Origin of the sequence: Paraburkholderia terricola (assembly GCF_900142195.1) — a bacterium.
GTDB lineage: Bacteria > Pseudomonadota > Gammaproteobacteria > Burkholderiales > Burkholderiaceae > Paraburkholderia > Paraburkholderia terricola.
The window spans coordinates 1-57671 of sequence record NZ_FRAB01000026.1 but is presented as its reverse complement, the minus strand read 5'-3'; the positions used below and the strand labels follow the sequence as shown (position 1 = coordinate 57671).

Genomic DNA, 57671 nt, shown 5'->3' with positions numbered 1-57671 from the left:
TGCTGCTTGCACCGGTGATGGCGAAGATCATGCCGAAGTCCGATGCACGGGTGCTCGCGACGCTGGCCTTCCTCGGCTTTGCGGGCGTGTTCTTCATGCGCTCCCATTACACGGCGAGCGTCGACCCCTATAGCCTGGTGCTGCCGACGCTGCTGCAAGGCATTCCGATGGCGCTGTTTTTTACGCCGCTTACCGCGATCATCCTGTCCGGGCTGTCACCCGACAAGATTCCGGCGGCCGCCGGCCTGTCCAACTTTGTGCGCGTGTTCGCGGGCGGCGTCGGCACGTCGTTGATCTCCACGGGCTGGAACGATCGCACGATCCTGCACCATGCACGACTCGCCGAACAGTCGAACGTGAACAACCCCGACTATATGAGCGCCGTCGCGAACCTCCACGCGACGCTCGGCGGCGGCCTGGATCAGGCGGCGGCGCTTTTCGAATATTTGCTGAATGCCCAGGCCGCGATGCTCGGACTGAACGATATCTTCTGGCTCTCGTCGATGATCTTCATCGTGATCATTCCGCTGGTCTGGCTCACCAAGCCCGGCAAGGGTGGCGGCGGGGCGGCCGGCGCTCACTGAGCAGGACCGCCTCGCATACCCGGGGAAGCTAATCTGCTGTCTTTTGTCTGCCGCAGGTTCGTGCTCAACGTCTTCGGCTGTACCGGTGGAGACCTGTCACCCGTACTTGCGGCACTGGACGGTCTACAACATTCCCGCAGCCGCCGCACAACTGCCCGAAGGCGCCGGCAACGCTCCGTCCCGTTTGCCCATCGGCGTCAATCCCCGCACGAACGACTTCCAGAACACCGGCGCGGCAGGAGCTGACGGCAACCATGGAGGTCCCTGCCCCCCGGTGGGCGATAAGCCGCATCGTTATAGTGGACGAACCGACCGTGCCCTGTCGCCGTGACGGCGGGGCGCTCCTCGCGAGCACGTCATACACAGTCGCACGAGAGCTTCAGTCGCGCAGGTCGGTTAGCTCACGTCGCGAATCGCCTTACTGTCATCATTCGCCCGCTGATAACGTCGTTCTCGTCGTCAGACACACCAGATCGATTGCTCTCGTGTGCTCTGTCATATAGTCGTTGAACGTATGCAGCGCGACGGGCTGGCGCCGCTGGGCGAGACCGTCTACCTTGAATTCCCACGTGCGGACGCGGGCTGACAGCCTTATTTTTTCGATTCGCGGGGTGGCCAAAGTTTTCGACACCCCCTGGAATCAATGCGCGAAAAGTTTTGTCTCTTCTTCGCTGATTGCAGCGTCGCTCACCGCTATTATCGGCTCGACGTCGAAGCCCGCCAGGCGCCACGCATCGATACCGCCGGTAAGCGGCAATGCAAGCTTGACACCGGCCTGTCGCAACCGCCCGGCCATCCATGCGGCAGAGACTTCGTTTGGACACGAACAGTAGATGACGAGTGTCCGGTTCGCTCCATAGCGCTCCACGATCTGCCGCGGTTTTTGTTCATCGGCAAACTCTGCGCCTGGAATGACAAACGGATCGAGCATTCGCCGCTCGGCGGAGCGAATATCCAAAAGGATTGGCCGCGGATTGTTCGCGAGCAATGCATGCAATTCGGCCACGCTGATCCGGGCCTTCTCGAGGGCTTTCGCCAGCATGATTCTCCGGCAGTATCGATACAACACGTAAAGCATCAGCGCGGTAGCGATCACGATCAACGCCTGCCAGCCAAGACGTGAGATGAGTACGAAAACCACATCGATCTGCGACGCGAATAGCGCACCGATCGCCAGTCCGACGAATGCCCACAGCGCAACGCCCACGCAATCATGCAAGACAAAGGAACGCAATCTGACGGCCATCGCACCGCACAGCGGCACGGCAACGAGCGACAAGCCAGGTACGAAGCGCGCCACGATCAGCACGCGAACGCCCCAGCGTCCAAAGAAGCGCTCCGTTTTCCTGACGCACGTTTCGCGCGAGAGCGACAGTTTGCAAACCGTATGGAGCGTGCGCTCGCCGTATCGCTTGCCGCCCTGGAACCAGACCAGGTCGCCCAGCACGCCGCCGATCACAGCGGAGCCTAGTATCGTCGCGAAATTAAGGTACGTGGATGACGCAAGGTTCATGGCGAGCGCAGTGCTGGCTCCAACGGTGATCAATGTCGGTAAGACAGGCAACGGCAGGCCGAGCGAGGAGCCAAGCACATTCAGAAATACGACTAAGATTCCGTACCGCGCGATCAATTCATGCGACATCATGGTGCTCTCCTTGTGGCTTGCATGTACCCGTCTTGAAGATCGTTCATCGCGCCACCTGAACCAGCAATGCGGCAAACCGCATGTCGCCGCAGTGGACTTGCTCGGGCACACTACGCCAGGAGCGAACTGCCGGACCATAGCCGCAAGGAGGGAGTCGATAACCGCTACTTTGCGCCGGACAGTTCTTCTTCCGACGCGCGTTTCGATGGCGGCAACGCCTGCTTGCCCTGTCCGGCGATTTCGTTGACCTCCTGCCGATAGCGGTGCACGTCCCGCGTGACGAAGCCGATTTCGCGGCTCGGGATATCGAACCACTCGGGGTGTCCGAATGAACGGCGAATATCCTCGAGACCGCTCGCCCAATGCTCGCGCATCGTATCCTTGCTGAATTCATAGTCCTTGTAGTGCCCCTCGAACGATTTGTTCTTGTAGATCAGGTGCACGACATTCACCGCACTGCCGTCCGCTGTTTTCTGCGCCTCCCGCAACAGCGGGTGCGCAAGCCGCACCTTTTCAGGAATATGCTCGAGCAGCGCCTTGATCATCTGCGCGTGCTTCTGGTTTTGCGACATGAACGCGGTGATCGCTCGTGTACGGCTTGAATATTGAATGTCCTTGGTGCGCTCGCTGACGTCGAGGAAGTCGCCTGGCAGCTTGCCTCGCGAGCTCCACAGATCGACCTGGAATACGAGTGTGTCTTTATGCTGGCTTTCCCTGATGATCTCGGTGAGTGGCGTGTTCGAAACCAGCCCCCCGTCCCAGTAGAACTCTCCGTCGATCTCGACGGCCGGAAAGCCCGGCGGCAGCGCGCCGGACGCGATGAAGTGCTCCGGTGCCAGGCGCATTTTCGAATTATCGAAGTAGACGAGATTGCCCGTTCGGACGTTGACCGCGCCAACGGATACGCGAATGTTCCCGTCATTGATGCGATCGAAGTCTGCGTACCGCAAAAGCGTTTCACGCAACGCCGAGGTGTCGTAATAGCTGACCTGGTCAGGACGTTTCCTGCCGAGCCCTGCGAAAGGCACATGCATGCGCGGGGAGAAGAATCCGTTTTGACCTTCCACCAGCGTACGCGTCGCGGCCCATGCGCTCGACCACCTGCGCCCCATGTCTGCAAGCCCCGGCCACGCCGGAATGCGCGCGCCGAGATGTGAGAAAACATCCGCCGGCTGACTGATGGTGTTCCAGAAGCCGCGCAGCGCCTCCGCTCGACTCGCGGGCGCATTGCCGGCGATGATCGCCGTATTCAGCGCACCGATGGATACCCCGGATATTCGCGTCGGCTCCACGCCGACCTCGGCCATACCTTCATATACGCCGGCCTGATACGAGCCCAGTGCGCCGCCGCCCTGCAGCACGAGTCCGATTTCGTCATAGGCGGGAAGCTTGATGCGATGGAGCCCCTGCAGCTTGTTACGCTGGCTCGAATTCATGGCTGTCTCCTTACTGCATGAACCAGCCGTGGCTGACCACAATCGATTGCCCGGTGAGCGCGTTCGACTCGAAGCCGGCGAGGAATGCAACCGTGTTCGCGACATCGGCTAGCGACGTGAATTCGCCGTCGACCGTCTCCTTCAACATCACGTCCTTCACGACCTGCTGCTCGGAGATTCCCAGGGCTTTCGCCTGCTCGGGGATCTGCTTGTCGACCAGCGGGGTTCTGACGAAGCCCGGACACACGACATTGGCGCGCACGCCACGCGGTCCGCCTTCTTTCGCGACAACCCGAGCGAGACCGAGCAGCCCGTGCTTCGCGGCCACATAAGCCGACTTCAGTTGCGACGCCTCGTGCGAGTGTACCGAGCCCATGTAGATCACAGCGCCGCCTTTGTTCGACGCGTACATATGCCTGATGGCGGCCCTGGTCGTGAGGAACGCACCGTCGAGGTGAATCGCCAGCATCTTCTTCCAGTCGGAAAATGCGTAGTCCTCGATCCGGTTGACGATCTGGATGCCCGCGTTCGACACGAGCACGTCGATGCCGCCCAGCCGGTTCACCGTTTCGGCCACACCCGCATCGACCGCTTCCTCGCTGGTTACGTCCATTGCAACGGCGATCGCTTTGCCGCCGTGAGCAACGATATCTTCAGCGGCCTTTTGAGCGTTCGCGAGATTCAGATCCGCAATCACGACCGTCGCGCCGTCCGACGCGAGCTTACGCGCGCACGCTTCGCCGATACCGCTTGCTGCGCCCGTAATGAGCGCGACCTTATCATTCAATGCCATACGTCCTCCGAGCGCTTACTGGTTGACCGCGAGTTTCAACGACTCGGCGGGGGCCAGATAGTCATAAACCACTTCGCCGACGTCGAGCGTGAGATTTGCAATGACGTGACGTGCGCCAATCACCTTGCGAACCGGCAGATCGGCAACCGATGCGAGCGCGTGCGCATGCAACTCGAGCGCCGCGGGCCCCTCCCACGCGCCGATCACATCGACGTCGCGCAGGAAAAAGCGCACCAGTTCGCAAATGCGTACGGAGCCATCGACGTGCGGAATGACCTTGAGCAGATAGTTGGGGGTGTCGGCGAGCTTGCGGCGCTCGGCCGCCCTCTCGAGCTCGCGATATTTGTAGCCCATCGTTCCGGTGGCGACGCGCTGCGTTCCGTAGTCGAGCGTGCCGAGCAGCGTGTCCTTGCCATCGACGCAGAGCTTCGGTGAAGCCAGCTTCTTGGGAAATCCCCAGATTTCGCGTCCGCCTGCGATCGGGCCTTCGTCGTCCAGATACATCGCGTGCGTGAAGTTGGCTCGATTGCCGTCCTCATCCAGCACGGAAATCACCTGGCCGCTTTCCGTGTAGTCGCCGAACCCCGATGAATCAGGCATGCGGATGAATTCGTAATGGACGATTGCGCTGTCGACCGTTAGCGGTTCTGGAACGACGGCCTTAAGCGCATCCATGTCCGTTTCATACGAGATGATGAAGTACTCCCGATTGAGAAAGCGGAAGGGTGGGCGCGGATACGCCGGATTGTGCACGGGCATCGCAAAAGCGTTGTTGCGGATATCTTCTTCTGTCACGGATCGTTCCTCGGTTGGTGAGGTGCTGCGTAACACGCATCGCGACAGCTTTCGCTGTCGCGGCCAATGGCGTGCGTGCACAAGGCAGCGAAGACGTGCTAGGTGTGTTTGGACGCTTCTTTTGCAGTGTTGCGTTTCACGGCTTGCATCAGACAGCGTGCCCCGTCACCGTGGAACCAAGCGTAAGCGTGGTCGTCTTGCGGCGGAAGTCCTGCGAAGGAACTCACGGTGTTGTCTCTGCGACAACAGTCAATGGCAGATGGACGGGTGCATGGTATGTCGCCCCCGGCGGTGACAGAGGTGGGCACCTTGCCTGGAGGCATACATCGATGTCATCGCTTCCCGGTTTACCGCAACTCGCGTTGGGCTTTTCGATCAATTATTGTCATGGTCTCACGCGCGGCGGGCCCCTCGAGTTCCACATCCCGCCACAGCGTCCGGATCCAGTCGCGCAGCAACAGCGACTCCGCCCACCGGTCACTTATGTCGTTGCCGTCGCGGCCGATGATCGCGTAAGGTTTGGGCCCCAGTTCGCAGGTGAAGGCAAGCGTGTCGTGCTCCCCTGCCCGCCGACGCCACGATGTGAAGCCGTAGCGCCACCAGTCGAGAAAAAGGTCGACCCACATCCGGTGCGGCTCAAATGAAAGCTCGACCTGTACCTGCTCACGACTCGCGACGCGGCCGTGAAACGCCCACGACTGATCGAGTATCCGGTGCATGAGGCTGTGGTTTTCGTCGGACACCGGCCAGGCGAATTCGCGTCCAACCAGATAATGCGAAATGTCGCCGAGCAATCTCAGCTCGGGGCGTGCATCGAGCAGATCAAGCGTGAAGTAGAGATCCGTGGTCATGCGGTCGCGATGCGTCTCGATGTAGACCGGCACGTCCACCTGTTCGGCGAGCCGCTGCCAGCCGTCGATCAGCGCAACACATTCCGCGACGGTGCGAGGACGCACGTCAGGTTGCAGATCGATGTGATGAGCACCGAATTCGACCGCATTCTCGAGCACCGGCTGCAGATCGTCGACCGTGCGTGGAAAGCATTGGCCTTCTACGTCGAGTCCATGGTCTGCGCGCAATTGCGCCAGTCGCCGGACCGCCGTGCGGTCTGTGTAATGTGCGCTCAGGCCATCGAAGCCCGCGCCGGCGATCATCCGCACATTCTGTTCTAGCGAACGTTCGCGGCCGTCGGTGTGTCGCCGCTCCATCGCCCACAGCGACTGGAACACCAGCAGGCGCTGACTCATTGCGCCTCCGCGACCAGCAGCGAACGCAGCTTCGTGTCGCGATCGGCAAGCAGCGCCGGATCGATGCACGCACGTTGCTCAATGAGCGACTGCGCAATGCGCACGTCGCGCGCAATCTCGCCTGCCCGTCCCACTCCGCTTGCACTGACCAGCGTGCCGCCGGCATCGAGCATGAAAAAAATTCGCGATGCCACGCCGGTTTCCCGCACCACCGTGGTCGTGCCGTATGCGGGAATCCCGGCGATCTGAATCGTCATGTCGTACTGATCGGACCAGAACCACGGTACGGCCGAATAAATGTCGAGATGCCCGAGCATGTTGCGTGCGGCAGCGCGCGCCTGGTCCTCGGCGTTCTTCCAGCATTCGAGCCGGATCCGCTGACCTGTATGTGGATGCGGGAAGGAACAGACGTCCCCGGCCGCGTAGATATGCCGGTCGCTGGTGCGCAACGTGCCGTCGACGGCGATGCCATTGTCGATGTCGAGGCCCGCCGCCTGCGCGAGCGCGATACGCGGGCTCGCTCCCACACCGACCACGATTGCATCGCACGGAACGATGCTGCCGTCAGCGAGTTGCACGCCTGTGACCCCTGCTTGACCGGTCAAGCAGGCAACCTGTATGCCGAAGCGAACCTCCACGCCTCTCTGTCGGTGACAGTCAATCAGACACGCCGCAACGGCCTCGGGCACAGCCCGCATCAACGCGCGCGGCGCCGCCTCGAGCACGGTCACTTCGCAACCGCGCGTCACGGCAGCCGCGGCGATTTCGAGACCAATGAAGCCGGCACCGATCACGGCAATCCGTCGGCCCTGCGTCAGTTCGCCGGCGATCGCGTGCGCGTCGGGCACCGCGCGCAGTGCATGCACGCCCGGCAGCGTTGAGCCAGGCACGTCGAACCGCCGCGGTTCGGCGCCAGTTGCGATCAATAGCCGGTGATAGCTGATCGCTTCGCCGCTGGCGAGAACTACCTTGCGCTGCGCACAATCTATGGCCGCTGCCGGCACATCGACGCGCAGTTCGATGCGCTGCTCGCGATAGAAGGCCTCGTCGTAGATCGCGCACTGGGCGGCCGTCTTCTGGCCGAGCAACAGGGACTTCGACAATGGCGGCCGTTCGTATGGCAAGCGTCCTTCGTCGCCAAGCAACGTGATCGCGCCGTCCCAGCCGTTTTCACGCAGCGCATGCGCGGCGCGCGCACCGCACTGCCCGCCGCCGACGATCACCATCGGATCGGATGAACTCATCTCACGCTCCCCGGCGCCATTACCGATATTGGCCAGCCAGCGCCGACACCTGACTGATGTTCTGTTGCGTGATGAAGCCGGGTCCGGAACTGATATTGCGCGCCTCATAGACAGGCTTGAGGCCATAGTCCTGCAGACGCTTCATGAACTTTGAATTCTTCTCCAGTTCACCGCGCGCCTGCAGCACGTCCGTGTTGTGATTCTTGTGCATGATCGCCAGCATCGCGATGGGAATATAGCCCTGCAGATACGGTTGCTGGTCTGTGCAGAACCTGATCGTGCCATTCTTGATCGCCTTCGCGACATCGGAATCAATGTCGAAGGTCGCGAACCAGATCTTGCCGGCGAGCCCCATTTTGGTCACTGCACGAATAGTCGGATCGGCGGAAGTCGGGCCGAGCGTCAGCACGGCCTGGGTATTCGGATGCGTGCGCAAAAACGCACTCACCTTCGCCTCGATGCCGGTGGGATCCGTGCCCGCGTCGAGCACCGAGGTCTTCATATCCGCGCCGACGGCATCCGCAAAGCCGCGGCAACGCTCGAACGACAATGGGTTCGTCGCGTAGTGGTTCACGCATAGAAAACTCTTGATGCCGTCGGCCTTCGCGCGCAACCCCGCTTCCTTGCCGGCCAGGTATTCGGGCTGGCCGACATGCAGCAATGCCCCGAGGTCGGCGCTCTGCTTTTCCGTACCGGTATTGGCTGTGATGAACGGTATGTTCTTTGCCTTGAGCTTCGGAAACGCGCTCTTCAGCAGATCGTAGTCGGCGATTGTCGAAACGACACCGTCATAGTTGCGCGCGGCTGCCTGATTGACCAGTTGGACCATGTCCGCGATATCGCCATTCGGCGGGTTGCGGTAATCGGTCTGCACGTTGAAATCCTCGTCGGCCTGCTTGATGCCGTTCTTGACCGTATTCCACCAGGCATCCGAATCCGGCGCGTGCGAGATGAAGTCAAAACGGGCGGCGGGCTCGGCAAAAGCGCCGGCGCACAGTCCGAGACCCAATACGACGGCAGCGAGGCGAAACGCCCGGCGGCTGGATAGTTTCATGGCTGTCTCCTTGTTTATGATTGATCTGCCGACGTTGTGCATCGGCCCATCTCGCGTTGCCCGAGTAACGTGAATCACATAATCAAGGGCGTTGCGTCAATCGTCGGCGAGACCGATGAAGACCTTGCCGTCCTCGATCCTGACAGGGTGCGTGACGAGGTTCACGCAAACGGGCGCGCCTTTCGCCGCGCCGGTGGGAATATGAAAGCGCCCCATGTGCATCGGACACTCGATCACCTCGCCAAACACGAGGCCTTCGGTGAGCCGTGCGGTCTCATGCGTGCAAAGACCCGCCGATGCGTAAAAACCGCTAGGCGTGTGATAGATCGCGTAGAGCTTGCCGCCGTGCTCGAACTCGACGACGTCTTCTTCGTCGACGTCATCGCATGCGCAGACTTGATGCCATTGAAGCATGTTCATGGTGTGCCTCTTCGCCTAGCGCGTCTGTGCTACGAACGGCTGATCGCCGACAGATTCCGGGTCGTGCGCCGCCGCATTTCCCGGCACGCGCGGCGTCACCATGTAATCGGCGTCGTGCCGCTGCATTCTGAACACGTGAACGATTTCTCCCCATGCGCTGAACAGGCCGTCGTACGCGGGCGGCAAATCCGCTTCGATCGCCTTGCGCAGTTGCGGCAGCGCATGAAACGGCACGTTCGGAAACATGTGATGCTCGACGTGATAGTTCATGTTCCAGTAGAGGAACTGCAGGAAACGGTTCAGCCTGAGGGTTCGCGTCGAGAAGCGGTGATCGAGTTCGTTCTCACGCAGCCCGGTGTGCTGCGTGAGCGCTAGAAATTCGTGCAGCCAGGCGCCATACGAACGCGGCAGGAGCAGAAAGACCACCGGCAGCCAGCTATGCACGACGATCGCCCACGCAATCACGACGGCATAGAGTGCGAGAATCACGCGCGAGTTGCGGCACATCGCGCGAAATTCGGTGGGCGGCACCACCGCCTTCGCCTTGTTCGACACGATGCCGAAGCTGTGCAGCACGATGTTGCCCAGATGATGAATGCCGTGCGAGATGCGCAGGAAATCGGTGGCGAGCTTCAGGTAGTTCGGCGGCCGCTTCACCGCCAGTTCGACGTCGGATGGCACCGTCGCCGTCAGATGGGTGTAAGTGTGATGTTGGGCGTGCGACCAGCGGCTGTACACCTGTTCACGCCACGTCATGAAACAGATCAGCCAATGGACCGACTCGTTCAACCATTCGCTCCGGAATGGCGTGCGATGGCGCAACTCGTGTTCGATCGCTTCGGCGAACGCGTAGATCGTTCCGTACAGCAGGAATGCCGGCACGCACCACAGCGTGCCGAGCGACAGCCATGCGAGCACGCCGCTTGCCACGACCAGAGAAATGAAACCGCTGAAATGCAATAGCGCATCGCGATCGTTGCGCCGCGTGACTGCCTTGAGCACCTTCCGGTCGAGGCGACATTTGTACCAGTCGTCCATGGTGATCGTTTTCGTGTTGTCTTGCGGTACGGACATGAGCTGCACTCCAGTGCTTTGATGTTTGACCGAGCGATGAACCAAACTAAGCATTGATCATCGCTGAGCCGATTAAAGACTCTTAATGAGCATCGGTCAAAGATTAAAATGACTCATTCTGAGGTATCGAGGGTATTCCAGAGGATGCGGCGGTGCATTCTCTACGCCCTAAACATGAAAAAGCCTCGATTGCCTCAATTTGAGGCAAAATAACGGACATGCGGGCACCTCGGCCCGCATGCAAGTCTGGGGATGCGTATGAAAGAGAAGCCGACGCTCAAACAACTGATGGAGATCACGCAGCTCAGCAGGGCGACGATTGATCGCGCACTGAACGATCGGCCCGGCGTGCATCCGCGCACGCGAAGCGCCGTTGAAGCGGCATTGAGGCAATTGGGCTCGAACTCGCCGACACGATCGTCGCCCCGCGCAAAGCACCGTACTTACGACTTCAGATTGCTGGCCCAGGCAGGTGACGCATTCACGGACGAACTCACACGAACCGCGGCTGAGCTCGAACCAGAATTTGCCGCAACCGGGGCGAATCTCGCAGTCGTACGGTGCGTCGGCGCCTCCGACGACGAGGTTGCCGCCAGAGTCCGCGAGGCGGCCGACGCCGCCGACGGCATCGGCATCATCTGCACGAACACCGCGACGACGACCGCCGCACTACGCGAATGCATGGCGGCAGGCAAGCCGGTTGTTGCGCTCATTACCGACGTCGATGCCGACGCACGTCATACGTATATTGGGGTGAATAACCGGGCAGCCGGACAGTCGGCTGCATTTCTCATTGGACGGCATCTGCAGGCGCATGCTTGCCCCGACGTGGCGGTGGTCGTTGCTACGTTCTCTTATACCTGTCACGAAGACCGCGAGATCGGGTTCCGCTCACTGCTAAGACAGCGCTTCCCCAATGTGAACCTCATCGAAGTCATCAAGGGCGCCGATTCCGGTGCCGCGACCTATGAAGCGACCATGCGTTTTCTGGACGAGCACGAGAAGCTCGATGGCGTTTACAACGTGGCGGGCGGAAACGAAGGTCTGGCTGCGGCGCTGCGCGAATCCAACCTGACGGGCCGAACGATCTACGTGACCCACGAAGTCAACCGGATAACGGAACCGCTCCTGCGTTCCGACGCAATCGACTATCTACTGACACAGGACCTTCGACTGCTGCTACGTACGGCTGTCGTGCATTTGAAGTCCGTGCGCGAGGGACGAGGCGTTCCCGCGCAAACGATCATCCCGATAGAGATGCATTCCCGTTATTCGCTGTATTAGGCTTGCATGGACGAAGCGCGAGTCTCAAGGTCTCGATCGCCCGTTTCGGGCCGGCACCCGCCGTCGCTTCTCGTCAGGTAAACGGACGGTCACGTGAATCCGCTGAAAGGCCGAAGCCGGAAGTACGATATTCGAAGGCAGCGCCTCGAGGCTTGAAGTAGCGATCCTGCCGACAGACGCCCGCCCGAACATGCCTTTGTCGTTCACAGACGTGTACGGTCGCACAGAAGGCCACCGTCGAAGAACGAACAGTCGCGGACCTGTTCGGGGTAGCCGCGTCACTACCCCGATGACGGACACCAGGCAGTCAATTCATCCGTACAACGTTCCAGGCAATCCGCTGTTTTCGCACAGCGGATTGCCTCGGCCGCCGAGCGCAGGCATCGCCCCATGGAGCGGCTTGACGAAGCTGACCGCTGTCCACCGGCGGCCGCCCGATGTTAGCGCCGCTGTCCGTTTTTGTATAGCTCCCAGAGCGGACAGTTCGCTTGCGATAGTGCCAAACGTAAGCTTCTCGCGTGGGATAGATGCGACATGAGTTTCGTCACTGCTGCGGGTCACGGTGATTACAGCGCGCACCATGCCACGCCCCAATCGCCGGCTGCGCGATGACGCGATCCGCCGTCACTGTCCAGCAAGGCACGCCCAACTGAGAGGACCGAGATGCAACAGCCATTTACGCATGACGATCTTTATGCTTTGCTGCAGCGCGCTGCCACGGATGCCACCGCGGTGCAGTCCAGCGGCGCACAGGCCGTGGTGGACAGGATGCGGCAATTCATGACCGCGCAACTGGCAGAGACGCTGCCACAGTACGACGTCTTTATCCATATCTCCGTCTCGCCCTACAGCTTCGACGTCGGCAGTTGGATGAACAAGGTGAAGACCGATTCCACGGGACAGATCGAAGCGTGCACGGTGACATGGGCGGGCGCTCCCGGCGTGCTTCCGGCGGGAGCGTCTAACCTCGGCATCGGCTGCGTGGTCACCTACTTTGCGAAGGCCACGTCGCAAGTGCAACCGGAGCCGGCTTCTGGCGGCGAGCGGGACGGTGTGTTTAGCCTGCCGCCGAATATCGCATTCGGCGTGACCTCGCTCGTCAATTCGGCTGCCGAACAGACGATAAACGTCTACATCGACGACAATCAGAACCCCGCAGCGACATTCCAGGGAAACGGCACGCAAGACAAAAATCTGCAGACGCAAGTTCTGAACTCCGGTAAGGGCAAAGTACGGGTCGTCGTATCAGCGAACGGCAAAACATCGAAAGTCGGCTCGAGGCAGGTCGACATATTCAAGAAAACCTACTTCGGCTTGGTCGGATCGGAAGACGGTACGGATAATGACTACAACGACAGCCTTGTTGTGTTGAACTGGCCGTTGGGCTGACCGGTCCGGCATTCCGGCAAGATGCGGTGGACTACGCCGCCGCATCTTGCCGCTCGAACCGTAGAATGCGGCCGGCGCGGCTGCCCGTTTTGAATCGTCGACCGCACAGGTCAACGACATGCTGTGCAGGCTGATGGAAGATGGGATGGTCCGAGTCGACAGCCCTTCGATGGGTCTCCACATGATTTTTTTGCAGACGTTACGTCGTCATGCGGCATAAAAAAAACGTCGCCAACGCGAGCGGCGACGGTGAAACCAGGCACTCACGAAGCTACGTGCCGGGCTGAAAGACTGGTTTCAAGGACCGCTCTCAACACTGCCACATTTCGAGTTGACGGAACGCTTCTGGTCGCCGCCAACCGATCGACACTGGTTCAGATAATCACCACGCGCGTTCGAAGTGGCCCTCAGGTGCGCGGGTGCCATCGCCACTACGCCTGTGAGAATCGCGCCGGCGGATCAATAAGCCTGTCACTCGCCTTGCCTCTCATCGCCTGTCCGTCGTCGATTGTTGCCCTTCGGACAACATGGTGTACGCATTCGCGATGCTACTGCCGTTCGCCCCGCTGACTACAATCGGTCACACGCTCGGTCGAACCGCGAGCCAAACCAAGCGCGCGAAATTCGTGCTCGTGAACCGCACCACGCAGTGCGGCTTACCCCCACCTAATCAACAGGACTATCGAAAATGAGCCAAACAACCCGCAATGTGCAGCCGGTTATCGCCAACCTTGGCAAAGAAGGTTCAGGCGAACTCGTGCCTTCACGCTACGCCGTGCGCGTGGGCGACGTCGACGTCGTGCTGATCAGCGATGGCGTTCTACCCCTGCCGACCTCCACCATGTCCACGAACGTGAGCGAAGCGGACCGCAACGAATGGTTCGATGGTCGTTTCCTGCAACGTGACATGTTCGATTGGGCGTTGAATATCGCGCTCGTGCGGAGCGGCGAACGCCTGATCCTGATCGACTCGGGCGTGGGCGACGGTTTTGAATACTTCACGCGCGCCGGTCAGTCGGTGATGCGCCTGGAATCGGCGGGCATCGACCTGGCTGCGATCACCGATATCGTGGTTACGCATATGCACATGGACCACGTCGGCGGGCTGAACGTCGATGGCGTCAAGGCCAAGCTGAGCCCGGACGTGCGCATTCACGTGTCGGCCAGGGAAGTAGCGTTCTGGAAAAATCCGGACTTCAGCAAGACGGTGATGCCGGAAACGGTTCCTCCCGCGCTCCGCAAGGCTGCTGAAACGTTCGTGAAACTCTACAGCGAAAACATCGTGCAGTTCGATCAGACCGTGGAAGTTGCCCAGGGCGTGTCGGCTCGCGTGACGGGTGGGCACACGCCGGGGCACTGCGTCGTGGACGTCGCATCGAACGGCGAAAAACTGACGTTCGTGGGCGACGCGATTTTCGAAGTCAACTTCGACCATCCCGAATGGCAAAATGGTTTCGAGCACGAGCCTGAAGTCGCTGCGGACGTGCGTATCGCGCTGCTCAACGAAGCCGCTGAAACCGGCGCCCTGCTGGCCGCGGCGCATGTCGCGTTCCCCTCCATCGGTCACATTGCAAAGAACGGTGGAGGCTTCCGTTTCGTGCCGGTGCTGTGGGACTATTGATTGATGCTCGGCTATCAGCCATCGTCGTATAGATCGCACTGACGATTGCCAGAAAACCGCCGGGAGGGCGCAAGACTCGCGGCGGTTTTTTGCAAACGATCACTTGCCCGCGCCACCGGCATTCGATGAGATCGGTACGTGCGAAGACCTCATCCTGACCGCCCGCCTGACACGCGAGTTCGGTGGACCGACTCTCCAGGTCATCGAGCTTCGCAGTGCGCGCGACTGTAGCAGTCGCACCATCGTTCCCGAATCCGCCTTCCCGGACGAATCGCCGAACGCTGCCGTTGATACCGGTTGTGCGCATCTTTCATCCTTCAAAGGAGCACATCATGAGATTGAGGACCTGTTTGCCCGCGATGTTATGCGCGTCAATGGCGCTGGCGCTGGCGCTCATTCCGGCGATAGCCAGCGCGGAGCCGTTCACGATCAAAGTCGACGATCTGCGTAACGGGCGCTTTTCGAACGAGCAGGTGTACGGAGGCTTTGGCTGTCACGGTAACAACATCTCGCCGCGCATTTCATGGACTCACGTTCCGCGCGGCACGAAGAGCATTGTCGTGACGATTTTCGACCCGGATGCGCCGACCGGAGGGCTCGGCTGGACGCACTGGGAAATCGCGAATATTCCACCTTCTGAATCGTCGCTCGAAAGAGGAGCTTCCGGCAATCCAAAGCTCTTGCCGGCAGGCGCGGTTGAGACGTTGACGGACTTTGGCGAATCCAGATACGGTGGCCCCTGTCCTCCCCAGGGGGAGTCGCATCGATATGTGGTGACGGCCTCCGCGCTCGACGTGGCGCAAATCGACGTGGCTCCTGCCGCGAGCCCCGCAGTCGTCGCCTATCAGATGCATGGGAAAGTCATTGCTCAGGCGAAGTATGTCGCCAGATATCGTCGCCCATTGACTAACGATTGACGGGCGCCAGAACTGGGATATCGGCAACCGTTCCCGGCAGATCGGCTGCCGGTAGAACGATTCACGTATTCGCGTTGTCCCGTTAAACGGTCACGAATCACGCCAACGACATTCCGCCATCGACGTGCAGATTGACACCGGTAACGAAGCTGCTTTCGTCACTAACAAGAAAGAGCGCGGCATGGGCCAGCTCTTCCGCGCGGCCCAGCCGGCCCAGCGGAATCTTCTCCGCAACGGCGGTCTCGAATGCCGGGCGATCGGCAACGGCGATACCCAGTTTCGAAAGAATGGGTGTGTCCACGGGGCCTGGGCTGATCACGTTGACCCTGATGCGGCGCTCTTTGAATTCGAGCGCCCAACTGCGGGCGAAAGCTTCGATTGCCGCTTTACTGCCCGCATACGCCGCGTGGCCTTCGAATACTTTCGAACTCGCGATCGAACTCGTCAACAGAATGGCGCCTCCGTTGCGAAGTTGAGGCGCGACTTTCTGAACGCCGAAGAAAACCGACCGCGTGTTGGTAGCGAATTGTGCATCGTACGCTTCGAGACTCACCTGATCCGAGCGGGCGATCGTGTTTACGCCAGCGTTGGCGACATAAATGTCCAGGCCGCCGAACCGTTCTTCAACCAATGACGCGACGCGGTCATGCGTTGCGGGATCGGCGAGGTCGCCGGTCAGGCCCGTTGCCCGATCCCCAAGTTCGGACACTGCGGCATTCACCGCGGCCAGACGCCGTCCGACGATCAGCACATGTGCACCCTCGGCCACAAACACCCTTGCCATCGCAAAGCCAATGCCGCTATTGCCGCCGGTGATGACGGCGACTTTATTTGTGAGTCTGTTCATTTGAATCTCCGTTGTTCCACGCGAACGTCGCGTTGAACGCTAATTTAGCTATAGGTGAGACGACAGCCCAGTTCTCCAGCGGAGCTATCAGTTTTGCCGAAGGGTCACTAATGTCGGTTGAGAACCTGAACGGCTTATCTGCCTTTGTTCGAGCGGTCGAGGCCGGTTCGTTCACCGGAGCGGCGCGCTTGCTCGGCACGACGCCGTCCGCTGTGTCGAGAAGCGTTGGAAGATTGGAGAGGCGTCTCGGCATCAGGCTTTTCCGGCGCTCGACAAGGGCGACCGTCCTGACAATAGAGGGGCGCACCTACTACGAGCGCATCGCGCCGCTCATACGTGGCATCGAGGAGGCAGGCAACGCGTTGACTACGCCGCTGGCCGCGGTCGGCAAACTGCGTATCAGTGTGCCCGGCGCGTTAGCGCGCATTCTGCTCGACCCGCTCACCCGGCACTTGATGGCGCATCATCCAGGCCTGCTGTTCGATGTGAACGTGAGCGACCATCATGTCGACGTCATCCGCGAGGGTTTCGATCTGGTCATCAGAGCGGGAGAGGTCATCGACAGCGCTTTGCATGCGCGGAAATTGGGCCATTTGCCGCTGGCGCTCGTGGCCTCCCCCGACTACCTGAACCGCCACGGCGTGCCGGAATCGATATCCGATCTCGGTACGCATCGCCATGTTCGTTACAGACTTGCCGGACGCGTGGTGCCCGTCACGTTTGCTGACGGTGTCAGCGTGCAGCCGGAAGGAGCATTCGATACCGACAGCGGTGAGGCCATGAGACTGGCGACATTGAATGGACTCGGTATCGCACAGGTTCTGAAAGCAATGGTTCAGGAAGATGTCGACGCAGGACGTTTGTGTCGCGTCTTGCCGGAGTTGGCGCTGAGACCCGTTCCTCTTCATGTCCTGCACGGATTCGGAAGGAACATGCCACCGCGCACGAAGATATTTATCGATTTTGCGGAGAAGCAATTCGCGCAGTTAATGAAATGATCTTTCTCGCTACACGCCCGCGTTTGTAGCTCAAAGCGTCACTGGGGACACGGCGCAGCCGAATTTCAGATGAAAATCCCTTGCAGGCCGTTCAGTTGGACGACGCTCCGCTTATCGAGCGTAGTTTGTTTGAGTTGTTCCCGTGCATAGATCCTTTCGGAAACCGGGAGCCGATAGCGAGGCAAGTCGTCGTCTCCAAGCTGGACCTGCAGCATGTGCTTTGCAACCAACCCTTCAATTACGGCGATCGCATTCGAAAGATCGCCCGTTCCGTTTGCCACCGCCGCAAGGACGGCCTCGAGCGTTGCGGGCTGTTCAAACGACGACAGGCGACGGAAAGCGGACCTCTCCTGCTCCGACAGCAGCGCGTAACTCCATCCAATGGATGCCTCGAGACTCCGATGCCTCGCAGGGGCGTTGCGGCATCCCTGCCATTGAAGGCGTGAGCGGGTTCCGAGCAGCGCCATGGTGCCGGCCAGTCCAAATGTCGCGACGCGCGCCGCGGCAAACTCGATCGCAAGCGCGACGCCTTCCAGTTCGCGGCAAATCTTCGCAATGGCTGCATAGCTCTTGCTTGTCTGCGGAAACCTGGCGCCCGCTTCCAGTGCGCGTTGAATGAATACCTGCACGGCTGGATAAGTATGCGCGTGTTCAATCGAAATCGCCTCCGGTCCTGGAGGGACGTCGAGCGCAGACAGGCGGCAGACGTATTCGTATCTGACACGTAGCGCCTCGCGGCTTGTCAGAACGAAATAGGTCGCGGATGAGACCGCGAGGATCTGCGTTGTAAGCGACGTCACCTCGTCGATGACATGCTCGCAGTTATCCAGGATGATCAGCGCGCGCCTGGCCGAAAGATAATTCGTGATGCACGTGACGGGCATGTCGTGAAAATCGCCCAACCCGAGCAGACGAGCCAGCGTAAGCGCTACCGTGTCGCCATCAGCAACTTCGCCGAGGTCGGCGAGGTGAATCTCCGAAGGAAACACGCCGGACAGTCTCTTCGCGAGAGCAATGGCCACTGTTGTCTTGCCGATGCCTCCGGGTCCTACGATAGACATAAGCCGATGTCTGCCCAAGTCGGACGCAAGAGTCCGCAAGACCTCGTCGCGACCTTGCGGGCAGGCCGCTCCCGTTGCGAAGCAGCCAGAATGTGCTAAAGCAGACGGTTTAGCACATTGGAAACTGGATTCGACAACCACGCGTTCACGGGTAAGCTGTCCAACGAAACAGTAGCCGATACCCGGGACGTTTTTCACGTAGCGCACACCGCCCTCTCCGTCACCTAGTGCTTTGCGCAGTCCCGCAATGTTGACGCGCAGGTTGCTTTCGTCCACGACGATATTCCTCCACGCGCGCGACATCAACATGCGCCGGTCCACGACCTGTCCGGCGTGCTGGATAAGCGCGATAAGAATATCCAGTGCGCGGCTGCCTAGTGGCACGAATGAACCTGATCGTTCGAGGCGTCTCTCTTCAGGAAAAAGTGTGAACGGACCAAACGATACCGCTTCGCGGCACGCGTGCCGGTCGGTATTTGCCATCACGCCGGAGCGCAAGACATTTTCCTCAGCATTCATCTTCACAGCAGACTCCGAATTCCCGGATTCAGGTGCGTATTGGAATAGACCGATTGCCTCGATCTCTCCACGGCGAAACATTACGTCACGAGCAATCGTAGTTGCGTCACCCCGAACATGGAAGACTCCAACGGGATATCACGGTGTTGCTGCCAGGACAACATCAAGACCATCGAGTCATTGGCGTACAAACCGGTTCACCCCACCTCTTCTGCAGGAGCGGTCGATTGGGCATAGAGTGCCAGCGAGACCTGGTCTCGAACCAGGTCCGCACCGCCGGGTGTGGTCTGTTGATGAGGCGAGAAGAGTTGATGCGGAAAAAAGCGATAAACAACCTCCAACTGTGAGACATTTCCATGACAAAGATATCGGTTCCCATTGTCTGCCTAGAATGCAACCCGGACGGAGGTTCCGTAGGGAATTCCGTTCTTTCTTCTGTTTTGCTGGATCTTCGACCCGACGGCGACGGAAGGTATATGTCGGAATGCTCGCGCGGCCATCAGCGAATCGTGGCGTTGCGCCAGCAGAAGTTCGAGATTCTTTTCGAACTTGCCGCTTGCGCGATACGGGACGGACACTATCGACACTCGGTCTCGTCCTGCACCGCCAGTCTCGAAGACTTTCACGAATTTTTTCTGCGCGCGATGGCGTACCAGAACGGAATAAAGAAAGAGCGTTTCGATGCCGCCTGGAAGCTGTTGGGGATCAATCCACGAAATCGCCACGAAGCCTACTTACTGAACTACCGGAACTTCTGCGCCCGACCTCCCGTTCTCCTCACCCCCGATCAGAACGACTGGAAAGACTCGGTGATGCAAAAAGGAAAAATACCGAGGCGCGAAGAATGTGTGACCTTTGGCCAAGCCGTATTGCACGTATTGCAGACGGCGGTCGAAGACGCGAGGAATGCCTTTCCCGATGGAGTAAAGCAGGCAATGGAGGAACAGGTGACTGCGGCTCAACAATACGCTTGCACATCAGAAGGGCCATGGAGCATTCGCACAATCGTGAATCTTGCCTTCGAAGGTGACAAACATTCCTGGCCGACGCTCGAAGATGCGCTCGCCAGGATTGTTTGACGACGTTTAAGCCCGTCGATTGTTGTCGCCGGGACAACACAATGATCTCCTTTGAGTGCCTACTGCCATTCGCAGACGAAGTCTACGATTTGTCGTGAGGCGGGCGGCAGATGGGTCGGCCGCCGCGATCGTCAGCGATCGTCGCGCAGTGCAACAGGGCTCGGTTTGTCGTGGGTTCCGGCGCACATCGTCAACTGGGTAATTTGAAAACTTAAGGCAAGAATCATGTCGCAGAAGATCTTGATTGTGGGTGCCGGCTTTGCCGGAGTGTGGGGCGCACTCGGGGCGGCTCGCGTGCGCGACCGCGCCGGCGCAACGGCTAGCGACATCGACATTACGCTTATCTCACCGAAACCCGAGTTGCAGATCCGGCCACGGATGTACGAAAGCGAGCCGCATTTGATGTTCGCGCCGCTTTTGCCCCTGCTTGACGCCGTCGGTGTGAACTACGTCGAGGGGAGTGTCGACGAAATCGCTGTTCGCGACAAGACCGTGCGTGTGACGGCCGCGAGCGGCGAAACCCGCTCGCTCGGTTACGACCGGTTGCTCTTGACGAGCGGCAGCAAGCTGAGCCGGCCGCCGATTCCAGGGCTCGCCGAGTATGCGTTCTCGGTCGATTGCATGGAGGACGCATCGGCACTTGAAGAGCATCTCAGGAAGCTCGCGAAGCTTCCCGATTCAAGCGCCCGAAATACCGTTGCCGTGGTGGGATGTGGCTTTACCGGCATCGAGATCGCAACCGAATTGCCTAAACGGATGCGCGCGCTATTCGGCCCCGATGCGGCGATCAAAGTGGTCGTCGTAGGGTCGCAGGCTGAGATCGGTCCCGATCTCGGGCCTAATCCGCGGCCTTTCGTCGCCGAGGCATTCGATTCGCTCGGCATCGAAGCGGTATTGGGATCCGGTGTCGTATCGGTCGACGCGAGTGGAGTCCGAACTGCTTCAGGTGCGCATATCGAAGCGCACACGGTGGTATGGGCGGGCGGGATGCGAGCGAGTACGCTTGCAGCACAGGTTTCGTCGCGTCTGGACCCGCTTGGCCGTGTCGAAATCGCCCCCGATCTGCGTGTGGAAGAGGCGCCCGGCGTGTTTGTGGCAGGCGATGTGGCGCGAGTGCGCAGCGACGATGAAGGGCACTACGCGTTGATGTCTTGTCAGCACGCAATGGTGATGGGGAAATTCGGCGGCCACAACGTGGCCGCCGACCTGATCGGCGCATCGACGCTGGCGTATAGCCAGCCGTTTTATGCCACCTGTCTGGATCTCGGCGAATGGGGAGCGGTCTATTCGGAAGGCTGGGATCGCCAGATAAAGCTGACGCACGCGGAAGGAAAAGCGCGCAAGCAGATGATCAATACGCAGTGGATCTATCCACCGGCGCCGAATCGCGCCGATGCATTGGCGGCAGGCGACCCGCTGGCGTCATTTGGCTAGTGTGTCAGCCAGCCTCGGGCATCGCGGTTAGCCGTTCACAATGGCTCCGGCGGGAGCGGCATGAGTACCCGCCAGGCGCGTTCTTCCCCTCGGAGCCTCCGTGAGCGATTCCCTGGTGTTCGGTTATGCCGTCGTCCTGATCGACGTGGCGCTGTGGCGTTTCAAAGTGCCGAAGCAAGACGTTTCACGTCTCTTGCTCCGGCTCACGATTTTCGCCGTGTTCACGGGGAGCATTTTCACCGCGGGCCTCAGCCCCTTCAGACAGGCCACGCATTTTGAAGCGTCGCTGTTTCACGAAGCGGCGCAGGCACTGAAGATATTCTGGTGGCTGACAGGTGCCCGCCTGCTCACTCTTGCTCTCGACACACTTCTCCTGCCACAGACGTGGCGCAAGCAAAGACTCTTTCAGGACGTGTTCGGTGCTGTAGTGTTTCTTGCCGCGGCGGTAGCCGCGACCGGGTTTGTTCTGGAAATACCCGTTCGCGGCCTGATCGCGACGTCGGGGACATTGGCCGTTATTCTCGGTTTAGCTATTCAAAGCACTTTGCACGATGTCTTTGCAGGGATCGTGCTGAATTCCACAGAGCCGTACCGCGTGGGTGACTGGATCTCGATTGATGGCGCGGAAGGCAAGGTGATCGAGATGAATTGGAGAGCAACGCATCTGCTCAATTCGCACGGCAATGTGACTATCATTCCCAATGCTGCGGCGGCAAAGGCAAATATCACCAATACCAACCGGCCGCACGCTTTGCATGGCGTGACTGTCTCTCTGGAAATCTCGCCGGACGAGCGGCCCGCAACGGTGATTGCCGCGCTTGAATGCGCGCTGGCTGGAGCTCGTTCGATCCTGACGGCGCCGGCTCCCTTCGTGCAGGCAAGAAAATCCACCCTGCATTCCATCCAGTACGAAGCGACGGCCTTCGTCGACGACACGGCAAAAAAAACGCCATTGACAAACGAGCTGTACGACCTCTGTTATCGACACCTTATCGCCGCGGGGGTCGATCTCCAACCACGAGGCGTGCCATCGGTCACGGCCATCGTGGCAAAAGCAGAGGAGCGCCTGCTTAGACGCATCGAACTATTCGCCGCCATCGGCGACGAGGAGTTGAAGTTGCTGTCCAGTTGCATGGTGCGGCATGAATACGACGCCGGGCAGGTGATTTTCACGCCGGAAGTGGTGCCCGACAGTCTCGCAATCGTCGGCTCGGGCGTGCTCAGTGTTTCAACGGAGCAACCTGCCGGGGCGGTCGAAGTGGTGCGTCTCGGGCCCGGCGATACGATGGGGGAGACCGGGCTACTCGCGGGTTTGCCGGTTCAGGTGAAGATCGTGACGCTCACGAGGAGCGTCATTTACAGATTGAACAAGGACGATGTAACACCTCTATTGAGGGATAGCCAGGAGGTGACTCATCGAATGTGCCGGCTACTTTCACAACGGCAAGACATGTTGCATAAAATGGCGATGAAAAACGCCGCGCCTGGAGCCGATGAGCACGCTAGCTTCCACTGGCTTCTGGACAAGATTCATCAGTTGCATGCGCTGAAGTTCTGATCTTGCGGTTACGGATTGGTTACTCCTCATATGCTCCCGTTCACCCTCTGCCTTTGCCAAACATAATTAGCTAGCGTAGATGTTAAGCGCCGTTAAATAACCGCGATCTTCTAATAGAGTGAACGTAGAGCAATCAACGGCGTTTTGCATCGCTTAACTAGGCCAATGACTGCTTCGTGGTTATTGTGATGACTCGACCGGTAAGCAAGCCAATTCCCCCATCTCCCGGTCGAATAATTCCTGGACTTGAGCCATGACTAAAAACCTGGGACATGTTTCCCCCGATGCAAAACGCCGAAACCTGCTGATTGGCGGGATCGCCGCAACGTTGACGACAACTGTGGCATCGGCTGCCAGCAAGCAGTCAGGACCCGGCACGACCGGGCAGATGTCGTCCGCAGGTCATACCGGTGACGTTATCCGTACCCGAGACGGAGTGAGCCTGTACTTCAAGGATTGGGGCGCGAAAGACGGTCCCGTCGTAACGCTGAGCCATGGTTGGCCGCTCAGCTCGGATAGCTGGGAAAACCAGGCTTTCTTTCTGGCATCCCACGGGTTTCGAGTCATTACACATGATCGCCGCGGGCACGGTCGCTCGAGCCAACCGTGGGACGGCAACGACATGGACCACTACGCGGACGATCTCGCGACAGTCATCCAGACGCTCGGTCTGCGCGATGTTGCCGTTATCGGGTTTTCGACCGGAGGGGGCGAAGTCGCGCGTTACGTGGGCCGGCACGGTACGTCCCGCGTATCGAAGATCGGGCTGATTTCAGCCGTGCCGCCGTTGATGGTAAAAACGCCAGGCAATCCATCTGGGGTACCTATTGAATCGTTCGATAGCGTTCGGGCTGCAATAATCGCCAATCGCTCCCAATTGTTCAAGGACATCCCCGCAGGCCCGTTCTACGGCTTTAACCGACCGGGCGCCAAGGTGTCGCAAGGTCTGATCGACGCATGGTGGCGCCAGGGAATGACCGGTGGTTTAAAGAACGTCTACGAATCGGTCAAAGCCTATTCCGAAACGGATTTCACGGCGGATCTGTTGAAGTTCGACAGACCGACACTGATCATTCACGGCGACGACGACCAGGTCGTTCCCGTGGATATTGGCGCCCGTTCGAGTAAGAAACTCGTCCCTCACGCGATCCTGAAGATTTATCCCGGCGCGCCGCATGGATTGACGGATACCCACAAGGATCAGCTTAATGAGGATCTTTTGTCTTTCCTGCGCAGCTAGCTTGCGAAGAGCGTGATCGTGACGCCCCCTATTCAGAGTGGCCCGCTCGACGCGGGCCTGATCGCGCTTCTCGATCTGCGCGCATCGCAAATCAACGGCTGTCTGTTGTGCGTTCAGTATGGCCTTCGCTTGGCGCTTCATGCTGCCGTGCCCACATCGAAGATTGAGCATATCGGAAGCTGGCGGTGCGCCGATGTTTTCTGTAGTGCGGAGAAGGCCGCGTTGGCCTGGATGGAACACCTTTCGGGTGTCAGTGAACAATCGGCGTCCGATGAAATCTGGGCGCGTATGCGGAAGTACTTCAACGAGACGCAAATTTCAGAGCTGTTCAAGTACTGGAGCAGCAGCGCATTGTGGTCGACCGACGAGGTCATCCGTTGTTGCACTGCCGGCAAGACGGTCAACCCGGCTGTCGATTGGCACGCCCAATAGGCCCCGCCCGCTCTGGGGCTCACAAGGCAACGTGTTTTCCCATGAACTCATCGCGCAAGATGGCGCGCTGGTCGTATTCCTGAGTGTGCCTGGCGCGTCGCTCGTTCTACCTGTGCCGCTATGCCCACGTGTTCATCGACTACATGGCTGAACGAACGCGCGCGCTCGACCTGCAATGCCTGACCACCATGACGTCGGCGCCGGCGCTCTGATTGGTGCTTTGGAAGCAACACGGTGCGTCGCCGCGCAAGCCTTCCCGACGGGCCGCCGCGCACCTACGATGCACCCATGCGTTGACGGCGCATCGAGGCCGGCCCGGCGCACTATCCGCGGAGAACAATCACGACGATCATTGCTATCGAAGGTGGCCATCGTACTCGACGACCGTGACCGCCACGGGCGGCGATGCAGGCCATGGTCCAGCATCAGGCGTAGTCCGATCGGACGACGGCCAATTCGATCTCGACCTGCGCTTGCCTGCACCGCTCGGCGGTCCGTGCGGCGGGACGAATCCCGAGCAGTTGTTTGCTGCCGCCTATGCCGCCCGCTTTCACAGTGCCTTGAGCCTGCTCGCCGCAAAGGCGGAGATAGCGTGCCAAAGCTGTAAGCCGGCATGCGCATTTCATGCGAACGATCGAGCCGTTAGCGACGGCAACTTGACCCGGTAATGTTCGTGTGAGCCCCGCAGCCATGAGACTTTAAACCCAGAGGCGCTGCACTTTGCATGCGATCGCCGCTGGAAGTCGCAGGAGAACCGGAGATGTGTGGACTCGACCCATGGTCGCAGATTATCGGACGGCTGAACGCGCATTGGCATGAGACTGCATCGGCGGTTTACCAGGCTTCGCGGCGCCGCGAGCGACCCAGCCGCACGGTGGTTGCGCATGCGGCGCTTAGGGACTCTACGATTCGAAGCATCGAATGGCAAACCGACACGACCGTGCTCGTTTCCTGGAGCGACGCTACGCGCGGCAGCTATCTTGATCAGACCTGGCGCGCCGGCTATGCCCGCGTCAGGGGTGTTTGCGCGCTCAGCGGCATGTCGGTCAAACGGGGCGACGTGGTGTTCCGGCCGTTCCACCGCGGCGCCGCAGCGCCGTCGAACGCGTTCGACATGATCCTTGCTTCTGTGCTGACAAGATATTCAGAGGGCCAGCTCGTGCCGGCCTGATGTGTGGCGAAGATCGTTTGCACTCCACCCGCGATACGGCGCCATCTGGCCGAACCGCCGATGGCACGCGGGCCGTCCTTGCAGGCATCCACTTCGCACATTGGCCAAGCACCGCTTGTAGAAAGATGGATTCGCGCGGCGATACCGTGACTCATCCGACTCCGGCGATGCTCGCGGCCGTGTCGGTCGCAGAAGTCTACCCATAGAGCTAACGCTTCTACGTTTCGAGCCGCCCCGCTTGGGCGTGTTCGAGTTCGAGCTGCTGACGCGAACCCACTCGAACTTGTCTACCGGTTTCTGGAGCGCATCTTGGTCGAGCCGGCAGGAAGCACGCAATCGCCGCTTCAAACAATGCCAACAGGATAATCAGCACTCGTCGTGCTCAATGCATTGGAGCTTGCGCATTCATTGCGTTTAATCGCCAATCGTTTTAACGGATAGCCTTCATTCGGCATAAAAACGCGTCGTATCGGTAAAAGTACTGATGCTGTAGTCAGACTACATTCTTAAATTGTTGAGTACGGAGAGTCGCTACAGTCCATCCGATGGTCCCGATTCCGTCCGGGCAGGCAAACGTTTGCGCAGCTACCCTGCGTCGCCAGCCTTCGTGTCCGGCGTGAACCTGCCGGACTCGCTCCGCTTCCGCATTCCAACAAAAGCAGAATCCCCGGAGAGACAGATATGCAGAAGAAACTATGGCTGGCGGCCGCTTTAGCGGCGGCCGTGTGCGCCGCTGCGCGTGCGGATGTACCCGACTTTCCACTCGATTTCCTACCCACTTCAATTGCGATGAACGCGTTCGGATCGGCGGCCGCGCATCGGCGCGCCGATACCCTCGTCAGCAGGATGACGCTCGACGAAAAGCTCCAGTTCATTCATTCGAAATACGCAATGTCGGCCGTGCCGGGAGGTGGCGCGGGCTACATTCAGGGCGTACCGCGTCTCGGCATTCCTGATCTGAACATGGTCGACTCCGCGACAGGCTCCGGCAGCACATCGCAGGCCAGCACGACCTTCCCGGCAACGATCGCGCTTGCGGCAAGCTGGGATCGCCGCCTGTCTTCCGATTTCGGCAAACAGGTGGCGATACAACTGCGCGCCCAGGGCTTCGGGATGGGACTCGGTGGCGGAACCAATCTCGCGCGCGAGCCGCGCGGCGGCCGGCTGTTCGAGTATCTCGGCGAAGATCCGCTGCTCGCCGGGGAGATGCTCGCCGAGCGCACCGACGGCACGCAGCGCCAGAAGGTCATCGCCACGATCAAGCACTACGCCGGCAACGAGCAGGAACATAACCGGGGGGGCGGCAACAGCCAGATCGACGAGCGCACACTGCGCGAGCTGTATCTGTTGCCGTTTGAAATCGCCGCAAGGCGCGCACAGCCGGGCAGCGTGATGTGCAGCTACAACCGGCTCAATGGCGACTATGCGTGCGAGAACGCGCATCTGCTCAACGACGTGCTCAAGAACGAATGGCGCTTTGAAGGGCAGGTGCAATCGGATTGGGGGGCGACGCACAGCACGGCGAAAGCGATCAACGCCGGTCTCGACGAGGAAGAGGATGTCGGCTCGACCGTTTATCTGACGCCGGACGCGGTTCGGCAGGCGATTGCGAACGGCTCGGTTTCGACCGCGCGACTCGATGACATGGTGCGACGCAAGCTGTACGTGATGATCCGCACGGGCGTGATGGACGATCCTCCAAAGGGGGGCGCCGCCATCGACTTCGCTGGCGCGAAAGCATTCGTGCAGGCGGTTGCTGAGCAGTCGATGGTGCTGCTCAAGAACGACAACAACCAGTTGCCGCTCTCCGCAGCCTCGCTCTCACGGATCGCGGTGATTGGGGGACACGCTGATGCAGCCGTGCTGACCGGCGGCGGGTCAGGCAATACACGTGATCCGGTCACCGGGGCATTCGCGGGTTGCGGCGGCTTGACGTTCGGCACATCGACCGGGTGCAGTTGGTGGACCAATCCGTGGCTGAAGTTGAACACGCCCATTGTTGCAGCGATTCGCGCGCTCGCGCCGTCGGCGCAGGTGAGCTTTGCCGGCAACAGCGATCAGCAGACGCCGTTTCGCGCGTACACGCAACAGGAGATCGATCAGGCGGCGGCGCTCGCAGCCCGCTCGGATGTCGCAATTGTCGTCGTCGCGCAGCCGGCGGGTGAAGATTTTGGCGATTTGCAAAGCCTGAGCCTTGCGAATCCGTCGAACCAGGATGCACTCGTCGACGCGGTCGCGCACGCCAATCCCCGCACGATCGTCGTCGTGGAAAGCGGTAACCCGGTGCTGATGCCGTGGAAGCATCGCGTGGCGGCAATCGTGGAGGCCTGGTATCCGGGTGAAGGCGGCGGCAATGCGATCGCGAACGTGCTGTTCGGCAAGGTCAATCCTTCCGGCAAGCTGCCCGTCACCTTCCCGGTGCGTGATCAGGATACGCCGACGTGGGGGCAAAGCGGCGCGTTCGAGCCGGATCCCGTCTACGCAGAGAAGCTGAACATGGGCTACCGCTGGTACGACGCGAAAAACATCACGCCGATGTTCGAGTTCGGATACGGGCTGTCGTACACGCATTTCTCGTATTCGGGGCTTTCGGTCAAACATCGCCCTGACGGCGCGATCGACGTGTCGTTTACGGTGCGCAACGATGGCCGTATGGCGGGCGCGGAAGTGCCGCAGGTGTATCTCGGCGTGCCCTACCGCGACGAGCCGCCGCGACGTCTGGTCGGCTGGGAGAAGATCGGCCTGAATCCCGGCGAGGCACGCCACGTTCGCATCACGGTCACGCCGCGGATGCAGAGCGTGTGGGACACGTCGCGCAATGGCTGGCGATATGTGCCTGGCGGGACGGTGTATGTCGGAGCGTCGTCGCGTGACATCCGGTTGCAAGGGAGCTGAACCTCGTACTCCCGTCACGCACCCGGGCGCGGGATGTTCTGCGCCCGGCGCATCGGGTTGAACCGCTTGCCGACAGGATATGGCGAGCGGCGAGCGCCGCGGGCCATCGACGATTTGGCTCACACTGCCAAACGACCGTTCATGGCCGGAGCGTGCCCCAGGTCGTTGTCACGACCTTGACGAGCGCACTCTGCTGACGGCGCTTGCGAGGTATTGCCGGGGGTTCTAGTTAACCCCGCCGTAAACGGGATCATCTCTTGCTGCGCAGTTCGTGCAAGGGAGATGATCATGCTCAGACTTTTCGGCATCCTGGCGATGGTGGCGGCCGTCTCGGGATGTGTTGCTGCCCCGCCGTACGGTTACAGCGATCCTGCGTATGGGCCTGGCTACTACCCGCCGGGCCCCAGCATAGGCGTGGGCGTGGGAGGCGGCAGCCTCGGCGGTGGGGTAGGCGTCGGCGTAGGTGTGGGGTTCTGAGCAACTGCGCGCGCGGCCGGCCCGGTTGCCCGGACCGCTTCCATTTTCCGCGCAACCGCGGACGGCCGCCGTAGCACGCCAATGGCGCATAGCCGACATATTGCGACGATGTGGCGCTTCCGGGAAAGTGTGGAAATGCCCGGGAAATTTGACTGGCGGAAGGCAGCCGGAGTCGAACCGACCTGAGAGCGGCTGACGCCCTCAACTGGGTTTGAAGCCCAGCCGCACCACCGGATACGAATGCCTTCCTACGGTGATTGAACTGCCATGACAATGCCTGGCTACTAGCAGCGACATCGACGCCGACTGGCATCGTCACAGCCGCGCAAATTATATTCGCTTCGAACCACTCCGTGCTCGCTCGCGCGCACCACCTGACCGTCTCACGGACAGGCGTTCAGCCAACCAGCCAACGGCTATCGGTGCGCATCAAATGCAGCCCACGGTGAAAGCGCGTATACCCAACGCGGTCGAAGAACTCCAGTAGTTGGATCGCACGTTTCCGGCCAAGACCGGTCACGTCGCGAAAAGGCCCGGCGGCAACCGTACCCGCGTTTTTCCGCGCTTCGTCCGCCGCGATCGAAGCCAGTTCACGAATCACGTCAGCGTGATAAAAGAGATCGCGCACGACCTGAAAAAGCTCGCCCCGCCGCGCAAGCTTGCGCATCAACTGACGCATGCGGTCCTCCGTGACCCCATGTGCGCTCGCCAGATCGCGCACCCACGGCGGATCGAAGCGCCCTGCTTTCACCGCCGGCAGCACCGCCGCCGCGAGCGCGCGATCGGCGTCGTCGAGCGTCACCGCGTGATCCGGCAGATGCAGCCACGGCCCCTGCTTCACGACCTCGCCGCGCGCCGCCGCGTCGTCCACCAGCGCGCGCCACAACGCGTCGCTCGCGAGCGGCGCAGCGATGCGCCGCAGACGCGACACGTCCGGGCCCAGTTCATCCGGCGAGCGCTCGTGGTACTGCGCGAGCGTGGCAATCAGCCGCGACGCCAACGCCCGCCACGCCGCATCGGCGACCAGCAAGGCGTCATGGCCGGGCAATTCCACCGCGTGCGTATCCGGCGGCAATTCAAGCGCGGCCGCCGGCATGCCGGTCAGCCGTTCCAGCAACGAGCGCGACAATCCATGCGGCGCCCTCGCGAGCAGCGCATCCAGCGTACCCGTGTCGAGCATGCCTTGAATCGCGTCCAGCCATGCCAGCCGCTCCGCCGAGCGACGCTTGCGGGAAGGCGCAAACGGATCGAGCACGTGTCCGCCGCCGACCGTGCGATTCGCCTGCGCGTTACGCACGACAAAACGGTCGCCGGGAAGCGCGCACACCGGCCGCTCGAACACCAGTTGCACGCGCGCGCGCTGACCGGCTGCTAGCGTGTCGCCGTCGAGCAGCGCGACATGCGCAACCTGATGCTGGGTGCCGAGATGCACGTGCAGCGGCGCCCAATGTTCCAGCGTGAGCGGTGCATCGGCGAGCAGCGTCAGCATGACGTCGAGACGTTCCGACGCTTGCGACAAGCGCGGATCGACGACCCAGTCGCCGCGATCGATCGCGCTTTTCTCGATGCCCGCGAGATTCAGCGCGCAGCGCTCCCCTGCGCGTCCGCTCGTAGCGGGCCGGTTCTGCGCATGAATGCCGCGCACGCGCACGGGTTGGTTCTTCGGCGCGAGCAGCATCGTATCGCCGACATCCACCCTGCCGGACACCACCGTTCCCGTCACGATCGTGCCTTGCCCCGCCAGCGTGAAAACCCGGTCGACCGCAAGACGGAACAGGCCGTCGTCGCGCTTCATACGCCACGCTGCCGCCGCTGCATGCAGATGCGCTTTCAATGCGGCCACGCCGGGATCGTCGGCACAGGTCGCGCAGGTATCGAACACGGGTGCGTCCTGCAATACGCCGCCGTTCAGAAACGCCGCCACCTCGGCGCGCGCTTCCCGCAGACGTTGCGCATCCACGCGGTCTATCTTCGTCAACGCGACGGCGCCCCGCTCGATGCCGAGCAGTTCAACAATCGCCAGATGCTCGCGCGTTTGCGGCATCACGCCGTCGTCGGCGGCGATCACGAGCAGCGCGAAATCGATGCCGCTCGCGCCCGCCGTCATGGTGTGGACCAGCTTTTCGTGTCCCGGCACGTCGATCATGCCGAGCACGTCGCCGTTCTCGAGCGGTACGTATGCGTAGCCCAACTCGATCGAAATGCCGCGCGCCTTTTCTTCCTTGAGACGATCGGTATCGACGCCCGACAGCGCTCTCACGAGACTCGTCTTGCCGTGATCGATGTGCCCCGCCGTGCCGACGATCATGCGTGCGTGCCCTTCAGTTGCTCGACCAACTGTGCTTCGTCGGCGGCTTCGAGACAACGCAGGTCGAGGCGCAACGCATCGTCCGCGATACGGCCGATCACCGGCCGCGCCATCTCGCGCAACAGCTTTTCGAGCGCGATCAACTGACGGCCGCCGCGCTTGCCGTCAGCCGTTCTGATCACGAGGCCGTAGCTCGGCAACACATCCACGGGCAATGCGCCGCTGCCGATCTGGCTGAACATCGGCTCCGTCGCCACGGCGTAGCGTTCGCCGATCGCGCGCTGCAGGAACGGCTGCACGCGCTCGGCGGCCAAGCGGATTTCGTCGGCGGGACGCGTGAGCAAGCGCAGCGTGGTCAGCCGCTCGACCAGTTTTTCCGGCGCGCGGTAAAGCTGCAACACGGGTTCGAGCGCCCCGAGCGTCAGCTTGCCGACGCGCAGCGCACGCTTGAGCGGATGCTTCTTGATTCTGGCGATCAGATTGCGCCGGCCGACGATCAATCCGGCCTGCGGACCGCCAAGCAACTTGTCGCCGCTGAATGTGACGAGATCGGCGCCGGCTTCCACGGTTTCACGCACCGTCGCTTCGTGCGGCAGCCCCCACTGGCTCAGATCGACCAGCGTGCCGCTGCCGAGATCGACGGCAACCGGCAGGCCATGCGAATGCGCGAGCGGCGCGATGGCGCCGACCCCGACCTCCTTGGTGAAGCCGTGGATCGCGTAGTTGCTCGTGTGCACCTTCATCAGCAGCGCGGTTTGCGGGCCGATGGCTTCCGCATAGTCTTTCAGATGCGTGCGATTCGTGGTGCCGACCTCGCGCAGCTTCGCGCCCGCGCGGCTCATGATGTCGGGAATGCGAAACGCGCCGCCGATTTCGACCAGTTCGCCGCGCGACACGATGACGTCTTTCCTCGCAGCCAGCGCGGACAGCGTGAGCAGCACCGCGGCGGCATTGTTATTGACCACCGTGGCCGCTTCCGCGCCGGTCAGTTCGCAGATCAGTTCGTCGATCAAATCGTCTCGGTCGCCACGCTTGCCCGTGCCAAGATCGAATTCCAGGTTGGCGGGCTGCGTGAGCGCCTTCACAACGGCTTGCACCGCTTCGTCCGGCAACAACGCGCGGCCGAGATTCGTATGCAGCACCGTGCCGGTCAGATTGAAGACGCTGCGCAAGCGGGACTGGTTGCGCCGGCGCAGCGTGGCTTCCACCGATGCCTGAAGTTGCGCGGCGTCGAGCGCGCTCACGGACGCGCTGCCCGATTGCGCGCTCACGCGCCACTGATCGAGCGCCTCGCGCAGCGCGGTCAACACCTGGGTGCGGCCGAATTCGTTCAGGAGCGCGGCGAATTCCGCCGACGCCATGACCTTTTCCACCGACGGCACGCGCGCCATCAGCGCCCGCAATTCAGAGCCGCTTACATCGCTCACGAGGCAATCCCTTCCAGTCGTTTCAGTCGCTTTTAAGCGGATTCGCCGGAAGGCTCAGCCGAGGCGTCGGCCTGCTCCGGCCACAGCCACGGATGCGGCGACGCACGCCGGTATCCCTCCGCCCCCATCAGCAGGTCCAGCGTGAGGCTGGCGAGATCGTCCGCGAACGGATCGAAATCGTAGTCTTTCGACTGAATGCCGATCTTCCGATAAGTATGGCATTCGTCGCACGACTCCGCCTTTAACGCCGCGTTCCGCGATTCGGCTTCCCGCGTGGCGTCGTCGACGTCCGGCGAGCCGACCGCGTGATAGGCGATGCCCTTGGTCGAATCGCAGTTCGAGCATTTCGAGCGCACCATGTGCCACTCGGTCGCGCACAAGCCGCATTGCAGGTAGCGGTAATTGTCATACACACCGCCCACGCGCACCGTGCTCGCCACCGGGTGAGAGCCGCATACGGGGCATAGGCCGAGCGTTTCGAGGTACGGCACCTCGCGCTTGTCGATATCGGCGGCGAGATCGGTCCACACCACTTGCAGCGCGGCCACGATGAACGGCGCGCTCGCCGGGTCCACCTCGCCGAAGCGCTGCGCGAAGATCGCGTCGGCCTGCGATTCGAGCGCGGCGGTGTCGAGCGTGCGCAACCGGCCGATGAGCGCTTCGAGCGGCGGCGTGAGCGGCCCCGCGGCTTCGACCTTGTCGAGCAACTGACGCAAGACATCGCGCCACGCCGGATCGCGCGCGCCCGACAGCGCGGGAATCAGCGGCATGGAATGCTGTTGCGCGCTCGCGATCAATTCGGGGCTGGGCGGCTTCGCCTTGAAGCCCGCCATCACCGCTTGCTGCGCGTCGGCCAGCACGGCCATCAGGCGCAAATAGCCGGCGATCGGATTGTCGAGCGCCGCCAACTGACGCAGCCGCGCGGCACGCGGCGCGAACACCGCGAGCCGTTCAGGCGTGCGGATGCGGGGAATCGCCGAGTGATCGAGCGACTCGATATCGCCGGCTTCAAGAATGCGTTGAACCAAGGTATCGACCTCTGACAATTGCGCTGCCATTGCGCTAAAACTGAAGAGCCGCCGCGGTTCCATGAACAAGAGCGGCGGCTCGGGTGCGGTGCGCTAAAAGCCGTACCGCTTGTTTGCTTCTTATTTGCCTCTCACTTGCCGATGGTTTCCTTGAACCAGTTCGGATGATGCTTTCTCGCCCAGCCGTAAGTCACCGTGCCGCGCGTCATCGCGCCGATCGATCCCTTGACCCACAGCGCCGCATAGATATGCACGATGATGCCGACGATCAGCACGAACGCCGTTACCGCATGCACGACCGCCGCAAGCCGGATGATCTCGATCGGGAAATAGAACGAGAAATAACGCCGCCAGATCACGATGCCGCTGAGCAGCAACAGCACGAGGCAAATCACCATCGTGAAAAATAGCAGCTTTTGACCGGCGTTGTACTTTCCGATCGGCGGCAGTTTGTCCTCGCGATTGTTGAGCACGTCGTCGAACTGCCTCATCCACTGCATGTCGGCCTTGTCGAGATAATTGTGATGCCAGAAGCGCAACGCAAGAATCAGGAACGAGACGAACATCACGCAGCCGATGAACGGATGCAGAATCCGCGTCCACTGCCCGCCGCCTAAAAGCGCATAGAGCCACGCCATGGCGGGATGAAACATGGCGAGACCGGAGAGCGCCAGCAGGACGAACGTAATGGCGGTGATCCAGTGATTCGTGCGCTCGTTCGGCGTGTAGCGCACGATCAGGCCGTTGCCCTTCACGTCTCTCAGCGTGGTGTGTTCAGGGTGTTTCATCGGATGCCTCCCGCGAACGGCGTACTTCGTCGACTTCACGCTGGGCTTCGAGTTCTTCCGCCTCCGTCACCTCGTTGGGGCCAACGCGTGTGTAATGGAAGAAACCCGCCACCGCCGCGAACGCGATACCGGCCAGCGCCAGCGGCTTCGAGAGGCCCTTCCACAGAGAAACCATCGCGCTGATCTTCGGATCCTGCGGCAAGCCGTGGTACAGATTGGCCTTGTCGGCGTGATGCAGCACGTACATCACATGCGTGCCGCCCACGCCGGCGGGATCGTACAAGCCGGCGTTCTGAAAACCGCGCTCCTTCAGATCCACGACCCGCTCCGCCGCCTGCTGCTTCATGTCCTCCTTGGTGCCGAACATGATCGCGCCGGTCGGGCAGGTCTTGACGCAAGCGGGTTCCTGACCGACGGCCACACGGTCCGAGCACAGCGTGCACTTGTACGCGCGGTTGTCCTTCTTCGAAATGCGCGGCACGTTGAACGGGCAACCGGTCACGCAATAGCCGCAGCCGATGCAGTTTTCCTCGTGAAAATCCACGATACCGTTCGTGTACTGCACGATCGCGCCCGGCGCCGGGCAGGCCTTCAGACAGCCGGGGTCCTCGCAGTGCATGCAGCCGTCCTTGCGGATCAGCCATTCGAGATCGCCTTCGGTGTTCTCGTACTCCGAGAAGCGCATGACGGTCCATGAATGCTCGGTCAGATCGCGCGGGTTGTCGTAGACGCCGGTGGTGTCGCCGACCTCGTCGCGCAAGTCGTTCCATTCCATGCAGGCCGTCTGACACGCCTTGCAGCCGATGCACTTGGAGACGTCGATGAGCTTGGCGACCGTTCCCGTGGCCGGCTCGCGAATCTGCGGCTCCGGCAGCGTGGTGGCGGAGAGGCGTTTGATATCGAGTGATTGCAGTGCCATCTCAGCTCCTTATGCCTTTTCGACCTTGACGAGGAACGACTTGAATTCCGGTGTTTGCGAATTCCCGTCGCCCACGGAAGGCGTCAGCGTATTGATGAGATAACCCGGCTTCGTGAGCCCCTTGAAGCCCCAATGCAACGGCAACCCGACTGTCTGCACCTTTTTCCCCTCGATCATCAGCGGTTTGATCCGCTTGGTGACGAGCGCCACCGCAACGATATGACCACGATTGGACGACACCTTGACGCGATCGCCCGCGACCACGCCCACTTCCTTCGCCAGATCCTCGCCGATCTCCACGAACTGTTGCGGCTGCACGATCGCGTTCAGGCGCGCGTGCTTGGTCCAGTAGTGGAAGTGTTCGGTCAGACGATAGGTGGTCGCCGTATGCGGAAACTTGTCGTGCGTGCCGAACGCGGCGCGGTCGTCCGGGAACACGCGCGCCGCCGGATTGCTGACGACCGCCTTGTTGTTCGGATGCAGCGGGTTGTAGCCGATCGGCGTTTCAAACGGTTCGTAATGCTCGGGGAACGGTCCTTCCACCAGACCGTCGCGCGAGAAGAAGCGCGCGACGCCCTCCGGATTCATGATGAACGGATTCATGCCGTTTTCGGGCGGTTCGTCCGCCTTGAAGTCGGGAATGTCCGCGCCGCTCCATGTCTTGCCGTTCCACGCGATCAGCTTGCGCGTGGGGTCGAACGGCTTGCCGCTGACGTCGCATGAAGCACGGTTGTACAGAATCCGCCGGTTCGCGGGCCACGCCCACGCCCAGTTCAGCGTATTGCCGATGCCGGTCGGGTCGGCGTTGTCGCGGCGGCCCATCTGGTTGCCGGCCTGGGTCCACGAGCCGCAAAAAATCCAGCAACCGCTCGCGGTGCTGCCGTCGTCGCGCAGTTGCGCGAAGCTGGCCAGTTGCTCGCCCTTCTTCGCGAGCACCTTGGTTTTGTCGGTGGGATCGGTGACGTCGGCGAGCGCCTTTCCGTTGAACTCCATCGCGAGTTCTTCAGGCGTGGGGCTTTCCGGGTCGGCGTACGGCCAGCTCATGTTGAGAATCGGATCGGGATACTTGCCGCCGTTCTCCTTGTAGGCCTTGCGGATGCGCAGCCACAGCCCCGACATGATCTCGAGATCGCTCTTCGCTTCACCGGGGCCGTTCGCGCCCTGCCAGTGCCACTGCAGGACCCGGCTCGAACTGACCAGCGAGCCGCGTTCTTCCGCGAAACAGGTGGTCGGCAGACGGAACACCTCGGTCTGGATCGCCGACGCATCGACGTCGTTGAATTCGCCGTGGTTTTTCCAGAACTCGGAGGTCTCGGTGGCGAGCGGGTCCATGATGACGAGCCACTTCAGCTTGGCGAGACTCGCGCCGATCTTCGCCTTGTTCGGCGCCGCGGCAAGCGGGTTGAAGCCCTGCGCGATGTAGCCGGTCATCTTGCCCTGATTCATCAGTTCGAAGACCTGCAGCATGTCGTACGGCTTGTCGAGCTTCGGCAGATAGTCGAAGCCGAAGTTGTTCCCGGCGTTCGCGTTATCGCCCCACCACGACTTCATGAAGCTGACGTGGAAAGCGCGGTAATTGCGCCAGTAGCTGAGTTGATTGGGCCGCAGCGGCTGGGTGGCGCGCTTCGTGATGTACGCCTCGTAGTCCTGCTCGGCCTCCATGGGCAGCGTCATGTAGCCGGGCAGCAGATTCGACATCAGGCCGAGGTCCGTCAAGCCCTGAATGTTCGAGTGGCCGCGCAACGCGTTCATGCCGCCGCCGGCAACGCCGATGTTGCCCAGCAGCAGTTGCACCATCGCGCCGGTGCGGATCATTTGCGAGCCGACCGAGTGATGGGTCCAGCCGAGCGCGTACAGGATCGTGCCGGCGCGCCCCGGCACCGCCGTCGACGCGAGCATCTCGCACACCTTGAGGAATTTCTCTTTCGGCGTGCCGCAAATCTTCTCGACCTGCTCGGGCGTGTAGCGCGAGTAGTGCTGCTTCATGAGCTGATAGACGCAGCGCGGGTCCTGCAGCGTCGGGTCCACTTTCGCGAAACCGTCGTCGCCGCGTTCGTAGTCCCACGTGCTCTTGTCGTAGCTGCGCTTGTCGGCGTTGTAACCGGAATACAGACCGTCGGTAAATGAAAAATCCTCACGGACGATGAACGGCATGTCCGTGTAATTCTTCACATATTCGTGCTGGATCTTGTCGTTGGTGAGCAAATAGTTGATCACCCCGCCGAGGAACACGATGTCCGAGCCGGTTCGAATCTGCGCGTAATAGTCCGCGACCGAAGCCGTGCGCGTGAAGCGCGGATCGACCACGATCAACCTTGCCTTGCGATGCGCCTTGGCTTCCGTGACCCATTTGAAGCCGCACGGGTGCGCCTCGGCCGCATTGCCGCCCATCACGAGAATCACATCCGCGTTCTTGATGTCGACCCAATGGTTCGTCATCGCTCCACGGCCAAACGTCGGGGCAAGACCTGCCACCGTCGGGCCATGTCAGACACGCGCCTGATTGTCGAACGCGAGCATGCCAAGACTGCGGACAGTCTTGTGCGTCAGATAACCCACTTCATTGCTGCCGGCCGAGGCCGCCAGCATGCCGGTGGTCAGCCAGCGGTTGACCTTCTTGCCGTCCGGCGTGGCCTCGACGAAATTGGCGTCGCGGTCTTCCTTCATCAGCTTGGCGATGCGGTCGAGCGCATCTTCCCAGGAAATCCGCGTCCATTCATTCGATCCGGCCGCGCGATGCTCGGGGTGCTTCAGACGGCTCGGACTATGAATGAAGTCGATCAGGCTCGCGCCCTTCGGGCACAACGTGCCGCGATTCACTGGATGATCGGGATCGCCTTCGATATGGATGATGCTGGACTTGGCGTTCTTGGCGTTGTCGCCGAGTCCGTACATCAGGATGCCGCAGCCTACGGAGCAGTACGGGCAGGTATTGCGGGTTTCAGTGGTACGCGACAACTTGTACTGACGGACTTCCGCTAGCGCGGGAGCCGGGGAGAAGCCCATGAGGGCGAGACTCGATCCGGCAAGCGTGGTGGCGGAGACCTTCAGAAATTGTCGCCGGGACATATGCGGCATTTAATGGCCTCGGCTCTTGTGGGGTACTGATATTGATTATAGAGGTCAGTATCAAGTCCTGCAGCGAGACTGTACCCCCTCGCCCGCGCGGGCAAATATGAAACACCGCAGCCGGTGAGCGGGAAGCGGGCATCGTTCCTGCTGCATTTGTTCTGCGTGAATCCCGCTCACTCCCTGATCATTAGGCTGACTTATGACTCCCCGACTTCTTGCCCATTCGCGTCCATCCAGATTCATCGTCTCGCTCGCTTTCGGCAGCGGGGTGCTGGTTGCGAGCCCATGCGGCTTCGCGCAGACCACCCAGGGCAGCGGCTCGGAGCAACAGGAAAATCGCGCCTCCGCGATGGGTTCGGCGCCCGATCCGGCGGCCTCCGCTGTGCATGAGTCGCACAAGCCGCAAACCAGGGACGGCGGCTCGGCCACTTCGCGTGGCAAAAGCGTTAGCAAAGGTCACACAGCGCAGGGAAACGGTGGCTTCGACAACGGGCTGTACGGCACGGGAGCCGGCAGTAACAAATAAGCGCCGGTCATAAGACGTGACCGGCCGTGGCCCTCGCTGGGCTCGACGCCTTGGCGCCGGGTTGCGCCGGCCGGTCGCTGCGCCGCGCCCGAACAACCCGCATAATGCGGTCATTCGAAGCCTCAGATCCGCACCACGATGACCGATACCCACGCCACCACGAGCCAAACCACAAGCGAAACCCCAACCGCGTCGCCCCGCCTCACCAGCCTGTCGCATGGCGGCGGCTGCGGCTGCAAGATCGCGCCCGGCGTGCTCGCCGACCTGCTCAAACGCAGCGCGCCGCTGCCGTTCTTTCCCGACTTGCTGGTCGGCAACGATACCGCCGACGACGCCGCCGTCTACAAACTGAACGACGCGCAGGCGATCGTCGCCACCACCGACTTCTTCATGCCGATCGTCGACGACCCGTTCGACTTCGGCCGCATCGCCGCGACCAATGCGCTGTCCGACGTCTATGCGATGGGCGGCAAACCGATCATGGCGCTGGCGATCGTCGGCATGCCGATCAACGTGCTGCCGCACGACGTGATCGCAGCCGTGCTCAAAGGCGGCGAATCCGTCTGCGCCGAAGCCGGCATTCCGCTCGCGGGCGGCCATTCGATCGATTCCGTGGAGCCCATTTACGGCCTGGTCGCGATCGGCGTGGTCGATCCGAAGCGCGTGAAGCGCAATGCGGGCGCGCAGGCCGGCGACGTGCTGATTCTCGGCAAGCCGCTGGGCGTCGGCATTCTCTCGGCGGCGCTGAAGAAAAACCGCCTCGACGCCGCCGGCTACGCCGCGATGATCGGCGCGACCACCAAGCTCAACCGCCCCGGCGCGGAACTGGCCAGGCTGGACGGCGTGCACGCGCTGACCGACATCACCGGTTTCGGCCTGCTGGGCCACACGCTGGAATTGGCGCGCGGCTCGAATCTGACCGCCCGCGTGCGCTATGCGGACCTGCCGTGGCTGCCGGATGTGATCGGGCTGGCGGAAGCCGGTATTTTCACCGGCGCGTCCGGGCGCAACTGGGACGCTTACGGCAAGGACGTCGTGCTGCCGTCCTCCTTGCCGTCGACCGCGCGCACGCTGCTCACCGACCCGCAAACCTCGGGCGGTCTGCTGGTGTCGTGCGCGCCCGAGGCCGTCGACGAAGTGCTCGCCCTATTCCACGCCGACGGTTTCGGCGAGGCGCGCGTGATCGGCGAGATGGTGAGCGGCGAAAGACGCGTCGAAGTCGTCTGACGCTTCGGCGGATCGAGGCACGAGCGAGGGGGCAAGCGAGGGCGCGGCAGAGACGACACCAGGTGGAGCCGGAAGCTCGAAAGCGGCGCTGGGAGCCTCGGCGGCCGGCGTTTGCGGCGCATGCGATAATTTCACTCTTCCCCGCCGGTCCGTTTTGTCCGTAACCCTTGAAAAATCTACTCGTCAGACTCGATCAAGCCGCTGATTTCGACGAAATCATCGACGTACGCACGCCCCTCGAGTTTGCCGAGGACCACATTCCGGGCGCGCTGAACGCCCCCGTGCTCAGCAACGAGGAGCGGGTGCTGGTCGGCACGACGTACAAGCAGGTATCGCCGTTCGAGGGCACCCGCATCGGCGCGGCGCTGGTCGCGCGCAACATCGCGCACCATCTGGAAACGACTTTCGCCGACCGGCCGCGCAACTGGCGTCCGCTGATTTATTGCTGGCGCGGCGGCAAGCGTTCAGGCTCGGTTACGACGCTCTTCAATATGATCGGCTGGCAGGCGCGGCAGCTCGAAGGCGGCTACAAAAGCTATCGGCACACAACGCTCGAAACGCTCGGTTCCTTGCCGAAGCAGTTCGACTACATCGCGCTGGTGGGCCCGACCGGCAGCGGCAAGACGCGCCTGCTCGCGGCCTTGAGCGAGGCGGGCGCGCAGACGCTCGACCTCGAGGCGCTGGCCTCGCACCGCGGCTCGCTGCTCGGCGCCTGGGCCGGCGTGCCGCAGCCGTCGCAAAAGCGTTTCGACACGCTGCTGGTTTGCGCGCTGCGCGCGCTCGATCGCGCGCGGCCGGTGTTCGTGGAAGCGGAAAGCCGGCGCATCGGCTCGGTCTCGCTGCCGCTTTCGCTGCTCGAAACGTTCCATCGCGGCGCCTGCGTCGAGGTGCAGTCGAGCCGCGAGGATCGCGCGGCGTTTCTGCTGCACGACTATGCGCATCTGTTCGACGATCCGGCTTCGCTCAAGGGGCAACTGGAGCGAATGATCGGTTTGCATAGCCGCGAACGTGTCACCGGCTGGCAACGGCTCGTCGACGAAAACCGGCGCGCGGAACTCGCGAACGAACTGATCGAGCGGCACTACGATCCGGCGTATGCGCGCAGCAGCCATCAACATTTCGTCCAGTTGCCTCACGCATTGCAACTGCATTTCCGGCCCAACGACGCGGATGTCGTCGACCAGGCGAAAACCCTGCTGGCGCAGCTCGACAAGCGCGCGCTCGCTGTCATCTGACCAAAAAGAAACGTTTAAAAACCATCATGCAATCAACCCTCAGGCAACCCTGTGTCGCCCTTGGCTGGATCGTGTTTCTGCTGATCGCCGTCGTCGGCCTCTTCTACGTGAAGTGGTTTCCCTACTACAACCGCGCCTTCGTCGCCGCGAGCCAGCATTCCATCGGCAAGTCGATCCTGATGGGCACCTCGGCGAGCGCGCCGGCGCCGTCATGGCAAGCGGCGATCGATTACGCGCTCGCCTACGGCAAGGCGATCTGGCAGGCCATGGTGCTCGGCCTGCTGCTCGGCTCGGCGGTGCAGGCGCTGATTCCGCCGCAGTGGGTCGCGCGTGCGCTCGGCCGAACCGATTTCAGCAGCGTGGTGAAGGGCGGCCTGATGTCGCTGCCCGGCATGATGTGCACCTGCTGCGCGGCGCCGGTCGTGGCCGGCTTGCGCGCCCGCCAGGCCGCGCCGGGCGCGGCGATCGCGTTCTGGCTCGGCAATACCGCGCTCAATCCGGCCACGCTGATCTTCATGGGCTTCGTGCTCGGCTGGCAATGGATGGGCCTGCGGCTCGCGTTGGGGATCGTGATGGTGTTCGGCCTCGGCTATCTGGTGAACCGGATGGTCACGCCGAGGGAAGCCGAAGCCTCGCGCGAGGCCATGGCGCAACTGGTCGCCGCCGACGTGCCGGGCACCGCGTTCGCACGCTGGGTAAAAATTCTCGGCACGATGACGCTGCGCCTGATTCCCGAATACATCGTGCTGGTGCTGGCGCTCGGCGCCGCGCGCGCATGGCTGTTTCCGCACATTGGGCCGGGCATCGACAACAGCCTGCTGTGGATCATCGCGCTATCGATCGCGGGAACCTTGTTCGTCATTCCCACCGCGGGCGAAGTGCCGATCATTCAGGCGATGCTTGCCTTCGGCATGGCGGCCGGTCCGGCCGGCGCCCTGCTGATGACGCTGCCGCTGATCAGCGTGCCGTCGATGGCGATGCTCGGGCGTTCGTTCCCCCGGCGCGTGCTGACGATGGTGGCGCTGGCGGTGGTGGCTTGCGGCGTGGTGAGCGGGTTGCTGGCCGCAGCCTTGGGGTTCTGAGTTTTTGGAGTTTGAAGCATGAAACGTGTCGCGGCATTTTCCGTGGCGAGCTGGTCGGCCGCCGCCCTGCTCTACTTCGGACAGCACTCGGTATCGCTGATCGTGGTCAGCGGCGTCGTCGTGCTGGCCGGCTTCGATCTGCTTCGTCCTTGACGGCGGAGTAGTTAGCCGCGAGGCGATCAGATCGAACGGACCGGCGCGGACTCCAGCGTCATCCTGCGACGCGCGCCGATGAGCGCGGCGACACCGGTGCCGACGCCCAACGCAAGCAGACACGCCGTGGGCACCAGCATCGGCGCGACATGGCTCTGCGCCGCCTTGCCGACATAGGGCATCAGATTCTGTCCGGCGAATCCGCCCAGATTGCCGATCGCGTTGATCGCCGCCACGCTGGCCGCCGCTCTCGCGCCCGCGAAGAAGCGCGGCGGAAGCGACCAGAAGCACGGATACAGTAGCGGAATGCACGCCCCGCCCAGACACAGCGCGGCAAACCGCAGCGACGCGGTCGGCAATACGAGGCTCGACGCGAAACACATCACGCCGATACCCGCTACCACACTCATCGCCTTGAGCACCACGCGCTCGCGCTTGAGCTTGCCCGGCAGCCACAGCAGAAGCAGCGTCGCCAGCGCCCACGGAATCATGTTCAGCACGCCGTTCACCGACGAGGACACACCGTAGCTTTTCACGAGCGTCGGCATCCAGTACGTGACGCCGTACAGCGAAGTCGACATCAGCATGTAGGTCAGCGCGAACATCAGCACCTTCGGGTCGAGCAGCGCGCCCCAGGGCCGTGTCGCCTTGGCTTCATCCGATGCTTCGCGCTTGAGCGCGGCGATCACCACGTCCTTCTCCTGCTGCGAGAGAAACGGCGCTTCCTTGACCGAATTCGGCAGGAATTTGAGCGCGACGAACGCTACCAGAATGGCCGGGATACCGGTGGCGATGAACACCCACTGCCATCCCGCGAATCCCCAGGTGCCGCCGAGCGTCAGCAGCAGGCCGCCGACCAGCGAGCCCAGCATATTGGCAAGCGAACTGCCCAGCGTGAAGAACCCGAGTACCCTGGTGCGATAGCTCTGCGGGAACCACTGCGTGAGGTAATAGATGACGCCGGGATAAAAACCCGCTTCAGCGACACCCAACGCGAAACGGAATGAATAGAACACCGGCAGCGAGCGCGCGAACGCCATCAAAACCGTCACCACGCCCCATGTGAGCATGATGCGCGCGAGCCAGGTCCGCGCGCCGAAGCGATGAAGCGCCAACGTGCTCGGCACCTCGAAGAGCAGGTAGCCGATGAAGAACAACGATGCGCCAAGGCCGTAGGAGGCTTCCGTCATGCCGAGATCGTGCACCATCTCCAGCTTGGCGAAGCCGACGTTCTGCCGGTCGATAAACGCGATGAGAAACATGACGATCAGAAGCGGCATCAGCCGCCACGCCATTTTCTTCATTACCTGCTGCTCAAATCCTGTCTGCGTGGACATGTCCGCTCCGTTTCCGCGCCGGCCGTTCTCGATATTCGACGGGCGGCACGGCGGCCGCTACGTCGATAGCAACGGCCGAATTGATGTAGTCATATATATGTTTGTACGAATCGGCGACGCGCGCCATGAGGTGATACCCGGATAGGAGCGGTTAGCGTCTATCCGGTTTGTCGATCCGGTATGCGGTAGGGTGAACAGCAGAGGCGATGCTGGCGCCGATGGCGCAAGCAGACGGTTCAGCGAATTTCCACCTGGTATTGAAACGTGGTGGCAGCCCCACGCGTGCTGCGCCATTCGAACGGCGTGCCCGCGAAATCCGACGCGACACGGTGCACCAGAATGACGGGACTCCCGGTCGCTAGACCGAGGACCGAGGCGTCATCAGGCGTGGCTTGCTCGACTCTTAGAATTTCGGTGGCGGACGCCACGATTTGCCGGCAAAGACGCTCGTACAGCGGGTACAGTAAATCTTCGAAATCATCGAGCGGCAGCGTGGCCAACGGCTCGAAACGCGCGCGCGGCAGCCAGATTTCCTCGGAGAGCACCGCCTGCCCTTCTATCAGACGCACGCGCGAAAGGTGAATCGCCTTCTCGGTGGCTTTCATCTTCAGGGCGGCGCGGATTTCCGCGCTGGGCTTCACGATTTCGCGCTTGAACACGCGCGCGGTGGGGCGCACGGGTTGTCCGTCGCGCGACTTGAAACGAAAGAAGCGAAACAGCGAGGAATCGAAACGGGGCCGGCGGATGAACGTCCCTCTGCCCTGACTGCGCGTGAGCACACCGTCGGCCACCAACAGGTCGATCGCCTTGCGAACGGTGCCCGTGGAGACGTTGTAGAACTGTCCCAGTTCCGCCTCGGTGGCGATCGCTTGCGTCGGCGTCCATTCGCCCGCGGCAATGCGGCTAAGCAGGTCGTCACGCAATTGATGATAACGGGGCAATCGGTCGTCCAGCTTGAAAGAGGCCGTGTCCATGGCATTCATACAGTTGTTCAGAGGAGTAACTACTGTACCGCATCGAAGAGGGCCACCGTGAGCGAGGGTTTTTACCCACTGACTTTTAGCGGCATTGCCTCGATCATTCAGGCATTCATATATATGACTGAATGAATTGCAAGGGAACGGAGACGGCTATGTTCACGTGGTACAAGCAAGGCTCGCAACTCGAACGCAACACCTTCTGGGGCTGCTTTGCTGGTTGGGGGCTCGACGCGCTCGACGTGCAGATGTTCACCCTCGCCATCCCCGCGATCATCGCGGCGTATGGCATCGACCATACGCAGGCGGGTGCGATCAGCGGCGTGACGCTCGTTTCGTCCGCGCTCGGCGGCTGGATTGCCGGGGCGTTATCGGACCGCTTCGGCCGTGTCCGAACGCTGCAAATGACGATCCTCTGGTTCGCCGGCTTCACGTTTCTTTGCGCGTTCGCGCAAAACTTCCCGCAACTGCTGGTGCTCAAAGCGCTTCAAGGCTTCGGATTCGGCGGCGAATGGGCGGCCGGCGCGGTGCTGATGGCGGAAACCATCCGTACCGAACACCGCGGCAAGGCGATGGGCGCCGTGCAAAGCGCGTGGGCGGTTGGATGGGGCGCGGCCGTGCTGGTGTATGCCGCGGCGTTCTCGTGGTTGCCATCGGACACCGCATGGCGCGTGATGTTCGCCGTCGGCCTGTTGCCGGCCGGCCTTGTCCTGTTCGTTCGACGCAATCTGAAGGAACCGGCCCGCATCGCGCCGGCCAGCGCCGCGCCCAAGGTCTCCGCGCTCGGGCAAATCATGCAGGTCTTCCAGCCGCGCGTGCTCCGCACGACCATTATCGGCGCGGTGCTGGGCACCGGCGCTCATGGCGGCTACTACGCGATCATGACGTGGCTACCCACCTTTCTTGCGAAAGAGCGGCACCTGTCGGTTCTACATACGGGCGGCTATCTGGCCGTGGTGATCGTGGCCTTCTGGTGCGGCTGCATGTTGAGCGCGTACCTGCTCGACCGCATCGGCCGCCGGCGCAACATTGCGTTGTTCGCGTTCTGTTGCGTCGTCACGGTTCTCGCCTACGTCATGCTGCCGCTGACCAACACGCAAATGCTCGTGCTGGGCTTCCCGCTCGGACTGTTCGTAGCCGGTATTCCGGCGAGCCTCGGGCCGCTTTTCAATGAACTGTATCCGGCGGATATGCGCGGTACGGGCGTCGGCTTCTGCTACAACTTTGGACGCATTGCGTCAGCGAGTTTCCCGGTTCTCGTGGGCTACATGAGTCATTCGATGTCGCTCGGCATCGCGATCGGCATCGACGCGGCCATTGCCTACGGACTCGCGATGATCGCCGTGTTGCTGCTGCCCGAAACGCGTGGCAAACGTCTGCGTGGCGTGGTGGCGTCCGAATCGGCGAACGACAGCGGCGACGCTGCGCGCTTGACGCTGAATCCGCCGCGGAGCTGAACCATGATTGCGCCGGCATCGCCCGTTCAGTCCCGCTCGCGTTGCGTCGATACCCATGCGCACGTCTTCGAGCAAGGCTTGCCGTTGGTGGATGGCAGGCGTTACTCGCCTGGCTACGATGCAACGCTCGACACGTATCTGCAATTGCTCGACGCACACGGCATCGGGCGCGCGGTTCTCGTGCAGCCGAGTTTTCTTGGCACGGACAATCGCTATCTGTTGCAGGCGCTGTCGCGCGACACGCACCGCTTGAGAGGTGTCGCGGTGATCGCGCCCGATGCTTCCGATGAATCGCTCGCCGAGATGCAGGGCCGAGGCGTAACCGGCATACGGCTGAACCTGATCGAACAGGCGCTGCCGGATCTGCGAGCGAAATCGTGGACGCTTCTGCTCGATCGGCTCTCGCAACTGAGTTGGCATGTCGAACTGCACCGCGCTGCGCGCGACCTTGCGCCCATGCTCGACCGGCTGCTGGAGGCCGGCGTACCAGTCGTCGTCGATCATTTTGGAAGACCCGACCCGGACCAAGGCATCGGAGACCCCGGCTTCGAGGCATTGCTGCGTTATGGCAAGAGCGGCCGCATTTGGGTCAAGCTATCGGCCGCGTACCGTTGCGCGGCTGGCGATTCAAGCTTTGTCCGCGAGGCGACGAAGCAATTGCTCGAACATTTCGGCGCTGGGCGTCTGATGTGGGGCAGCGACTGGCCTCATACGCAGCATGAACGGATGACGGACTACGGCCAGTCGCTGTCGATGCTAATGGAACTCGGCCTCGATGCAGCGGCAATCGACGCGATCCTGTGCACGACTCCGCAGTCGTTCTATGGTTTTGAAGACGAGTTACCCGACCGCGGCGCGTCGTCGGCAACGGCATCGGCAGTTACCTGAACTAAGGGCGTTGCGGGTGGATTCGAGAGGTGATGCGAGAACATGACGGTGGACGAAAGCGGAGCCGCTTTCGTCCACGCCACTTTTGCGTTGGTAGGCTCGATTGGATTCGAACCAACGACCCCCACCATGTCAAGGTGGTGCTCTAACCAACTGAGCTACGAGCCTTTAGAGGCGCGAATTATAAAGACTCCACCCGCGCAGCGCAAGCCTCGGACGACACCTCGATTCATCAACACCTTTCCTTCAGTTCGCGGACGTCCACTCCGTCCGCGTATCCAGCGGATAAACCGGCCGCTTCACATGCTCGAATTTGAATAGCGCGTAGTCGGAGCTCGTTACGCCGCGGCTATCGCATTCCACCAGCCCCGCGGCGATCGGCACGAAAACCGGCCGGCAGTACATGCGCGATTTGAGCAACAGGAAACGCGCGCGTCGCGGATCGATGCCCACGCTTTCGAACACGCCGAGGTCCCACGGTTCGTGCGTGTGCTCGGTCATCACGAGTTTCACGGTGCCTGTGTCGAGCACCGCGGCGCGTCCCATGAAGGCGCGCTGGCCGGTGTAGGTCGGGCCGCTGATCACGTACTCGCCGTCGGTCAGCGCGCGCACGACGCCGGTCACCGCGACGGGCGGCCGCGGCGTCACCGCATTGCTCGCAACCTTGTTGCCGATGGTCACCGTCACCGTGCTGCCGACGCCCGCCGCCATCAACGCCGCCACGGCTTGCGGGTCGCACAGCGGCCCGCTCACGATGCCGTCGAGCTTCTGCGTGAGCGCTTCCTCGAGCAGATCCATCGTGTCGCACGTGCCGCCCGACATGCAGTTATCGCCGTGATCGAGCAGCAGCACCGGCTTGTCGGCGCCCTGCGCGAGCGCGGCCGCCTGCGCGACCGATTCGGCCAGCGGCGCGCTGCGATAGACGAAATCGTCGCGCTCGCGCCAGATCTGCCGCGCGATGCGCTCTGCCACCGCCTCGGCTTGCGCACGCTCGCCATTGCCCACCACGACGACGCTGATGCACGGCGCCTCGATATCGGCGAGCGAAAAGCCGGACAGCACCGACACCGCGAGCATGCCGTCGGCCTCGGCCGCGCGCGCGGCGTCCACGGCGCGTTTCATCGCGCCCTCGGCGGTCGCGCTGCGCAACGTGTGCGTGAGCAGCGGCGGCTGGCGCCACGCGATCACCGGCCTGGCCTTGCCGTGCACGAGATCGAACAGCAGGCGCGCCGCGTGCGCGCCGGTCTCGTACATATCGACGTGCGGATAGGTTTTGAAACTGACGATCACGTCGGCGTGGTCGATCATCTTTTGCGTGACGTTGCCGTGCAGATCGAGCGCGACCGCGATCGGTGCATGCGGCAGCGCCGCGCGCACGCGTTCGAGCAGATCGCCCTCGCCGTCATCCGAATTCTCGGCGACCATTGCGCCGTGCAGATCGAGCATCACTGCATCGCAACCCGGTGCCGCCGCAACGATCGCCTCGCAGATCGCGTCATAGGCCGCCGCATCGACCGGTCCGCTCGGATTCGCGGATGCGGAAATCGGCGTGACGATCTCCGCATGCTCACGCCCGGCTGCGTCGATGAACGCGGCCATCGCCGTCTGCATGCCCTTGTTCGCGTTGAACGCGTCTTCGCCGCGGCTCGGACCGTTGCGGCCGAACGCGGCGAGCGGCGTGGGCACCGGCGAAAACGTGTTCGTCTCGTGGTTCATCCTTGCAATCAGGATCTTCATGATTCGACGCTCCCTGCCGGCCGCGCCGCGGCGTTCAACATCGCCTGCAACAGCACGTTGCAACCGGCTTCCAGATGGTCCGCGCGCGCATCCTCGATTTCGTTGTGGCTGATGCCGTCCTTGCACGGCACGAAGATCATCGCGGCGGGCGCGACTCGCGCGAGATAGACGGCATCGTGGCCCGCGCCGCTGATCACGTCCATCGATGAAAAACCCAGCGTGTCCGCGCCCCGCTTCACGGCTGCAACCAGTTCGGCGGCGAACGGTTGAGGCGAAAAGTACACCACTTGCTCGACATCCACGGCGATGCCGGCTTTCGCGGCCGCGTTCGAGCATGCGGCGCGCAACGCGGTATCCATCGCCGTGAGCGTCGCGTCGTCCGCCGCGCGCAGATCGACCGTGAGCGTCACGCGGCCCGGAATGACGTTGCGCGAATTCGGATGCACGTCGAGCCAGCCCACCGTGCCGCGTCCATGCGGCGCGTGGTCCAACGCGATGCGATTGACGGCGTGAATCAGATCGGCTGCCACGAGCAGCGCGTCGCGGCGCAGTTCCATCGGCGTGGGCCCCGCGTGCGCCTCCATGCCGTGCACCGTCACGTCGTACCAGCGTTGACCCAGCGCGCCTTGCACCACGCCGATCGTCTTGTCGTGCGCTTCCAGTACCGGCCCTTGTTCGATATGCGCTTCGAAATAGGCGCCGACGGCGTGCGGCTTGTCATGCTCGCCGACATAACCGATCGCCGTGAGCGCGTCGCGCACCGAGACGCCATCGCGATCGCGTTGTTCCAACGCATGCTCAAGCGTGAACGCGCCCGAGAACACGCCGGAGCCCATCATCACGGGCACGAAGCGTGAGCCCTCTTCGTTGGTCCACACCGCGACCTCCAGCGGGGCGAGCGTCTGCACGTTGACCTCCGCCAGCGTGCGCAATACTTCGAGGCCCGCCAGCACGCCGTAATTGCCGTCGAACTTGCCGCCCGTGGGTTGCGTGTCGATGTGGCTGCCGGTCATCACCGGCGGCAAATCATCACGCAGACCCGCGCGACGCGCGAAGATATTGCCGATCGCGTCGACCCGCACGCTGCAGCCGATTTCCTTTGCCCAAGCGATGAAAAGATCGCGCGCTTTCCGGTCCAACTCGGTCAGGGCGAGCCGGCACACACCGCCTTTCTCGGTCGCGCCAATGCGCGCGAGTTGCATGAGACTGTCCCAAAGGCGCGCGCCGTCCACGCGCAGATCGGCGGGCGTCGCGATGGTCGTTGATTCGTGAGCTTGCATCGATGCTTCCTCGTGTTGAAGACAAAGCGCGCGTCAGGCGACGCCGACGCCGAGATAGCGGTCCTTGATCGACTCGTCCGCGGCGAACGACGCGTTATCGCCCGAATAGACGATGACGCCCTGCTCGATGATGTAGTGACGATCCGCGAGTTGCGTGCAGACTTCGAGGTTCTGCTCGACCAGCAGAATCGCAACGCCCGCTGCGCGAATCAGCTTGAGCTGCGCGACGATCTCTTCGACGATCACCGGCGCGAGACCCTCGACCGGTTCGTCGAGCATCAAAAGCCGTGGATGGTTCATCAACGCGCGGCCAATCGCGAGCATTTGCTGCTCGCCGCCGGACAATTGCCCGCCACCGTTGGTGCGCCGTTCTTTCAGACGCGGAAAAATGCGGTAGATATCGTCGAGCTGCCACGGCGAATCCTTGCGCGCGCCAAGCCGCAAGTTTTCCTCGACGCTCAGCAGACGAAAGACGCCGCGATGCTCGGGCACGAAGCACACGCCGCGTGCGGCGATCTTGTGCGGCGGCATGCCGCCTATCTCGGCGCCGTTGAACGTCACGCTGCCGCGCCGTGGCGCGACGACGCCGGCAATCGCCTTGAGCGTGGTCGATTTGCCCGCGCCGTTGCGGCCCAATAGTGTGACCGTTTCGCCGTCGTCGACTTGCAGCGTGACGCCTTGCAGGATGTGACTCTTGCCATAGAAACCGTGAATCTGCTGCACGTCGAGAATCATGCGCGGCCTCCGGTGATCATGTTGCCGAGATAGGCGCTGCGCACCCGCTCGTCGCCGCGAATGTCGTCCGGCCGCCCTTCCACCAGCACGCGCCCTTGCTGCATGACGGTGATCGTGTCGGAGATGTCCATCACGATGCCCATGTTGTGTTCGATCAGCACGACGGTGTAATCGTCGCGCAGGCCGCGGATCAGTTGCTTCATGTCGTCGAGGTCGTCGATACCCATGCCGGAAGTCGGCTCATCGAGAAAGATCGCCTTGGGTCGCGCAGCAAGCGCCATGCCGACTTCGAGCCGCCGCTGCTGACCATGCGACAGCGCGCCTGCCGACACTTCGCTAAAGCGCTGTAGCGCGAGGCGTTCGAGCACGCTGTCGACGGTGTCGGCTTGCGTGAGCGCGCCGCGCGGCGGGGTCCACGCATTCAGTGCGCGAACCGCGTCGACACCTTGCGCGGCGAGCCGCAGGTTTTCACGCACGCTCAGATTGGCGAACAGGCTCGTCACCTGAAACGAGCGCGCGACGCCACGGCGTACGCGCTTATGGTCCGGCTCGTGCGTGACGTCGTGACCGTCGAATACGATCGTTCCCGCCGTAAGCGGCACGGTGCCGGTCAGCACATGAAACAACGTCGTCTTGCCCGCGCCGTTCGGGCCGATCACCGAATGCACGGTGCGCGGCATGATGCGCAGATTGACTTCGGAGAGCGCCGTGAACTTGCCGTAGCGCTTTACTACGCCGCTTGCGCGCAGAATCGGCTCGCTCATATCGGCTCCTTGCCTGCGTCGTTGTCCGTGTCGTTGTCTGTGTCGTTGTCTGGCTCGGCGGAAGGCTTGCGGCGCAGCGATTGCCCGATGCGTTCGCCCAGGCCCCACAGTCCGCGCTGCATGAACAGGCTGACGGCGATCAGCACGATGCCGAGCAGCAGCAGCCAGCGCGGCCACAGCGTCGAGAGCCAATCGGCGAACAGCACGTAAAACGCGGCGCCCAATACCGAGGCGAACAGATTGCCCGTGCCGCCGATCACCGTCATCACGAGGATCATCTCGCTCGTGTGATAGTCGATGTTGGAGAGCGGCGCAATGCCGGTCATCAGCGCATGCAGCGCGCCGGCAAGACCCGTCACCGCGCCGGAAATCACGAACGCCATCAGCTTGAAGCGTTTGACGTCGTAGCCGACCGCGGCCGCGCGTACCTCGTTGTCGCGAATCGCAAGCAACGTACGGCCGAATACCGAATGGGACACGCGCATCAGGAGCCAGAACACAACGAGAAATAGCACGGCGACGAAGCCGTAGTATTGCCACGGCGAGGTCAACGGCAGCAGCGCTTTGCCGAACAGGCCGAGCGCGGGACGCGGAATGTCGAGCAGGCCGTTGTCGCCGCCGGTCAGATCGGGCGTGGTGTAAGCGAGAAAATAGAATAGCTGGCCGAATGCCAGCGTCAACATCACGAAGTACGTGCCGCGCTGACGAATCGAAAACCAGCCGACCAGCGCAGCAGCCGCCGCGCCGATTACGATCGACGCGAGCAGCGCGACCGGCACGGGCAATGCGGTTTTAGTCAGGACGAGGCCAGCGCAATAGCTGCCGAGCCCGAAGAAAATGCCCTGCCCGAAGGACAACAGGCCCGTGTGGCCGAGCAGCAGATTGCAGCCGAGTGCAGCGAGAGCGAATACCAGCACCTCGGTGGCGAGTGAGCCTGAGCGCAACGTCAACGGCAATACGCACACGACCAGCAATGCCAGCAGCAGAAAGCGATAGCGATGCAACGAGTGCTGTGCGCCCGATCGGGTCGCCGTGGAAGCAGCGCTCCGCACGATTGGCTTTGACGTGTCGATCATGACGCCCTCCCGAGCAAACCGTTCGGTCGCAGCAACAGAACGGCGGCCATCGCGACGTAGATCATCAACCGCGCGCCTTCGGGCCACAACGTGCTCATCACGCTTTGCACGATGCCGACCAGCAGTCCACCTACCAGCGCGCCGAGAAAATTGCCCATCCCGCCGACCACCACCACGACGAACGCGACGCTCAATGCCTCGATGCCCATGAAGGGATCGACGCCGCGAATCGGCGCGGCGAGTACGCCGGCCAATGCGGCCGTTGCCGCGCCGAGCGCGAAAACGAGGCTGAAAACACGCAATACGTTGATGCCGAGCAGCGACACCATCTCGGTCGATTCGCTGCCGGCGCGCACCGCGCTGCCGAGCCGCGTGCCCTCCAACACCCACCACAGAAGCGCGGCCAATACCGCTGTGAAGCCGATCACGAACAACCGATACTTCGGATACACGAAGCTGCCCCAGATCACCACGCCGTTGAGCAAGTCGGGAACCGGCACGTTATCGCCGAGCGGACCCCACACGAGAATCGCGCATTCCTGCACGACGAGTGCAAGACCCACCGTCGCGAGAATATGAAACTCGTGTTGTTGCGCGTAGACGTGCCGCAAAATCAGTTTCTCGACGACCCATGCAAGCGCGCCGACCACGATCGGCACGACCACGAGCGCGGCCCAGAAACTCATCGACCACTGCATCGCCTGATAGCAGAAGTAGGCACCGAGCAGATAGAACGCGCCGTGCGCGAAATTCACGAAGCGCAGCAGGCCAAACACGATCGACAAACCAACCGCGAGCAGGAAATACAGCATCCCTACTCCGATGCCGTTGACGATCTGCAGGAGATAAACGTTCATGGCGTCCGTTTAAAGGTGTGCCGAGGAGGCGCTATGCGAGCGCCGTGCCATGCCGCACGCGCTCGCGCGCGGCGTTTGAGGCGTCAAACCATCTTGCAGCCGGTCTTGTCGAGCGGCAGGAAGGATTGCCCCGAACTGACGATATCGGCGTAATCGTCGGCGTTTTTCATCTTGTTCTTCGCCTTGCCCTTCAACAGATAGTAGTTCTTCAGCACCTGATGATCGCCCTTGCGGACTTCCTCCGGGCCCGTCAACCCGTCGTACTTCATGCCTTCGAGCGCCGCGACCACTTTCTTCGGATCGACGTTGCCCGCTTTGACGATGCCGTCGAGCAGGATCTTCGTGCAGATATAGGAACCCGCGAGGCTGTAGTTGGGATTGGTCTTGAATGCCGCTTTGGTCCGTTTGACGAGATCGCGATTGAGCGGCGAATCGATGTCGTGCCAATACTGCGCGCCGAAATAGACGCCTTCGCACAGATCCGCGCCGAGCGCTTCGAATTGCTCGAGGCCGGACGCCCACGCCAACAGGATCGTGCAATTGTTCTTCATGCCGAAGCTCACGGCCTGGCGCAGCGTATCCGACGATTGCGAACCGAAGTTCAGGATCAGCAGGACGTCGGGCTTGGCGGCGACTGCGTTCGTCAAATAGCCGCTGAATTCCTTTTCATTGAGCGAGTGGTAGCTGTTGCCCACATGCTCGATGCCCTTCTCCTTGAATATCGCCTTGGCGGCGGTCAACAAGCCCTCGCCGAAAACGTATTGCGGCGTGATGGTGTACCAGCGTTTTGCTTTCGGCAGCATCTGCGTCAACGGGCGCACTGTCTGCTCGATCGCACCGTAAGTCGGCACCGACCAACGGAACGTCGCGTCATTGCAGTCCTTGCCCGTGATTTCATCGGCGCCGGCCGTGGTGATGAAAACGCCGTCGGCCTTCTGGACTTCCTTGCCCATCGCCAATGCTTCGGAAGACAGAATGCCTCCCGCGAAGAAGCGCGCATTCTTCTGCTGCGCGATTTCCTGCACACGACGCACTGCCGTCGCCGGCTTGCCTTCCGTATCGAGCACGGTATACGCGAGCGGTTCGCCGAGGACCTTGCCGTATTGTTCGATCGCGAGCTTCATGCCGAGGTCGGCATATTTGCCGTTCGCGGCGAACGGCCCCGACATCGGCACCGGACAAGCGAACTGCAAGGTGCCGGCCTGCGCGAACGCGCTGCGCGCGACCAGCGAGCCCAACGTCCCCGGAACAGCCGACAACGCGGCCAGCTTCAACATATTTCGGCGATTCAAAATGACGCTCCTTAAGAAAGAGACACGCACTGACCGACTGCGAAACTGACCGCACCGCGCACACGAGTACGCCAGTTGCTGGTCGCCGCGAAGTTTTTTCACCTCGCCGGCTTTGTTCTATTTATCATGATAAATAGACTGGATTGGATCGTATGTACAATAAATTCGAGTGTCAATAAGGCAAAATTCCTGGCAGCATCGAGGGCGATCTCGCTAGCCGTGATAGAACGAGCGGACCGATGAAAGATCGTGCAGGGACAAACTAGGAGCATCGAATATGGCCATGGACCGCGCCAAGGCGGGCGCCGCGATTGAGATCAAACAGCAGAAGCGTGGCGATCTGGTCGCGGAGGAAATCAAGCGGCTCATCACGGAGAAGGACCTGAAACCGGGCGACCGGCTGCCGCGCGAGGTTGAACTGCAACAGCTTTTTTCGGTGAGCAAGAGCACGATCAGGGAAGCACTGAAGTCCCTGGAGGTGCAAGGTCTGATCAAGGTGACGACCGGCCCGAGCGGCGGCGGCATGGTGGTGGAAGTGCCGCTCGACCGCACGTTGCAGCTGTTGCAGAACTATCTGTTCTTCAAGGATGTGTCGATCGACGATATTTACACCGTGCGCAAATTGCTGGAACCGGAACTGGCGGCGGGAGCGGTGCCGCATCTGACGGAGCAGGACTTCGAGGCGCTCGAAGCGAACATTGCGTGCTGCGACCGGCCGGGTTCATCGCACGGGGGTCACGACATCGTTCGGCAACGACAGGAAGACGTCAATTTTCACGACATCCTCGCAGCGGCGAATCCGAATCCGTTCCTGCGTTTCAGTTGCGAGCTCATCAACGAAATGATCAGGCAACTGATCGAGTTTCGTAACGACACGCCGCAAGCCGAACACGAACGGTTCGGTCAGGCAAACGTGAAAATACATAAGGCGATTACGAAGGCGGCGCGCGAGCGTAACGTCGAGAAGGTACGTGAATTGATGGTGATCCACATGACCGAAGCGCCACGCTACGTGAAGCGGATGAAGGGAAAACTGCGCGGGCGTCTGATTCTGGATTCGGAGATCCGGCGACGCGTCAGGGCGCGCAGTGTCGCGCCATCGGATGAAGCGGAGCAAACGTGAGCGCCGCGCGTGTCACGGATCGTATGGATGGCTCGATGTCCGGACACGCGGGATGGGTGCGCGTGGCGCGCTTGCGATCCAACGCGGGGCAACGATGGGGCAGGCTGTTGGCGAGACGACCGACGGTATAAAGCGAATCGAAGGCGCGATCGCACGAGTTGCACAGGGTGCGCTGCAGGATCATGACGATTGGCGTGGAGCCGCCACCCGACTGCGTTTGAGCCGGCCGGCTGCGGCGCATGCATAGCGAGGGCTCAACCTTTTGCGGCTCGCGCCGTTATTGCATCTGCATAGGCATAAACATTGGACCGTCATGGCACAACCGATTCCGTTTTCCCGGCACACTGGCGCTGCGCGTGCGCGGCATGCCAAAACCATGCTGCTGCCGATGGCCCGGCAGACCGCCGATGAGCTGGCGTTGCGGGTGCATCTGGCGCTCGACGCCTTGCGCCGGGGCACCGGCAGCATGACCGACGCCCAGACACTTACACAGATCATGCTGTTGACCGGCTTCCTGGCGGAGTCGGGCTTCGGCTCGGCGACCGGCGAGCAACTCGGTGCGGCGGAGCGCGCGGTGTCGGCGGTGTTCGATATCGGAAGGGAAACCGGCGAATGGGGATTGGATAGCGCAGGGTTCGCGCTTTTTGCCGCAATCGCAACGAATTACGACAAGCTGTTGCACAGCGCGCCTCTTTGGGCGGTCACCGATGCTAGCGAACGACTCGACCGGTTTACCGCAGGTATGTCGTATCAGACGCCGGTACGGAAGCGGGCCTGACGGATTGGATCGCGCAGGCGGCGAGGGAAAGCTTTCCGATTTCTCCGGGAGTTACCGGCTGTGAGGATGGACGTATTTCGCGCGGTAGCAAACCGTTCCTTGGTGGTGCGGTTGCTAGTCTCTGTTGGCTTGCTTTTGACCGCGCGTAAACGCACAAACCCCACCGGTGTGGGGTGGGGTCTGTGTTTCTGCATGGGAGCCTGACGATTACCTACTTTCACACGGGCAATCCGCACTATCATCGGCGTGGAGTCGTTTCACGGTCCTGTTCGGGATGGGAAGGGGTGGTACCGACTCGCTATGGTCATCAGGCATGACTTGTTGTCAGGTTGACGCGGGGGTCAACACGACCAATCTGGAAGAAGTAGTGTCTGGTGCATCGCACCAGGGG

49 protein-coding genes, 2 tRNA genes, 1 rRNA gene and 1 pseudogene (1 of these 53 running past the window's edge) are annotated in these 57671 nt (G+C 61.7%); 24 read left to right on the top strand and 29 right to left on the bottom strand.

What is annotated here, in order from left to right:
* Both BUE39_RS21245 and BUE39_RS21240 read left to right on the top strand, forming a co-directional pair.
* Positions 1–584: the 3' portion of a DHA2 family efflux MFS transporter permease subunit gene (locus tag BUE39_RS21245; RefSeq protein WP_073430687.1), read on the top strand. 967 nt of this gene lie to the left of the window's left edge; the window shows 584 of its 1551 coding nt (coding positions 968–1551); the start codon falls outside the window, past its left edge; it ends in the stop codon at positions 582–584.
* Complete coding sequence (locus BUE39_RS21240) at positions 556–915, top strand: hypothetical protein (protein WP_200799520.1); 360 nt, start codon at positions 556–558, stop codon at positions 913–915. Before BUE39_RS21245 ends, BUE39_RS21240 begins: the two co-directional genes overlap by 29 nt.
* Positions 916–1224: 309 nt before the next feature.
* On the opposite strand, the gene BUE39_RS21235 is transcribed toward BUE39_RS21240, so the two are convergent.
* The 9 genes from BUE39_RS21235 to BUE39_RS21195 form a co-directional block, all read right to left on the bottom strand.
* On the bottom strand, positions 1225–2229 hold the full coding sequence (locus BUE39_RS21235; RefSeq protein WP_090518810.1) for a DedA family protein/thiosulfate sulfurtransferase GlpE: 1005 nt from the start codon (positions 2227–2229) through the stop codon (positions 1225–1227).
* Positions 2230–2393: 164 nt separating this feature from the next.
* Positions 2394–3665, bottom strand: a complete 1272-nt coding sequence (locus BUE39_RS21230) for a DUF3734 domain-containing protein (RefSeq protein WP_073430685.1) — start codon at positions 3663–3665, stop codon at positions 2394–2396.
* A 10-nt stretch (positions 3666–3675) separates the two neighbouring features.
* A complete protein-coding gene (locus BUE39_RS21225; protein WP_073430684.1) occupies positions 3676–4458 on the bottom strand; it encodes a 3-hydroxybutyrate dehydrogenase in 783 nt (260 codons plus the stop codon).
* A 15-nt stretch (positions 4459–4473) separates the two neighbouring features.
* Entirely contained in the window at positions 4474–5253 is a 780-nt protein-coding gene (locus BUE39_RS21220) for an acetoacetate decarboxylase (RefSeq protein WP_073430683.1), read from the bottom strand.
* A 347-nt stretch (positions 5254–5600) separates the two neighbouring features.
* Entirely contained in the window at positions 5601–6500 is a 900-nt protein-coding gene (locus BUE39_RS21215) for a sugar phosphate isomerase/epimerase family protein (protein ID WP_200799519.1), read from the bottom strand.
* Positions 6497–7744 (bottom strand): NAD(P)/FAD-dependent oxidoreductase, encoded by a 1248-nt coding sequence (locus BUE39_RS21210; protein ID WP_073430682.1) that lies wholly within the window; start codon positions 7742–7744, stop codon positions 6497–6499. The genes BUE39_RS21215 and BUE39_RS21210 overlap by 4 nt, the downstream gene beginning before the upstream one ends.
* A 19-nt stretch (positions 7745–7763) precedes the next feature.
* Positions 7764–8798 (bottom strand): sugar ABC transporter substrate-binding protein, encoded by a 1035-nt coding sequence (locus BUE39_RS21205; RefSeq protein WP_073430681.1) that lies wholly within the window; start codon positions 8796–8798, stop codon positions 7764–7766.
* Between the two features lie 96 nt (positions 8799–8894).
* Positions 8895–9218 carry a non-heme iron oxygenase ferredoxin subunit gene (locus tag BUE39_RS21200; protein ID WP_083081597.1) on the bottom strand — a complete coding sequence of 108 codons (324 nt, stop codon included), beginning with the start codon at positions 9216–9218 and terminating at the stop codon, positions 8895–8897.
* A 15-nt stretch (positions 9219–9233) separates the two neighbouring features.
* On the bottom strand, positions 9234–10292 hold the full coding sequence (locus BUE39_RS21195) for a fatty acid desaturase (RefSeq protein ID WP_073430680.1): 1059 nt from the start codon (positions 10290–10292) through the stop codon (positions 9234–9236).
* Between the two features lie 258 nt (positions 10293–10550).
* On the opposite strand from BUE39_RS21195, the gene BUE39_RS21190 reads away from it, so the two are divergent.
* The 4 genes from BUE39_RS21190 to BUE39_RS21170 all read left to right on the top strand — a co-directional run bounded on the left by BUE39_RS21190 (position 10551) and on the right by BUE39_RS21170 (position 15503).
* On the top strand, positions 10551–11576 hold the full coding sequence (locus BUE39_RS21190) for a LacI family DNA-binding transcriptional regulator (protein ID WP_073430724.1): 1026 nt from the start codon (positions 10551–10553) through the stop codon (positions 11574–11576).
* Positions 11577–12239: 663 nt separating this feature from the next.
* Positions 12240–12965, top strand: a complete 726-nt coding sequence (locus BUE39_RS36030; protein WP_073430679.1) for a fucose-binding lectin II — start codon at positions 12240–12242, stop codon at positions 12963–12965.
* A gap of 688 nt (positions 12966–13653) precedes the next feature.
* A complete protein-coding gene (locus BUE39_RS21175; protein ID WP_073430678.1) occupies positions 13654–14586 on the top strand; it encodes an MBL fold metallo-hydrolase in 933 nt (310 codons plus the stop codon).
* Between the two features lie 332 nt (positions 14587–14918).
* On the top strand, positions 14919–15503 hold the full coding sequence (locus BUE39_RS21170) for a YbhB/YbcL family Raf kinase inhibitor-like protein (RefSeq protein ID WP_073430677.1): 585 nt from the start codon (positions 14919–14921) through the stop codon (positions 15501–15503).
* Between the two features lie 97 nt (positions 15504–15600).
* Here the strand turns inward: BUE39_RS21170 and BUE39_RS21165 are convergent, their stop codons facing one another.
* Positions 15601–16350, bottom strand: a complete 750-nt coding sequence (locus BUE39_RS21165; protein ID WP_073430676.1) for an SDR family NAD(P)-dependent oxidoreductase — start codon at positions 16348–16350, stop codon at positions 15601–15603.
* 11 nt (positions 16351–16361) lie between these two features.
* On the opposite strand from BUE39_RS21165, the gene BUE39_RS21160 reads away from it, so the two are divergent.
* Positions 16362–17348, top strand: coding sequence for a LysR family transcriptional regulator (locus tag BUE39_RS21160; RefSeq protein ID WP_318268296.1), 987 nt, complete (start codon positions 16362–16364; stop codon positions 17346–17348).
* Between the two features lie 65 nt (positions 17349–17413).
* Here BUE39_RS21160 and BUE39_RS21155 read toward each other — a convergent pair whose 3' ends face one another.
* Complete coding sequence (locus BUE39_RS21155) at positions 17414–18928, bottom strand: ATP-binding protein (RefSeq protein ID WP_073430722.1); 1515 nt, start codon at positions 18926–18928, stop codon at positions 17414–17416.
* 356 nt (positions 18929–19284) lie between these two features.
* Here BUE39_RS21155 and BUE39_RS21150 point away from each other — a divergent pair, with 356 nt between their 5' ends.
* The 8 genes and pseudogenes from BUE39_RS21150 to BUE39_RS21115 all read left to right on the top strand — a co-directional run bounded on the left by BUE39_RS21150 (position 19285) and on the right by BUE39_RS21115 (position 28737).
* The gene (locus BUE39_RS21150) at positions 19285–20007 is read left to right on the top strand and encodes a hypothetical protein (RefSeq protein ID WP_073430675.1); all 723 of its coding nucleotides are present in this window, start codon (positions 19285–19287) and stop codon (positions 20005–20007) included.
* A 225-nt stretch (positions 20008–20232) separates the two neighbouring features.
* Entirely contained in the window at positions 20233–21441 is a 1209-nt protein-coding gene (locus BUE39_RS21145; protein ID WP_073430674.1) for an NAD(P)/FAD-dependent oxidoreductase, read from the top strand.
* A gap of 100 nt (positions 21442–21541) precedes the next feature.
* A complete protein-coding gene (locus BUE39_RS21140; protein ID WP_073430673.1) occupies positions 21542–22999 on the top strand; it encodes a mechanosensitive ion channel domain-containing protein in 1458 nt (485 codons plus the stop codon).
* A gap of 253 nt (positions 23000–23252) precedes the next feature.
* On the top strand, positions 23253–24239 hold the full coding sequence (locus tag BUE39_RS21135) for an alpha/beta fold hydrolase (protein ID WP_073430672.1): 987 nt from the start codon (positions 23253–23255) through the stop codon (positions 24237–24239).
* Positions 24240–24257: 18 nt separating this feature from the next.
* Positions 24258–24671, top strand: a complete 414-nt coding sequence (locus BUE39_RS21130) for a carboxymuconolactone decarboxylase family protein (RefSeq protein ID WP_159442583.1) — start codon at positions 24258–24260, stop codon at positions 24669–24671.
* Between the two features lie 386 nt (positions 24672–25057).
* Positions 25058–25261: pseudogene (locus BUE39_RS35565) on the top strand (OsmC family protein); the annotation flags it as partial.
* Positions 25262–25431: 170 nt separating this feature from the next.
* A complete protein-coding gene (locus BUE39_RS21120) occupies positions 25432–25842 on the top strand; it encodes a DUF3331 domain-containing protein (RefSeq protein WP_073430670.1) in 411 nt (136 codons plus the stop codon).
* 681 nt (positions 25843–26523) lie between these two features.
* Complete coding sequence (locus tag BUE39_RS21115) at positions 26524–28737, top strand: beta-glucosidase family protein (RefSeq protein WP_073430669.1); 2214 nt, start codon at positions 26524–26526, stop codon at positions 28735–28737.
* A 630-nt stretch (positions 28738–29367) separates the two neighbouring features.
* On the opposite strand, the gene BUE39_RS34910 is transcribed toward BUE39_RS21115, so the two are convergent.
* The 7 genes from BUE39_RS34910 to fdnG form a co-directional block, all read right to left on the bottom strand.
* Positions 29368–29463: transfer RNA gene (locus BUE39_RS34910), tRNA-Sec, on the bottom strand.
* A gap of 148 nt (positions 29464–29611) precedes the next feature.
* The gene (selB, locus tag BUE39_RS21105) at positions 29612–31522 is read right to left on the bottom strand and encodes a selenocysteine-specific translation elongation factor (RefSeq protein ID WP_073430668.1); all 1911 of its coding nucleotides are present in this window, start codon (positions 31520–31522) and stop codon (positions 29612–29614) included.
* A complete protein-coding gene (gene selA, locus BUE39_RS21100) occupies positions 31519–32949 on the bottom strand; it encodes an L-seryl-tRNA(Sec) selenium transferase (protein WP_073430667.1) in 1431 nt (476 codons plus the stop codon). The genes selB and selA overlap by 4 nt, the downstream gene beginning before the upstream one ends.
* 32 nt (positions 32950–32981) lie before the next feature.
* On the bottom strand, positions 32982–33977 hold the full coding sequence (fdhE, locus tag BUE39_RS21095; protein ID WP_073430720.1) for a formate dehydrogenase accessory protein FdhE: 996 nt from the start codon (positions 33975–33977) through the stop codon (positions 32982–32984).
* 131 nt (positions 33978–34108) lie between these two features.
* Positions 34109–34765: a formate dehydrogenase subunit gamma gene (locus BUE39_RS21090; RefSeq protein WP_073430666.1), complete on the bottom strand. Its 657-nt coding sequence runs from the start codon at positions 34763–34765 to the stop codon at positions 34109–34111.
* Positions 34752–35684 carry a formate dehydrogenase subunit beta gene (gene fdxH / locus BUE39_RS21085; RefSeq protein WP_073430665.1) on the bottom strand — a complete coding sequence of 311 codons (933 nt, stop codon included), beginning with the start codon at positions 35682–35684 and terminating at the stop codon, positions 34752–34754. The genes BUE39_RS21090 and fdxH overlap by 14 nt, the downstream gene beginning before the upstream one ends.
* Before the next feature lie 9 nt (positions 35685–35693).
* Positions 35694–38762 (bottom strand): formate dehydrogenase-N subunit alpha, encoded by a 3069-nt coding sequence (fdnG, locus tag BUE39_RS21080; protein WP_083081618.1) that lies wholly within the window; start codon positions 38760–38762, stop codon positions 35694–35696.
* Between the two features lie 193 nt (positions 38763–38955).
* On the opposite strand from fdnG, the gene BUE39_RS21070 reads away from it, so the two are divergent.
* The 5 genes from BUE39_RS21070 (at position 38956) to BUE39_RS35935 (ending at position 42979) form a co-directional block, all read left to right on the top strand.
* On the top strand, positions 38956–39282 hold the full coding sequence (locus BUE39_RS21070) for a beta-xylosidase (RefSeq protein ID WP_073430662.1): 327 nt from the start codon (positions 38956–38958) through the stop codon (positions 39280–39282).
* Positions 39283–39420: 138 nt separating this feature from the next.
* On the top strand, positions 39421–40509 hold the full coding sequence (gene selD, locus BUE39_RS21065) for a selenide, water dikinase SelD (RefSeq protein ID WP_073430661.1): 1089 nt from the start codon (positions 39421–39423) through the stop codon (positions 40507–40509).
* A 167-nt stretch (positions 40510–40676) separates the two neighbouring features.
* On the top strand, positions 40677–41744 hold the full coding sequence (gene mnmH / locus BUE39_RS21060; RefSeq protein ID WP_073430660.1) for a tRNA 2-selenouridine(34) synthase MnmH: 1068 nt from the start codon (positions 40677–40679) through the stop codon (positions 41742–41744).
* Positions 41745–41770: 26 nt separating this feature from the next.
* A complete protein-coding gene (locus tag BUE39_RS21055; RefSeq protein ID WP_073430659.1) occupies positions 41771–42826 on the top strand; it encodes a permease in 1056 nt (351 codons plus the stop codon).
* A gap of 18 nt (positions 42827–42844) precedes the next feature.
* Complete coding sequence (locus tag BUE39_RS35935; RefSeq protein ID WP_268802003.1) at positions 42845–42979, top strand: hypothetical protein; 135 nt, start codon at positions 42845–42847, stop codon at positions 42977–42979.
* Positions 42980–43005: 26 nt separating this feature from the next.
* Here the strand turns inward: BUE39_RS35935 and BUE39_RS21050 are convergent, their stop codons facing one another.
* Entirely contained in the window at positions 43006–44316 is a 1311-nt protein-coding gene (locus BUE39_RS21050; protein WP_073430658.1) for an MFS transporter, read from the bottom strand.
* Between the two features lie 236 nt (positions 44317–44552).
* Entirely contained in the window at positions 44553–45290 is a 738-nt protein-coding gene (locus BUE39_RS21045; protein ID WP_073430657.1) for a GntR family transcriptional regulator, read from the bottom strand.
* Positions 45291–45448: 158 nt separating this feature from the next.
* On the opposite strand from BUE39_RS21045, the gene BUE39_RS21040 reads away from it, so the two are divergent.
* The gene (locus BUE39_RS21040) at positions 45449–46750 is read left to right on the top strand and encodes an MFS transporter (RefSeq protein WP_073430656.1); all 1302 of its coding nucleotides are present in this window, start codon (positions 45449–45451) and stop codon (positions 46748–46750) included.
* 3 nt (positions 46751–46753) lie between these two features.
* The gene (locus tag BUE39_RS21035; protein WP_073430655.1) at positions 46754–47638 is read left to right on the top strand and encodes an amidohydrolase family protein; all 885 of its coding nucleotides are present in this window, start codon (positions 46754–46756) and stop codon (positions 47636–47638) included.
* A 91-nt stretch (positions 47639–47729) separates the two neighbouring features.
* Here the strand turns inward: BUE39_RS21035 and BUE39_RS21030 are convergent.
* The 8 genes from BUE39_RS21030 to BUE39_RS20995 form a co-directional block, all read right to left on the bottom strand.
* Positions 47730–47806 (bottom strand) — tRNA-Val (locus tag BUE39_RS21030).
* Positions 47807–47884: 78 nt separating this feature from the next.
* Positions 47885–49375, bottom strand: coding sequence for a M81 family metallopeptidase (locus BUE39_RS21025; RefSeq protein WP_073430654.1), 1491 nt, complete (start codon positions 49373–49375; stop codon positions 47885–47887).
* On the bottom strand, positions 49372–50655 hold the full coding sequence (locus tag BUE39_RS21020) for a Zn-dependent hydrolase (protein WP_073430653.1): 1284 nt from the start codon (positions 50653–50655) through the stop codon (positions 49372–49374). The genes BUE39_RS21025 and BUE39_RS21020 overlap by 4 nt, the downstream gene beginning before the upstream one ends.
* A 33-nt stretch (positions 50656–50688) precedes the next feature.
* On the bottom strand, positions 50689–51390 hold the full coding sequence (locus BUE39_RS21015; RefSeq protein ID WP_073430652.1) for an ABC transporter ATP-binding protein: 702 nt from the start codon (positions 51388–51390) through the stop codon (positions 50689–50691).
* Positions 51387–52154, bottom strand: a complete 768-nt coding sequence (locus tag BUE39_RS21010; protein WP_073430651.1) for an ABC transporter ATP-binding protein — start codon at positions 52152–52154, stop codon at positions 51387–51389. Before BUE39_RS21010 ends, BUE39_RS21015 begins: the two co-directional genes overlap by 4 nt.
* Positions 52151–53230 carry a branched-chain amino acid ABC transporter permease gene (locus BUE39_RS21005; protein WP_073430650.1) on the bottom strand — a complete coding sequence of 360 codons (1080 nt, stop codon included), beginning with the start codon at positions 53228–53230 and terminating at the stop codon, positions 52151–52153. Before BUE39_RS21005 ends, BUE39_RS21010 begins: the two co-directional genes overlap by 4 nt.
* Positions 53227–54087, bottom strand: a complete 861-nt coding sequence (locus BUE39_RS21000) for a branched-chain amino acid ABC transporter permease (protein ID WP_073430649.1) — start codon at positions 54085–54087, stop codon at positions 53227–53229. Before BUE39_RS21000 ends, BUE39_RS21005 begins: the two co-directional genes overlap by 4 nt.
* 83 nt (positions 54088–54170) lie before the next feature.
* Positions 54171–55379, bottom strand: a complete 1209-nt coding sequence (locus BUE39_RS20995) for an ABC transporter substrate-binding protein (RefSeq protein ID WP_073430648.1) — start codon at positions 55377–55379, stop codon at positions 54171–54173.
* A 277-nt stretch (positions 55380–55656) separates the two neighbouring features.
* Here BUE39_RS20995 and BUE39_RS20990 point away from each other — a divergent pair, with 277 nt between their 5' ends.
* Together BUE39_RS20990 and BUE39_RS20985 are read left to right on the top strand one after the other, a co-directional pair.
* Positions 55657–56502: a FadR/GntR family transcriptional regulator gene (locus BUE39_RS20990; protein ID WP_073430647.1), complete on the top strand. Its 846-nt coding sequence runs from the start codon at positions 55657–55659 to the stop codon at positions 56500–56502.
* 313 nt (positions 56503–56815) lie between these two features.
* Positions 56816–57280 (top strand): hypothetical protein, encoded by a 465-nt coding sequence (locus tag BUE39_RS20985; protein WP_073430646.1) that lies wholly within the window; start codon positions 56816–56818, stop codon positions 57278–57280.
* A 198-nt stretch (positions 57281–57478) separates the two neighbouring features.
* Here BUE39_RS20985 and rrf read toward each other — a convergent pair.
* Positions 57479–57592: ribosomal RNA gene (gene rrf / locus BUE39_RS20980) — 5S ribosomal RNA — on the bottom strand.
* Positions 57593–57671: the final 79 nt, after the last annotated feature.

What these genes read in the sequence shown, in the direction of transcription:
- BUE39_RS21230 (WP_073430685.1), bottom strand. Translation starts at nt 3,665, where the DNA reads ATGAATTCGAGCCAGCGTAACAAGCTGCAGGGGCTCCATCGCATCAAG.
- BUE39_RS21045 (WP_073430657.1), bottom strand. Translation starts at nt 45,290, where the DNA reads ATGGACACGGCCTCTTTCAAGCTGGACGACCGATTGCCCCGTTATCAT.
- BUE39_RS21020 (WP_073430653.1), bottom strand. Translation starts at nt 50,655, where the DNA reads ATGCAAGCTCACGAATCAACGACCATCGCGACGCCCGCCGATCTGCGC.
- BUE39_RS21035 (WP_073430655.1), top strand. Translation starts at nt 46,754, where the DNA reads ATGATTGCGCCGGCATCGCCCGTTCAGTCCCGCTCGCGTTGCGTCGAT.
- selD (WP_073430661.1), top strand. Translation starts at nt 39,421, where the DNA reads ATGACCGATACCCACGCCACCACGAGCCAAACCACAAGCGAAACCCCA.
- BUE39_RS21170 (WP_073430677.1), top strand. Translation starts at nt 14,919, where the DNA reads ATGAGATTGAGGACCTGTTTGCCCGCGATGTTATGCGCGTCAATGGCG.
- BUE39_RS21120 (WP_073430670.1), top strand. Translation starts at nt 25,432, where the DNA reads ATGTGTGGACTCGACCCATGGTCGCAGATTATCGGACGGCTGAACGCG.
- BUE39_RS21215 (WP_200799519.1), bottom strand. Translation starts at nt 6,500, where the DNA reads ATGAGTCAGCGCCTGCTGGTGTTCCAGTCGCTGTGGGCGATGGAGCGG.
- BUE39_RS21000 (WP_073430649.1), bottom strand. Translation starts at nt 54,087, where the DNA reads ATGAACGTTTATCTCCTGCAGATCGTCAACGGCATCGGAGTAGGGATG.
- BUE39_RS20990 (WP_073430647.1), top strand. Translation starts at nt 55,657, where the DNA reads ATGGCCATGGACCGCGCCAAGGCGGGCGCCGCGATTGAGATCAAACAG.
- BUE39_RS21135 (WP_073430672.1), top strand. Translation starts at nt 23,253, where the DNA reads ATGACTAAAAACCTGGGACATGTTTCCCCCGATGCAAAACGCCGAAAC.
- BUE39_RS21025 (WP_073430654.1), bottom strand. Translation starts at nt 49,375, where the DNA reads ATGAAGATCCTGATTGCAAGGATGAACCACGAGACGAACACGTTTTCG.
- fdxH (WP_073430665.1), bottom strand. Translation starts at nt 35,684, where the DNA reads ATGGCACTGCAATCACTCGATATCAAACGCCTCTCCGCCACCACGCTG.
- BUE39_RS21040 (WP_073430656.1), top strand. Translation starts at nt 45,449, where the DNA reads ATGTTCACGTGGTACAAGCAAGGCTCGCAACTCGAACGCAACACCTTC.
- BUE39_RS21210 (WP_073430682.1), bottom strand. Translation starts at nt 7,744, where the DNA reads ATGAGTTCATCCGATCCGATGGTGATCGTCGGCGGCGGGCAGTGCGGT.
- BUE39_RS21175 (WP_073430678.1), top strand. Translation starts at nt 13,654, where the DNA reads ATGAGCCAAACAACCCGCAATGTGCAGCCGGTTATCGCCAACCTTGGC.
- BUE39_RS36030 (WP_073430679.1), top strand. Translation starts at nt 12,240, where the DNA reads ATGCAACAGCCATTTACGCATGACGATCTTTATGCTTTGCTGCAGCGC.
- selB (WP_073430668.1), bottom strand. Translation starts at nt 31,522, where the DNA reads ATGATCGTCGGCACGGCGGGGCACATCGATCACGGCAAGACGAGTCTC.
- BUE39_RS21015 (WP_073430652.1), bottom strand. Translation starts at nt 51,390, where the DNA reads ATGATTCTCGACGTGCAGCAGATTCACGGTTTCTATGGCAAGAGTCAC.
- BUE39_RS21165 (WP_073430676.1), bottom strand. Translation starts at nt 16,350, where the DNA reads ATGAACAGACTCACAAATAAAGTCGCCGTCATCACCGGCGGCAATAGC.
- BUE39_RS21005 (WP_073430650.1), bottom strand. Translation starts at nt 53,230, where the DNA reads ATGATCGACACGTCAAAGCCAATCGTGCGGAGCGCTGCTTCCACGGCG.
- BUE39_RS21190 (WP_073430724.1), top strand. Translation starts at nt 10,551, where the DNA reads ATGAAAGAGAAGCCGACGCTCAAACAACTGATGGAGATCACGCAGCTC.
- BUE39_RS21050 (WP_073430658.1), bottom strand. Translation starts at nt 44,316, where the DNA reads ATGTCCACGCAGACAGGATTTGAGCAGCAGGTAATGAAGAAAATGGCG.
- BUE39_RS21055 (WP_073430659.1), top strand. Translation starts at nt 41,771, where the DNA reads ATGCAATCAACCCTCAGGCAACCCTGTGTCGCCCTTGGCTGGATCGTG.
- BUE39_RS21070 (WP_073430662.1), top strand. Translation starts at nt 38,956, where the DNA reads ATGACTCCCCGACTTCTTGCCCATTCGCGTCCATCCAGATTCATCGTC.
- BUE39_RS21115 (WP_073430669.1), top strand. Translation starts at nt 26,524, where the DNA reads ATGCAGAAGAAACTATGGCTGGCGGCCGCTTTAGCGGCGGCCGTGTGC.
- BUE39_RS21225 (WP_073430684.1), bottom strand. Translation starts at nt 4,458, where the DNA reads ATGGCATTGAATGATAAGGTCGCGCTCATTACGGGCGCAGCAAGCGGT.
- BUE39_RS21235 (WP_090518810.1), bottom strand. Translation starts at nt 2,229, where the DNA reads ATGATGTCGCATGAATTGATCGCGCGGTACGGAATCTTAGTCGTATTT.
- BUE39_RS21200 (WP_083081597.1), bottom strand. Translation starts at nt 9,218, where the DNA reads ATGAACATGCTTCAATGGCATCAAGTCTGCGCATGCGATGACGTCGAC.
- BUE39_RS21195 (WP_073430680.1), bottom strand. Translation starts at nt 10,292, where the DNA reads ATGTCCGTACCGCAAGACAACACGAAAACGATCACCATGGACGACTGG.
- BUE39_RS21155 (WP_073430722.1), bottom strand. Translation starts at nt 18,928, where the DNA reads ATGAATGCTGAGGAAAATGTCTTGCGCTCCGGCGTGATGGCAAATACC.
- BUE39_RS21010 (WP_073430651.1), bottom strand. Translation starts at nt 52,154, where the DNA reads ATGAGCGAGCCGATTCTGCGCGCAAGCGGCGTAGTAAAGCGCTACGGC.
- BUE39_RS35935 (WP_268802003.1), top strand. Translation starts at nt 42,845, where the DNA reads ATGAAACGTGTCGCGGCATTTTCCGTGGCGAGCTGGTCGGCCGCCGCC.
- BUE39_RS20985 (WP_073430646.1), top strand. Translation starts at nt 56,816, where the DNA reads ATGGCACAACCGATTCCGTTTTCCCGGCACACTGGCGCTGCGCGTGCG.
- BUE39_RS21090 (WP_073430666.1), bottom strand. Translation starts at nt 34,765, where the DNA reads ATGAAACACCCTGAACACACCACGCTGAGAGACGTGAAGGGCAACGGC.
- BUE39_RS21205 (WP_073430681.1), bottom strand. Translation starts at nt 8,798, where the DNA reads ATGAAACTATCCAGCCGCCGGGCGTTTCGCCTCGCTGCCGTCGTATTG.
- BUE39_RS21150 (WP_073430675.1), top strand. Translation starts at nt 19,285, where the DNA reads ATGACAAAGATATCGGTTCCCATTGTCTGCCTAGAATGCAACCCGGAC.
- BUE39_RS21145 (WP_073430674.1), top strand. Translation starts at nt 20,233, where the DNA reads ATGTCGCAGAAGATCTTGATTGTGGGTGCCGGCTTTGCCGGAGTGTGG.